The organism is Alloalcanivorax sp. C16-2 (assembly GCF_046507615.1).
Taxonomy (GTDB): domain Bacteria; phylum Pseudomonadota; class Gammaproteobacteria; order Pseudomonadales; family Alcanivoracaceae; genus Alloalcanivorax; species Alloalcanivorax marinus_A.
On record NZ_JBKFTL010000001.1, the window covers coordinates 1,394,827 to 1,452,497 of the forward strand.

Annotated in this window: 49 protein-coding genes (1 of these 49 running past the window's edge); 34 read left to right on the forward strand and 15 right to left on the reverse strand. The window is 65.8% G+C overall.

The features are described 5' to 3' along the window. Positions 1-221: 221 nt before the first annotated feature. Positions 222-605, forward strand: coding sequence for a DoxX family protein (locus ACLD02_RS06625; protein ID WP_203104805.1), 384 nt, complete (start codon positions 222-224; stop codon positions 603-605). A 130-nt stretch (positions 606-735) separates the two neighbouring features. Here the strand turns inward: ACLD02_RS06625 and ACLD02_RS06630 are convergent, their stop codons facing one another. Both ACLD02_RS06630 and purT read right to left on the reverse strand, forming a co-directional pair. Further along, positions 736-1,137 carry an NINE protein gene (locus ACLD02_RS06630; RefSeq protein ID WP_203104804.1) on the reverse strand — a complete coding sequence of 134 codons (402 nt, stop codon included), beginning with the start codon at positions 1,135-1,137 and terminating at the stop codon, positions 736-738. A gap of 50 nt (positions 1,138-1,187) precedes the next feature. Next, positions 1,188-2,369, reverse strand: coding sequence for a formate-dependent phosphoribosylglycinamide formyltransferase (gene purT / locus ACLD02_RS06635; protein ID WP_410298257.1), 1,182 nt, complete (start codon positions 2,367-2,369; stop codon positions 1,188-1,190). 228 nt (positions 2,370-2,597) lie between these two features. Between purT and tadA the strand changes: the two genes are divergently transcribed. Then, entirely contained in the window at positions 2,598-3,068 is a 471-nt protein-coding gene (tadA, locus tag ACLD02_RS06640; RefSeq protein ID WP_203104802.1) for a tRNA adenosine(34) deaminase TadA, read from the forward strand. A 24-nt stretch (positions 3,069-3,092) separates the two neighbouring features. Here the strand turns inward: tadA and mltF are convergent, their stop codons facing one another. After that, on the reverse strand, positions 3,093-4,514 hold the full coding sequence (mltF, locus tag ACLD02_RS06645) for a membrane-bound lytic murein transglycosylase MltF (RefSeq protein ID WP_410298258.1): 1,422 nt from the start codon (positions 4,512-4,514) through the stop codon (positions 3,093-3,095). Between the two features lie 262 nt (positions 4,515-4,776). Between mltF and purL the strand changes: the two genes are divergently transcribed. The 3 genes from purL to ACLD02_RS06660 all read left to right on the forward strand — a co-directional run bounded on the left by purL (position 4,777) and on the right by ACLD02_RS06660 (position 9,827). Beyond that, positions 4,777-8,679, forward strand: coding sequence for a phosphoribosylformylglycinamidine synthase (gene purL / locus ACLD02_RS06650; RefSeq protein ID WP_410298259.1), 3,903 nt, complete (start codon positions 4,777-4,779; stop codon positions 8,677-8,679). Then, positions 8,679-9,386: a PaaI family thioesterase gene (locus ACLD02_RS06655; RefSeq protein WP_203104799.1), complete on the forward strand. Its 708-nt coding sequence runs from the start codon at positions 8,679-8,681 to the stop codon at positions 9,384-9,386. Before purL ends, ACLD02_RS06655 begins: the two co-directional genes overlap by 1 nt. 117 nt (positions 9,387-9,503) lie before the next feature. Continuing rightward, complete coding sequence (locus tag ACLD02_RS06660; protein ID WP_203104798.1) at positions 9,504-9,827, forward strand: YqfO family protein; 324 nt, start codon at positions 9,504-9,506, stop codon at positions 9,825-9,827. A 92-nt stretch (positions 9,828-9,919) separates the two neighbouring features. Here the strand turns inward: ACLD02_RS06660 and ACLD02_RS06665 are convergent, their stop codons facing one another. Together ACLD02_RS06665 and ACLD02_RS06670 are read right to left on the reverse strand one after the other, a co-directional pair. Next, positions 9,920-14,911 carry an InlB B-repeat-containing protein gene (locus ACLD02_RS06665; RefSeq protein WP_410298260.1) on the reverse strand — a complete coding sequence of 1,664 codons (4,992 nt, stop codon included), beginning with the start codon at positions 14,909-14,911 and terminating at the stop codon, positions 9,920-9,922. A 179-nt stretch (positions 14,912-15,090) separates the two neighbouring features. After that, positions 15,091-15,657, reverse strand: a complete 567-nt coding sequence (locus tag ACLD02_RS06670) for an NUDIX hydrolase (protein WP_194298354.1) — start codon at positions 15,655-15,657, stop codon at positions 15,091-15,093. A gap of 196 nt (positions 15,658-15,853) precedes the next feature. Between ACLD02_RS06670 and ACLD02_RS06675 the strand changes: the two genes are divergently transcribed. The 4 genes from ACLD02_RS06675 to rssA are packed head-to-tail and all read left to right on the forward strand — an operon-like array spanning position 15,854 to position 18,141. After that, positions 15,854-16,435, forward strand: a complete 582-nt coding sequence (locus ACLD02_RS06675) for a CoA pyrophosphatase (RefSeq protein WP_203104796.1) — start codon at positions 15,854-15,856, stop codon at positions 16,433-16,435. Beyond that, entirely contained in the window at positions 16,432-16,968 is a 537-nt protein-coding gene (locus ACLD02_RS06680; protein ID WP_203104795.1) for a gamma carbonic anhydrase family protein, read from the forward strand. Before ACLD02_RS06675 ends, ACLD02_RS06680 begins: the two co-directional genes overlap by 4 nt. Beyond that, positions 16,949-17,170 carry a DUF1289 domain-containing protein gene (locus tag ACLD02_RS06685; RefSeq protein ID WP_203104794.1) on the forward strand — a complete coding sequence of 74 codons (222 nt, stop codon included), beginning with the start codon at positions 16,949-16,951 and terminating at the stop codon, positions 17,168-17,170. Before ACLD02_RS06680 ends, ACLD02_RS06685 begins: the two co-directional genes overlap by 20 nt. Continuing rightward, positions 17,167-18,141 carry a patatin-like phospholipase RssA gene (gene rssA, locus ACLD02_RS06690; protein WP_203104793.1) on the forward strand — a complete coding sequence of 325 codons (975 nt, stop codon included), beginning with the start codon at positions 17,167-17,169 and terminating at the stop codon, positions 18,139-18,141. Before ACLD02_RS06685 ends, rssA begins: the two co-directional genes overlap by 4 nt. A gap of 45 nt (positions 18,142-18,186) precedes the next feature. On the opposite strand, the gene ACLD02_RS06695 is transcribed toward rssA, so the two are convergent. From ACLD02_RS06695 to ACLD02_RS06705, 3 genes are all read right to left on the reverse strand, one after another. After that, complete coding sequence (locus ACLD02_RS06695; protein ID WP_203104792.1) at positions 18,187-19,467, reverse strand: HlyC/CorC family transporter; 1,281 nt, start codon at positions 19,465-19,467, stop codon at positions 18,187-18,189. A gap of 74 nt (positions 19,468-19,541) precedes the next feature. Then, complete coding sequence (locus ACLD02_RS06700; RefSeq protein ID WP_410298261.1) at positions 19,542-20,321, reverse strand: helix-turn-helix transcriptional regulator; 780 nt, start codon at positions 20,319-20,321, stop codon at positions 19,542-19,544. Then, positions 20,318-21,121: an inner membrane protein YpjD gene (locus ACLD02_RS06705; RefSeq protein WP_410298262.1), complete on the reverse strand. Its 804-nt coding sequence runs from the start codon at positions 21,119-21,121 to the stop codon at positions 20,318-20,320. The genes ACLD02_RS06700 and ACLD02_RS06705 overlap by 4 nt, the downstream gene beginning before the upstream one ends. Before the next feature lie 164 nt (positions 21,122-21,285). On the opposite strand from ACLD02_RS06705, the gene ffh reads away from it, so the two are divergent. The 5 genes from ffh (at position 21,286) to rplS (ending at position 24,834) form a co-directional block, all read left to right on the forward strand. Further along, positions 21,286-22,734 (forward strand): signal recognition particle protein, encoded by a 1,449-nt coding sequence (ffh, locus tag ACLD02_RS06710; protein WP_203104789.1) that lies wholly within the window; start codon positions 21,286-21,288, stop codon positions 22,732-22,734. A gap of 150 nt (positions 22,735-22,884) precedes the next feature. Further along, on the forward strand, positions 22,885-23,145 hold the full coding sequence (gene rpsP, locus ACLD02_RS06715; RefSeq protein WP_203104788.1) for a 30S ribosomal protein S16: 261 nt from the start codon (positions 22,885-22,887) through the stop codon (positions 23,143-23,145). Positions 23,146-23,147: 2 nt separating this feature from the next. Continuing rightward, positions 23,148-23,678, forward strand: coding sequence for a ribosome maturation factor RimM (gene rimM, locus ACLD02_RS06720; protein WP_203104787.1), 531 nt, complete (start codon positions 23,148-23,150; stop codon positions 23,676-23,678). After that, the gene (trmD, locus tag ACLD02_RS06725) at positions 23,678-24,463 is read left to right on the forward strand and encodes a tRNA (guanosine(37)-N1)-methyltransferase TrmD (RefSeq protein WP_203104786.1); all 786 of its coding nucleotides are present in this window, start codon (positions 23,678-23,680) and stop codon (positions 24,461-24,463) included. Before rimM ends, trmD begins: the two co-directional genes overlap by 1 nt. Before the next feature lie 14 nt (positions 24,464-24,477). Continuing rightward, entirely contained in the window at positions 24,478-24,834 is a 357-nt protein-coding gene (gene rplS, locus ACLD02_RS06730; RefSeq protein ID WP_203104785.1) for a 50S ribosomal protein L19, read from the forward strand. A 168-nt stretch (positions 24,835-25,002) separates the two neighbouring features. Here rplS and ACLD02_RS06735 read toward each other — a convergent pair whose 3' ends face one another. After that, entirely contained in the window at positions 25,003-25,254 is a 252-nt protein-coding gene (locus ACLD02_RS06735) for a GlsB/YeaQ/YmgE family stress response membrane protein (protein ID WP_203104784.1), read from the reverse strand. A gap of 162 nt (positions 25,255-25,416) precedes the next feature. Here ACLD02_RS06735 and xerD point away from each other — a divergent pair, with 162 nt between their 5' ends. The 7 genes from xerD to ACLD02_RS06770 all read left to right on the forward strand — a co-directional run bounded on the left by xerD (position 25,417) and on the right by ACLD02_RS06770 (position 33,996). Then, entirely contained in the window at positions 25,417-26,310 is an 894-nt protein-coding gene (xerD, locus tag ACLD02_RS06740) for a site-specific tyrosine recombinase XerD (protein ID WP_410298634.1), read from the forward strand. A 70-nt stretch (positions 26,311-26,380) separates the two neighbouring features. Beyond that, positions 26,381-27,118 carry a DsbC family protein gene (locus tag ACLD02_RS06745; protein ID WP_203104782.1) on the forward strand — a complete coding sequence of 246 codons (738 nt, stop codon included), beginning with the start codon at positions 26,381-26,383 and terminating at the stop codon, positions 27,116-27,118. A 129-nt stretch (positions 27,119-27,247) separates the two neighbouring features. Then, positions 27,248-28,438, forward strand: a complete 1,191-nt coding sequence (gene alaC, locus ACLD02_RS06750; protein WP_203104781.1) for an alanine transaminase — start codon at positions 27,248-27,250, stop codon at positions 28,436-28,438. A gap of 15 nt (positions 28,439-28,453) precedes the next feature. Then, positions 28,454-29,755 (forward strand): homoserine dehydrogenase, encoded by a 1,302-nt coding sequence (locus tag ACLD02_RS06755; RefSeq protein WP_203104780.1) that lies wholly within the window; start codon positions 28,454-28,456, stop codon positions 29,753-29,755. 21 nt (positions 29,756-29,776) lie between these two features. Further along, the gene (thrC, locus tag ACLD02_RS06760; RefSeq protein ID WP_203104779.1) at positions 29,777-30,871 is read left to right on the forward strand and encodes a threonine synthase; all 1,095 of its coding nucleotides are present in this window, start codon (positions 29,777-29,779) and stop codon (positions 30,869-30,871) included. A 244-nt stretch (positions 30,872-31,115) separates the two neighbouring features. Next, on the forward strand, positions 31,116-32,249 hold the full coding sequence (locus ACLD02_RS06765; RefSeq protein WP_203104778.1) for a hypothetical protein: 1,134 nt from the start codon (positions 31,116-31,118) through the stop codon (positions 32,247-32,249). Between the two features lie 178 nt (positions 32,250-32,427). Next, positions 32,428-33,996: a BCCT family transporter gene (locus tag ACLD02_RS06770; RefSeq protein ID WP_203104777.1), complete on the forward strand. Its 1,569-nt coding sequence runs from the start codon at positions 32,428-32,430 to the stop codon at positions 33,994-33,996. Between the two features lie 106 nt (positions 33,997-34,102). On the opposite strand, the gene ACLD02_RS06775 is transcribed toward ACLD02_RS06770, so the two are convergent. After that, positions 34,103-35,329 carry a serine hydrolase domain-containing protein gene (locus ACLD02_RS06775; RefSeq protein WP_203104776.1) on the reverse strand — a complete coding sequence of 409 codons (1,227 nt, stop codon included), beginning with the start codon at positions 35,327-35,329 and terminating at the stop codon, positions 34,103-34,105. 134 nt (positions 35,330-35,463) lie between these two features. Between ACLD02_RS06775 and ACLD02_RS06780 the strand changes: the two genes are divergently transcribed. Both ACLD02_RS06780 and ACLD02_RS06785 read left to right on the forward strand, forming a co-directional pair. Further along, positions 35,464-35,781 (forward strand): Mpo1-like protein, encoded by a 318-nt coding sequence (locus ACLD02_RS06780; RefSeq protein ID WP_410298263.1) that lies wholly within the window; start codon positions 35,464-35,466, stop codon positions 35,779-35,781. Next, positions 35,778-36,206 (forward strand): group III truncated hemoglobin, encoded by a 429-nt coding sequence (locus tag ACLD02_RS06785; RefSeq protein WP_338015217.1) that lies wholly within the window; start codon positions 35,778-35,780, stop codon positions 36,204-36,206. The genes ACLD02_RS06780 and ACLD02_RS06785 overlap by 4 nt, the downstream gene beginning before the upstream one ends. A gap of 124 nt (positions 36,207-36,330) precedes the next feature. Here ACLD02_RS06785 and ACLD02_RS06790 read toward each other — a convergent pair whose 3' ends face one another. From ACLD02_RS06790 to trmH, 3 genes are all read right to left on the reverse strand, one after another. Beyond that, complete coding sequence (locus ACLD02_RS06790) at positions 36,331-37,701, reverse strand: DegQ family serine endoprotease (RefSeq protein ID WP_203104774.1); 1,371 nt, start codon at positions 37,699-37,701, stop codon at positions 36,331-36,333. 68 nt (positions 37,702-37,769) lie between these two features. Further along, on the reverse strand, positions 37,770-38,435 hold the full coding sequence (locus tag ACLD02_RS06795; protein ID WP_410298264.1) for a class I SAM-dependent methyltransferase: 666 nt from the start codon (positions 38,433-38,435) through the stop codon (positions 37,770-37,772). Continuing rightward, entirely contained in the window at positions 38,419-39,120 is a 702-nt protein-coding gene (trmH, locus tag ACLD02_RS06800) for a tRNA (guanosine(18)-2'-O)-methyltransferase TrmH (RefSeq protein WP_203104773.1), read from the reverse strand. The genes ACLD02_RS06795 and trmH overlap by 17 nt, the downstream gene beginning before the upstream one ends. Before the next feature lie 164 nt (positions 39,121-39,284). Between trmH and ACLD02_RS06805 the strand changes: the two genes are divergently transcribed. After that, positions 39,285-40,484 (forward strand): CaiB/BaiF CoA transferase family protein, encoded by a 1,200-nt coding sequence (locus ACLD02_RS06805; RefSeq protein ID WP_410298265.1) that lies wholly within the window; start codon positions 39,285-39,287, stop codon positions 40,482-40,484. On the opposite strand, the gene ACLD02_RS06810 is transcribed toward ACLD02_RS06805, so the two are convergent. Together ACLD02_RS06810 and ACLD02_RS06815 are read right to left on the reverse strand one after the other, a co-directional pair. After that, entirely contained in the window at positions 40,477-42,093 is a 1,617-nt protein-coding gene (locus ACLD02_RS06810) for a hypothetical protein (protein WP_410298266.1), read from the reverse strand. The genes ACLD02_RS06805 and ACLD02_RS06810 overlap by 8 nt on opposite strands. 78 nt (positions 42,094-42,171) lie before the next feature. Further along, a complete protein-coding gene (locus ACLD02_RS06815) occupies positions 42,172-43,764 on the reverse strand; it encodes a GMC family oxidoreductase (RefSeq protein WP_410298267.1) in 1,593 nt (530 codons plus the stop codon). A gap of 415 nt (positions 43,765-44,179) precedes the next feature. Here ACLD02_RS06815 and ACLD02_RS06820 point away from each other — a divergent pair, with 415 nt between their 5' ends. The 10 genes from ACLD02_RS06820 to ACLD02_RS06865 all read left to right on the forward strand — a co-directional run. Next, entirely contained in the window at positions 44,180-44,740 is a 561-nt protein-coding gene (locus ACLD02_RS06820; RefSeq protein WP_203104769.1) for an HNH endonuclease, read from the forward strand. A 128-nt stretch (positions 44,741-44,868) separates the two neighbouring features. Beyond that, positions 44,869-47,637: a bifunctional glycoside hydrolase 114/ polysaccharide deacetylase family protein gene (locus tag ACLD02_RS06825; RefSeq protein ID WP_410298268.1), complete on the forward strand. Its 2,769-nt coding sequence runs from the start codon at positions 44,869-44,871 to the stop codon at positions 47,635-47,637. Beyond that, complete coding sequence (locus tag ACLD02_RS06830; RefSeq protein ID WP_410298269.1) at positions 47,600-48,496, forward strand: tetratricopeptide repeat protein; 897 nt, start codon at positions 47,600-47,602, stop codon at positions 48,494-48,496. Before ACLD02_RS06825 ends, ACLD02_RS06830 begins: the two co-directional genes overlap by 38 nt. Beyond that, positions 48,493-51,276, forward strand: a complete 2,784-nt coding sequence (locus tag ACLD02_RS06835) for a tetratricopeptide repeat protein (protein ID WP_410298270.1) — start codon at positions 48,493-48,495, stop codon at positions 51,274-51,276. The genes ACLD02_RS06830 and ACLD02_RS06835 overlap by 4 nt, the downstream gene beginning before the upstream one ends. Positions 51,277-51,296: 20 nt before the next feature. Then, entirely contained in the window at positions 51,297-51,815 is a 519-nt protein-coding gene (locus tag ACLD02_RS06840) for a hypothetical protein (protein WP_203104766.1), read from the forward strand. Then, on the forward strand, positions 51,815-53,155 hold the full coding sequence (locus ACLD02_RS06845) for a PelD GGDEF domain-containing protein (RefSeq protein ID WP_410298271.1): 1,341 nt from the start codon (positions 51,815-51,817) through the stop codon (positions 53,153-53,155). The genes ACLD02_RS06840 and ACLD02_RS06845 overlap by 1 nt, the downstream gene beginning before the upstream one ends. Beyond that, on the forward strand, positions 53,148-54,140 hold the full coding sequence (locus tag ACLD02_RS06850) for a tetratricopeptide repeat protein (RefSeq protein WP_410298272.1): 993 nt from the start codon (positions 53,148-53,150) through the stop codon (positions 54,138-54,140). Before ACLD02_RS06845 ends, ACLD02_RS06850 begins: the two co-directional genes overlap by 8 nt. After that, positions 54,137-55,684: a GT4 family glycosyltransferase PelF gene (gene pelF / locus ACLD02_RS06855; protein WP_203104763.1), complete on the forward strand. Its 1,548-nt coding sequence runs from the start codon at positions 54,137-54,139 to the stop codon at positions 55,682-55,684. Before ACLD02_RS06850 ends, pelF begins: the two co-directional genes overlap by 4 nt. Further along, positions 55,684-57,054, forward strand: coding sequence for an exopolysaccharide Pel transporter PelG (gene pelG / locus ACLD02_RS06860; RefSeq protein WP_203104762.1), 1,371 nt, complete (start codon positions 55,684-55,686; stop codon positions 57,052-57,054). Before pelF ends, pelG begins: the two co-directional genes overlap by 1 nt. Before the next feature lie 390 nt (positions 57,055-57,444). Continuing rightward, positions 57,445-57,671, forward strand: partial view of an alpha-2-macroglobulin family protein gene (locus tag ACLD02_RS06865; RefSeq protein WP_410298273.1) — the 5' portion only. The gene runs 5,371 nt beyond the window's last position; the window shows 227 of its 5,598 coding nt (coding positions 1-227); the start codon lies at positions 57,445-57,447; its stop codon lies beyond the right edge, outside the window.

Sequence of the window (57,671 nt, forward strand, 5' to 3'; positions counted from 1 at the left end):
TTTTGATGATGGTCGTCATTTATATATTGATGATGATCATCATGTAAATGGCTGCCCTGGAGAAACGGTGAATCCGGACACCCTCCGGGTGGAAACCGACATGGGCGTCAATCGTGCATAAAACCCGCAAGCGTTAAGGACTGGCTTTCCTTTTGTGGGGGGACATCGTTCAATAGAGCGCGTTTGGTGGCTTAGGTCTGGTAAGGAAGGGAGAAACAGCGATGCAAAACGCCGATATTGGCAAACTGGTGCTGCGCCTGGCGCTGGGGATCATGATTCTGCTGCACGGCATTCATAAGCTGCAGCACGGCGTCAGCGGTATTGCCGGGATGGTGGAAAGCGTGGGCTTGCCCGGCTTTCTGGCTTACGGGGTGTTCATCGGCGAGGTGATCGCGCCGATCATGGTGATCATCGGTTATCACACGCGCATCGGCGCGGCGCTGATGGTGGGGAACATGCTGGTGGCCATTGCCCTGGCGCACCTCGGTGATCTGTTCGCGTTGGGGGGCATGGGCGGTTGGGCCCTCGAACTACAGGGCATGTTCCTGTTCTCCGCCGTGGCGCTGTGTTTCCTGGGCAGTGGCCGGTACGCGATGAAGAACTGAGAAAAGGAAAGGCGCGATACAGGATGAAGCCTGCAGGATACAGGCGCGGGCAAGGCTATGTAGACGCCGAGCGCCGTGCCCGCGCTTTTCCTGAGTCCTGAATCCTGCACCCTGTATCGCGGCGTAGCCGCTACAGCGAGCCCTGCATCATGTTCTTGGCGCTGACCTGGCCGTTCAGGGTCCAGTAATCGTAGAGGATGCCGAGCAAGAACAGGCCCCCGGTGAACAAGTAAATAATACCGGTGATCCACTTGCCCATGTAGAAGCGGTGCAGGCCGAACACGCCCAGGAAAGTAAGCAGAATCCAGGCGATGTTGTAGTCGGTGGGGCCGGAGCGGTAACGCAGGTCGGCGTCGCGGTCCATTCCCGGGATCAGGAACAGGTCGATGATCCAGCCAATGAAGAACAGGCCCAGGGTGAAGAACCAGATGGTGCCGGTGATCTGCCGACCATAATAGAAACGGTGCGCGCCCATGAAGCCGAAGATCCAGAGGCAGTAGCCGATGACCTTGCTGTGGGTGTCCCGATACATGAATAACCTCTCCTTGCGTTAAACCACGGCCCCGAAGGGAAGGGTGGACCTTACAGGTCCACCTGGATGCCGGCGATGATCTTGTTCGCTTTGGCGCGAGCTTTTTCCACGCTGTCGGCGCGGGCCAGGGCCACCCCCAGGCGCCGGCTGCCGCTTACCTCGGGCTTGCCGAACAGGCGCAGGTCGGTGTCCGGTTGCTCCAGGCCCTTCTCCAGGCCGCTGTAGCGCATGTTGGTGGAGTCGCCCTTGACCAGCAGCACCGAAGAGGCGCTGGGGCCACGTTGCTCGATGAGCGGTACCGGCAGGCCGAGGATGGCCCGGGCATGCAGGGCGAACTCGGACAGATCCTGGGACATCAGCGTTACCAGCCCGGTGTCGTGGGGGCGCGGTGACACCTCGCTGAACCACACCTGGTCGCCTTTGATGAACAGCTCCACGCCGAAGATGCCGCGCCCGCCCAGGGCGTCGGTGATGGCGCGGGCCTGGCGTTCCGCTTCCACCAGGGCGGCGTCGTTCATCGGCTGCGGCTGCCAGGATTCCCGGTAATCGCCGTCTTCCTGGCGGTGGCCGATGGGCGCGCAGAAGGCGGTGCCGCCCACGTGGCGCACGGTGAGCAGGGTGATTTCGTATTCGAAATCGACGAAGCCTTCCACGATCACCCGGCCCTGGCCGGCGCGACCACCGGACTGGGCGTAGTCCCAGGCAGCGTCGATCTGATCCTCGCTTTTCACCAGGCTCTGGCCCTTGCCGGAGGACGACATCACCGGTTTGATCACGCACGGCAGGCCCACGTCCTTGATCGCCGCCAGGTACTCGTTCTTGTCGCCGGCGAAGCGGTAGGGCGAGGTGGGCAGGCCCAGCTCCTCGGCGGCCAGCCGGCGGATGCCTTCCCGGTTCATGGTCAGGCGGGCGGCGCGGGCGGTGGGCACCACGTTGAAGCCTTCCTCCTCCAGCTTGATCAGCTCGTCGGTGGCGATGGCCTCGATCTCGGGCACGATGTAATGGGGTTGCTCCTGCTCCACCACGGCGCGTAGCGCGGCGGCGTCGAGCATATTGATCACATGCCGGCGGTGCGCCACCTGCATGGCCGGGGCGTTGTCGTAACGGTCCACGGCGATCACTTCACAACCCAGACGGGTCAGCTCGATGGTGACTTCCTTGCCCAGTTCCCCGGAACCCAGCAGCAATACGCGGGTGGCGCCGGCGGCGTAGGGGGTGCCCAGAGTCGTCATGGTGGCGGCTCCTCAATTTCACAACGGTGTGCCGCGGGCGTGCGGCGGGTGAGGCACGATTGTAGCGGAAAGCGGGGACGAAGCGGCAAGCTTCGAAGGTTCCGTGGCAGCGGCTTCAGCCGCGAAAGCGGGAAAGCGCTTTGATCGCGGCTGAAGCCGCTCCTACTATGACCCGGGTCTATGGCCCGGGTCGAACATATGGCCCGCGTTGAACGAGGAAACGAATTAATGGGTGACGACGAGTACTGGATGGACCGGGCGCTGGCGCTGGCGGAGCGGGCCGGCGCCGAGGGCGAGGTGCCGGTGGGGGCGCTGGTGGTACGCAATGGCGAGGTGCTGGGCGAGGGCTGGAACCGGCCGATCGGCGCCCACGACCCCACCGGTCATGCCGAGGTCAATGCCCTGCGCGCCGCCGCCGCCCGCGAGGGCAATTACCGGCTGCCAGGCGCCACCCTGTACGTCACCATCGAGCCTTGCACGATGTGCTTCGGGGCCTTGATGCACGCCCGCATCGCGCGGCTGGTGTACGGCGCCCGCGAGCCCCGGGCCGGCGTTTGTGAAAGCCAGCTCGGGTTGCCGGAGCGGAGCTTCTACAACCATCGCGTGGAGGTGGTGGGGGGCGTGGCGGCGGAGCGGGCGGCCGCGCTGTTGCGGGATTTCTTTCGGCAAAGGCGGGACCGGGGCGCGGATCGCGGCTGAAGCCGCGCTCTTCGTCCGGAGGGATTATTCGCTGGTGGCGAGCAGGGTCTGGCCGTGGCGCTCGGAATTGTCGGCGCGCACCAGCAGATCGTAGTAGTGGCGGATATGCCGCACGTATACCGCCGCCTGGCCGCCGGGGGCGGCGCCGTAGCGGAGCTGGTTCACGTAGCCCGGGTCGTCGAGCAGGGTGAGTCGGGTTTTCACGTCCGCCCAGCGGTCCGGGTCGCCGCCCTGGCGCTGGGTCAGCACGCGGGCGTCTTCCAGGTGGCCCATGCCCATGTTGTAGGCGGCCAGGGCCATCCAGGTGCGGTCCGGTTCCTGGATGCGCTCGGGAATACGGTTGTGGAGCTGGCGCAGATAGCCGGCGCCGGCGCGGATGCTCTGGGCCGGGTCGGTGCGGTCGCTGATGCCCATTTCCCGGGCGGTGCGCGTGGTCAGCATCATCAGGCCCTCGACCCCGGTGGGAGAGATGGCCTGGGCGTCCCAGAGCGATTCCTGGTAGGCCATGGCGGCCAGCAGGCGCCAGTCGAAGCCGGCGCTGTCGGCGGCCTGACGGAAGTCGGCGGTGTAGTTGGGCAGCCGGTCGTCCAGGTGTTGGATGAAGCTGCGCGCGGCGTACAGATCAAACTGATCCAGGTGTCCGTAGAAACGGTCCACCAGGCGCTCGGCGGTGCCGTCCGCCTTGATCCGGGTGAGATAGCGCTGGGCGGCCAGGTACAGGCTCTGGTCGTCGCGGGCGTCGAAGGCCCAGGCCAGCCCCTGGTCGCGGTTCAGCGTGAAGCCGGAGGCCAGATCCGGGAACAGGGCCCGATGCATGACATAGGCATTGGAGTTGATCAGGGCGTAGTCGGCGTCCCCTTGTTCGATGGTGGCCAGCACCTGCTCGGCGGAGGACTTCTCTTCCACGGTGAACACCAGCCCGGGGTTGCTGGCCCGTGCATCGGCGAGCATGTCCGCGTGCCGGCTGCCGGCGCGCACCACCAGGGTCTTGCCGGCCAGATCGGCCAGGCTGGTGGGCCGCGCGCCACCCAGGCGGTACATCACCAGGGTGTCCACGTTCTGGTAGGGGGTGCTGTAGCGCAGACCCCGTTGCTCATCCTCGCCGGCGAGCAGCGCGGCGGCGGCCAGGTCGGCCTTGCCGCGGCGTACCGCCTGGCGAAGGGCGTCATTGCTGTCCAGTTTGAGCAGTTCGAGCTTCACGCCCAGGCGGTCGGCGAAGCCCTTGGCGAGTTCGTACTCCATGCCGGTGAGGCCGTTGGAATCCCGGTACACGGTGGTCAGGGACGGACGCGTGGCCACCACCAGCTCGCCCCGCGCCTGGATGCGTTCCAGGGCGGTGGGGGTGGGCCGCAGGGCCAGGGTGGCGCACACCACCGCCAGCAGTGCCAGCGGGGCAAGAAGGTGCCTGGCCAGGCCGTGTCGGCTTGGTTTGAACAGCGTCGTCATGTCCGTGGGGGCTCCGTTTGTGATCCCGATCACGTAATGCGGGCGCAATTTTGCCGGCGGATTGCTTAAAAATCCAGCAAATTTACCCGGGTAAGGGGTAACGAAAGATGTATTGGCCCCATTGGCGCAGCCTATGACCGCCACCACCGCCGGCGGTTCTGCGAATAGGAATTCCGACCTCCATCCCGTATCATTGCGGGCCTTGGAGCCCGTGGCTCCGTCGTCTCCCCCGTACAGTCACTCGATGGAAAAAGCCGTTCCTATGCTGATCCTCCCAGGTAGCCCGGCGCTGTCCGCCTTTCGTAAGGAAAAACTGCTCGAAGCCCTGCCCAACGTGGCGGCGCTGTCGGCCCGATACGTGCATTTCGTGGAGCTGGAGGCCGAACTCGACGAGCGTGAGCAGCGGGTTCTCGAAAGCCTGCTGGAATACGGCCCCACCCTGGAGGAGACGCCGGTGGACGGCGATCTCTATGTGGTGGTGCCGCGCCCGGGCACGGTATCGCCCTGGTCGTCCAAGGCCACCGACATCTGCCACAACGCCGGCCTGGACAAGGTGGCGCGGGTGGAGCGCGGTATCGAATACCGCCTGAGCATGGACGCCCCGGCGGAGCGCCGGGAGCTGGCCGCCGCCCTGCACGACCGCATGGTGGAAGCGGTACTGGAGCGGCTCGAGGACGCCGACCGGCTGTTCACCCACCACCAGCCGCGCCCGCTCACCACCGTGGATGTGATCGGCGGCGGTCGCGAGGCCCTGGCCGAAGCCAATGGCGAGCTGGGGCTGGCCCTGGCCGACGACGAGATCGACTATCTGGTGGAGCGCTTCACCGCCCTGGGTCGCAACCCCTCGGACGCCGAGCTGATGATGTTCGCCCAGGCCAATTCCGAGCACTGCCGCCACAAGATCTTCAACGCCGACTGGACCATCGACGGCGAGGCGCAGGATCTGAGCCTGTTCGCGATGATCCGCAACACCCACAAACAGGCTCCGGACGGCGTGCTCAGCGCCTACAGTGACAACGCGGCGGTGGTGCAAGGCCCGGTGGCGGACCGCTTTTTCCCCGCCGAAGACAGTGGCGCCCAGGTGTACCGCTACGTCAACGAGCCGGTGCACATGCTGATGAAGGTGGAGACTCACAACCATCCCACCGCCATCGCCCCGCACCCGGGCGCGGCCACCGGCGCCGGCGGCGAGATCCGCGACGAGGGCGCCACCGGCCGGGGCGGCAAACCCAAGGCCGGGCTCACCGGCTTCTCGGTGTCCAACCTGCGCATTCCCGGCTTCGAGCAGCCCTGGGAAGACGACTACGGCCGCCCGGACCGTATCGCCTCGCCGCTGGACATCATGATCGAGGGCCCCCTGGGCGGCGCCGCTTTCAACAACGAATTCGGCCGCCCCAACCTGTGCGGTTACTTCCGAACCCTGGAACTGCAGGCTCCGGGCATCAACGGCGAGGAACGGCGTGGCTACCACAAGCCGATCATGATCGCCGGTGGCCTGGGCAACGTGCGCGACGGCCATGTGCACAAGAACGAGATTCCCGACGGCGCCAAGGTGATCGTGCTGGGCGGCCCGGCCATGCTGATCGGCCTGGGCGGCGGCGCCGCCAGTTCCATGGCCAGCGGTGAATCCGACGAGACCCTGGATTTCGCCTCGGTGCAGCGCGACAACCCGGAGATCGAGCGCCGGGTGCAGGAAGTGATCGACCGCTGCTGGGCCCTGGGCGACGACAACCCAATCGTGTCGGTGCACGACGTGGGCGCCGGCGGCCTGTCCAACGCGTTGCCGGAACTGGTCCACGACCATGACCGGGGCGCGCGGTTGGAACTGCGCAAAATCCCCAGCGCCGAGCCCGGCATGAGCCCGGTGGAAATCTGGTGCAACGAGGCCCAGGAGCGCTACGTACTGGCGGTGCTGCCGGAGGACCTGGAGCGCTTCAGCGCCCTGTGCGAGCGCGAGCGCGCGCCGTTCGCGGTGCTCGGCGAGGCCACCAGCGAGGAGCACCTGCGGGTGGGCGACGAACATTTCGGCGACGCGCCCGTGGATCTGCCCATGGACGTGCTGTTCGGCAAGCCGCCGAAGATGCAACGCGCCTTTGATCGCGAGGACTTCGAGCGCCGACCGTTCAACACTGACGGCATCGAACTCAAGGACGCCATCGAGCGGGTCATGCGCCTGCCCACGGTGGCCTCCAAGAACTTCCTGATTACCATCGGCGACCGCTCGGTGACCGGCCTGGTGCACCGCGATCAGATGGTCGGTCCCTGGCAGGTGCCGGTGGCCGATTGCGCGGTCACCGCCACCGGCTACAACCAGCGCACCGGTGAGGCCATGGCCATGGGCGAGCGCACCCCGGCGGCCCTGGTCAACGCCGCCGCCGCCGGCCGCATGGCGGTGGCCGAGACGCTTACCAACCTGGCCGCCGCCCACATCGGCGCCCTGGGCAACATCCGCCTGTCCGCCAACTGGATGGCCGCCGCCGGCCATCCCGGCGAGGACCAGGCTCTGTTTGATACCGTCAAGGCGGTGGGCATGGAGCTGTGCCCGGCGCTGGGCATCGCCATTCCGGTGGGCAAGGACTCCTTGTCCATGCGCACCCTGTGGCAGGAACGCGGCCTGGAGAAAAGCGTCACCGCGCCGCTGTCGCTGATCGTGTCCGGTTTCGCCACCGTCACCGACATCGGCCTCACCGCCACTCCGCAGATTCGCACCGGCATGGACAGCGAGTTGCTGCTCATCGACCTGGGCCGGGGCCAGAACCGCCTGGGCGGTTCCGCCCTGGCCCAGGTGTACGGCCAGGTGGGCGCCGAGGCGCCGGATCTGGATGATGCCAACGACCTGGTGGCGTTCTTCGAAGTGACCCAGGCGCTGCTCGCCGAGGGCCGCCTGCTGGCCTATCACGACCGCTCGGACGGCGGCCTGTTCACCACCCTGGCGGAGATGGCCTTCGCCGGCCGGGTGGGCATCGACATCGTGCTCGATAACATCGCCGGTGACGGCCCGGAAGCGGTGGCGGCGCTGTTCGCCGAGGAGGCCGGCGCGGTGATCCAGGTGCGGGCCGAGGAGGTGGAGGCGGTGCGTCAACGCTATCAGGACGCCGGCCTGGCCGGTTGCGTGCATCACGTGGGTACCCCCAACGACGACGACATCATGCGTCTGCGCCTGGGCGGCGCGGTGTTGCGCGAGCGCCCGCGCTGGGGCCTGCAACGGCTGTGGTCGGAAACCAGCTATCGCATCCAGGCCCTGCGCGACAACCCGGATTGCGCGCGCCAGGAATTCGACGCCGTGCCCGACTCCAATGATCCGGGCCTGAACGTGCGCCTCACCTTCGACATGAGCGAGGACGTGGCCGCGCCCTATCTCAACGCGCCTTACATAAACACGGGTGCGAGACCCTCCATCGCCGTGCTCCGCGAGCAGGGCGTCAACGGCCATATGGAGATGGCCGCCGCCTTCGACCGGGCCGGCTTCCGCGCCGTGGATGTGCACATGAGTGACCTGCTCGCCGGTCGGGTGGATCTGGCCGACATGAAAGGGCTGGTGGCCTGTGGCGGTTTCTCCTACGGCGACGTGCTCGGCGCCGGCGAGGGCTGGGCCAAGACGGTGCTCTACAACGAACGTCTGCGCGAAGCCTTCAACCGTTTTTTCTTCCGCGACGACACCTTTGCCCTGGGCGTGTGCAACGGCTGCCAGATGCTGTCCAACCTCAAGGATCTGATCCCCGGGGCGGAGCACTGGCCGCGCTTCGTGCGCAACCTGAGCGAGCAGTTCGAGGCGCGCACTTCCCTGGTGGAAGTGCAGGATTCGCCGTCCATTCTGCTTAAGGACATGGCCGGCACCCGCCTGCCCATCGCCGTGGCCCACGGCGAAGGCCGGGTGGAAATCAGCGATGACGCCCTGCGCCGCAACGAGGAGGACCGTCTGCTGGCGATGCGCTTCGTGGACGGCCTGGGCAACCCGGCGGAACAGTATCCGGCCAACCCCAACGGCTCCGCCCGGGGCGCCACCGGCTTCACCACCCGCGATGGCCGCGTCACCATCATGATGCCGCACCCGGAGCGGGTGTTCCGCGTGCTGCAGAACAGCTGGATTCCTGACGACTGGCACCGCTTCGAGAACGGCCCCTGGTACCGGCTGTTCGCCAACGCGCGCAAGTGGGTGGGTTGATGACCAACGAGACGTTTAATTATTTCGATCTGCCCATCGGCGAATCCCCCGAGCCGACCCCCGTGTCCGAGCAGCGCCGGGCGCTGGCCCGGGAGCTGCTGGCGATCAGCGAGCAGCTGGTACGGCTGGACGCGGATGAGGCGGCCCTGGCCGCCTACACCGAACAGGCCCGCGCCCTGCGCGAGCAACTGGAAGGCCATGGCCACCGGAGCATGCGCGACATTCTGGGCCGCCTGATCAGCGGGCAGGGCAGCCGCCAGGACGCCCTGGACATGGCCGAGTTCGAGATTCTGTCCGGCCCGGCCAGCCCGCTGTCGCCGCCCATGACCCTGTGGGTGGACGGCGACACCGTGCGCGGCAGCGCCACCTTCGGGCGGGTGTTCATGGGCCCGCCGGGCAAGGTGCACGGCGGTGTGCTGGCCCTGGCCCTGGACATGCTGATGGCCAAGACCCAGGATTTCGTCACCGGCCTGGGCATGACCGGCACCCTCAATATCCGCTACCTGGCGCCCACGCCGCTGAACACGGAAATCCGCTTCGAGGCGCGCGTGAATCGGCTGGAAGGGCGTAAGCTGTTCACCGAGGCGAAGGTGTTCGCCGGTGACACCCAGACCGTGGAGGCCACCGGCATCTGGATCTCCGCCCAGGGCGATTACCGCCTGCGCGACCGCTTCGCGCACCTGGCGGAGGCCAACCAGCCGGCTTGATGGGAATCGCGGCTAAAGCCGCTCCTACGAAAGATCTGTAGGAGCGGCCGGGCGGCGCACCGCTTCAGCCGCGATCCGGCCGCCACAATGCGTCCACCCAACCGGAGACCGCGACCCATGATCGTCTACAAGCTGTGCTTCTACGTACCGGAAGACCACGCCGAGGCGGTCAAGACCGCCGTCTTCGAGGCCGGCGCCGGTCGCATCGGCAACTACGACCGTTGCAGCTTCCAGGTGCGCGGCCAGGGCCAGTTCCGGCCCCTGGAAGGCAGTAACCCCCATCTCGGCGAGCACGGTGAAATCGAGACCGTGGACGAATTCCGCGTCGAGATGATCTGCACCGACGACCACCTCAAGGCCGCCCTCAGCGCCCTGCGCCTGGCCCACCCCTACGAAGAACCCGCCATCGATCTGTGGCGCCTCGAGGACCTGCCCGGCTGATCGCCACTGAGGCGGTACGCCGCCCGGACGCTCCTACCGCGTTCATCGAGCCTGCCGTAGGAGCGGCTTCAGTGGCGATCAAGCCTTCCGTTTCAAGCGAGGCCCGGCCGCCGGCGCCGTAACGCCAGCAGACCGAGCAGAGCCACCATCAGACCACCGCTGGCGCCACCTTTACCCCACAGGTCCTCGGGGCGTTCGCCCTGTTCCGCGCGTGGCACGGCCAGGGTGCCCGGGTCGCGGATCACGGCGTCGGCCCGGCCATCGGCGTCGTTGGGGCCGCCGTCCTGGATGGACAGACGCACGCAGGCATCGCCCTCGCTGAGCCCCGGCGTCCAACCGTCCGAGGACACCGCCGGGCATCGGCCCAGGCCGTTTTTCGGCGCGCTGTACAACTGGTTGAGCTCATCCTCGAGGAATAAATGCCAGCCACCGTTCTGGTACTTCCGCCATGCCGCGTCGGCGGGGATCACCGTATCGCCGACCAGGGGGATGGCCACCGGCACCGTCTCGCCGGGTTGGTCGAGACTCTGGATCTCGAAATCGACGGCCACGCCGTGATGCAGGTAGGCGTCGTCCCGGGGTAGGGAAGCGTCGCTGACACCGAGGCCGAACTCGCCGCTGGCCCAGGATTGAGCGCCGCTGGTGCCGCCCAGGGCCAGACGGAAGGCGTTGGCGGTTTCCAGATACGCGCTGCTTTCGCCCTCGCAGAGCGTCACCCGACTGCCGGGGCACAGGGCCAGCCTATGGTCGTTGCCAGCCTGGGGATTGGCCGGAGCGGGCACGCCCTGCAGCAGGCCGCCGCACCCTTCCAGCGGGCAAGCGTCCACCACCTGCAGGGTAAGCACGGCCACCCCGTCTGTGTCGGCGTTGCTGGCGGTTACGGTGAGCTGATAGGCGCCCGGGTCCAGCGTCTGCGGATCGAAGCCGGCCTGGTTGCCATTGGCGGTCAGTGTCAGCGCGGGCGCTTGCCAGTCATATTGATCGACCAGGGCGCCACCGGCGTCCACGGTAACCGTCACGGTGCCGTCGTAACGGCTCACCACCCGGGTGCCGGTGACGACGCCCTGGACCACGTCCAGAGCCAACGACAGCGGCAGCGGGTCGCTTTGCAGGGTCAGGGCCTGGTTGACGGGGTTACCGGCCAGTGCGCCGGCCAGGTCGGTGAGTTCGAGGGCGGCGGTGTCGCCGCCGCCGGTGGGCACGGAGAAAGACCGCCGCAGCGCATCGCTCGCGGAGAGGCTGACGGCCTGGGACTCGAAATCCATGCCGCTACCATTCAGGGTGGCGGTCACCGGGTACTCGATCGGCTCGTCGCTGAGCCACAGGTTGATTACGCTGGCGTCGTCGCGCAGGGCGCGGCGATGGCTGCTGGCGAACGCCAGGTACGGCAGCACATCGATGGTTACCTCGGTGACCTCGCCGGACACCGCGTCGCTGAACAGCAGGGTATAGCGACCGGTGCGTTCGGCGATGAAAGTGTAGCTGCCGTCCTCGTTGAGGGTCAGCAGGGTATCCATCTGATCGCCGAACAACGGCGCGTCCACGCCGGATCGCATCAGATAGACGGACGACAGGGTTTTTTCGCCGGCACCACCCTGCAGGCGGAATCGCACGCTTTCGGCGCTGGCCAACGGACCTTCCTTGTCCTTCTCCGGCTGGGTGGAGGGGAAGATGCCAACCTGCACCGTGCAGTTGGCGGTGAGCGGCGCGGTGGTGATCAGGCCGCCAGCCAGGCTGGCGCCGCAGCCGTTCACGGTGACGTAGTCGTCGGGATCGTTGAGCGTCAGCGAGAACTGGGCGGACTGGGTCTCGTAGAGGGTCTGGCTGGCCGGGGTGACCTGGCCCTCACCCTGTACCACCACGGCGGCGGTGTAGCGACCGTATTCCTGCCAGACCGCCGTCAGCACCCGGTTCTCCGCGGGCATGGTGGCTGGCAGCGCCGGGCTCCACCCCTGGAAGACGTGGAATTCCCGCTGCGGCGCCGTGGGCGCGGTGATGGCGGTGCCATAGTCCTGCGTCAGTGGCGCCACCGGCGTGCCGCCGGCGCTGTCGAAGCTGAGCGTGTAGGCGTTCACGTCCCACTGGGCGGTCAGGGTCAGGTTTTGCGCCGGCACGGTGGCCGGCACCGCCGGGCTCCAGCCGGTGAAGGTATGGCCCTCGCGGGTGGGCGCGCTGGGCGCGCTGACGGCGCTGCCGTAATCCTGGGTGAGGGCGCCCACGGCGCTGCCGCCGTTGCTGTTGAAGGTGATGGTGTACTGGTTGACCTGCCATTGGGCGGTCAGCGTCAGGTTCTGGGCCGGCACGGTGGTGGGTACCGCCGGGCTCCATCCGGTGAAGGTATGGCCCTCGCGGGTGGGCGCGGCGGGTGTGGTCACGGCGCTGCCGTAATTCTGGGTGAGAGCGCCCACGGCGCTGCCGCCGTTACTGTCGAAGGTCAGAGTGTACTGGTTGACCTGCCATTGGGCGGTCAGCGTCAGGTTTTGCGCCGGCACGGTGGCCGGCACCGCCGGGCTCCAGCCGGTGAAAGTGTACCCCGCCAGTGTGGGTGCGGTGGGTGCGGTGATGGCGCTGCCGTAGTCCTGGGTGAGAGCGCCCACGGCGCTGCCGCCGTTGCTGTTGAAGGTCAGGGTGTACTGGTTGACCTGCCACTGGGCGGTCACGGTCAGATCGGTCTCGGGCATGGTGGCGGGCAGGGCGGGCTGCCATCCGGTGAAGGTATAGCCTTCCCGTACCGGGGTCGGGGCGCTGAGGGCGGCGCCGGGCTCCAGTTCCAGATCGTCCAGAGCCTCGCCGCCGTCGGTGTCGAAACTGACCGTGTAGACCTCCAGCCGCCATTGGGCATACAGGGTCTGGTCCATGCCGCCCAGCGCCAGACTATCGGTGTACCCGGTGCCGCTGCCGTCGGAGGCGGTGTTCCAGCCTTCGAAGAGATAGCCGTCCCGCTGCGGCTGGGGCAGAGGAATGGTGGTGTCGGGGAAGTAACGGGTGGTCTCCGCCGCATCGCCGTTCCGGGCGTCCAGGGTCAGTGTCAGGTTCGGGATCAGACGCGCCAGATTCTGTGCGGGCTGACCGCCCGCGGAGGAAAAGGCGCCGGTCAAATAAAGGCTGTCGTTCGCGATGCCCAGGCCATTAATACGTTCCGTCACGCCCGCCGCCGGCTGTTGGAAAGTGCCATCCTGAAGCACGTACAAACCGGAATCGCTGCCCAGGAACAGCCCCTCTTTGAAGGATTGCAAACTGCTTCCGCTATCAACCTCGCTGTTGCCAACGTTGGTCCACTGACTGCCATCCCAAGCCGCAACCCCACTCGCACTGATGCTTTCGTTCATACTATGGATATTGCCGGTCACATACAGAACGTCGTCGTGCACCGCCATGCTCTGGACCATGCCCGTGACGGCATCAAGCTCCAGCGGGTACCACTGCTCGCCATCGAATGCGGCGACTTTAAACAGCAGAAAGCCCTCTGGGTTATAGAATCGGCCGCCGACAACCACTTCCCCCTTGTACTCGACAACATCTCTCGGCCCGACGTGATTTTGATAAGGAAAATCAACGCCTGACCATTGACTCCCATCCCAACGCGCCATGCCAGCGGCAGACTCGCCGCCCGCGGAGCTAAACTCACCTAGCACCCATAACTGGTTGTTTATCACTCTTAAGCGATTCACAGAGTTGTTCACACCGGCCGCTAACGGCTGCCAGGTTTGCGCGTTGTCATCCCAACGCGCCACGCCGGTTATCGGGTCACTGCCGCTGTGGTCGAACGCCCCTGCCGCGTAAAGCTCGCCTTGGTAGCTGACGATGTTGGTCACGGTACCGTTGAAACCATCACCCAGCGCTTGCCATTGCGACCCGTCCCAGCGCGCGATCCTGTTTGCCGCCACTCCCGCGATTCGGCTGAACTCGCCGCCGACGATGACGTTGCCGTCGTGTTCCGCGGCCACATAGGTCGAGCCGTCAAGGAAGGTCGATTGGAAAGCCTGCCACGCACTGCCGTTATTCAAGCGCACCAGATTAGTGGTGCCATCCTTATCCAGCAGGCCACCCACTACGATTTCATCGTTGAACTTGGTGATGTGATAGATACGAAGCACCGAGCCGGCGTAAGGGCCGAGCCCGTCGCCTACCGCGCTCCATTGGCTGCCGTCCCAGGCGGCGGTGCCCAGGGAACTGACGCCGCCGGCGGCTTGGAACTGGCCGCCCACGTAGAGTTTGTCGTTGTCAGCGTACAGCGAGAAACCGGCATCGGATAAGCCGCCCCCGACATTGGACCAGGCGCTGCCATCCCACACCGCCATGTAACTGGTCGCATTGCCCCCGGCGGCGGTAAATATGCCGGTGGCATAAAGCTTGCCCTGGAACTCAACGGCATCGTTCACGGAGGTGTTCATGCCGCCGCCGAGGCTGGACCAGGTGCTGCCGTTCCAGCGGACGATGTAGTTATGGCTCTGGCCGTTGACCAGATAAAAAGAGCCCGCGACGACCAGATCGCCATTGTATTCCGATAGTGAGTTAACGGTGCCGTGGTCCGGGCCGCCCATGCCGTGCCACTGGCTGCCGTCCCAGCGGGCGACGCGTTTGGCGCTTTGCCCCCCCGCGGCGGTGAAAATACCACCGGCGATCAGCTCGCCGTTGTAGACGGTCAGGTCCACCACGCTGGAACTGAGCCCGTCGCCCAGGGGCGCCCATTGCTCGCCGTCCCAACTGGCGATGCGCGAAGCGCTGACGCCGCTGGTGGTGGTGAAGGAACCGCCGACGATCAGCTTGCCGTCGTACACGGTCATGGCATAGACCGCGTTGTTGAGGCCATCGCCCAGCTTCTCCCACTGGTAGCCGTTCCAGCGGGCCACGTAGTAGACCTGCTGGCCGCCGACCCGGCCGAAGGTGCCGCCGATGTACAGGTCGCCCTTGTACTCGGCCATGGCGCGTACCTGATTGTTGGGCGAGTCCGCGTTGAGGGCGGCGAAGGCCTCCCAGTTGGCGGCATTGAAGGTCTGGGCGGTGGCGGCCTGGGCGATCAGGCACGCGGCGGCAACCAACAACGCGGCCAGGCCGCGTCGGGCATAGGAAAAGGCGGTCAAGTTACGTTCCCCCGAACGGTGGCGTTTACACGCCGGTAACTATGGACGAGGGCGCCAGCCGCCCTGACAGTCCGATTTATGTCGTTATCGACTTATGAAGGGGCACTTTAACCTGATTTTGTGACGGAGTGTATACCGGTTGTATGAATTGCGTATTGGACGCGCTCTTTGGGGTGTTGCTAAAGAGCGTCGTCGAGGGACGGTTTGCGCTTCAGCGGCTGGATGTCCTGGGTGCGGATCGGGTAGTCGTTGCCGTTGGCGCGGTCCTGGATGTAGTACTTCAGGGTGCGCCCGATGGTGGGGAAGGCCAGTTGGTCCCAGGGGATCTCGTCCTCGCTGAACAGGCCGGCGTCGGCGCTCTCGTCGCCCACCCCATAGTCGCCGTTGACCATCTCGCCCAGGAAGAACATGTACACCTGGTTGATGTGCGGCAGGTTGAACACCGTGTACAGGTCGCCGATGGCCACGGTGGCGCAGGCTTCCTCCCAGGTTTCCCGGGCGGCGCCCTCCTGCAGGGTCTCGCCGTTTTCCATGTAGCCGGCGGGCAGGGTCCAGTAGCCGATGCGCGGTTCGATGGCCCGTTTGCAGAGCAGAAAGCGGCCTTCCCAGACCGGCACCGCACCAACCACGATTTTCGGGTTCTGGTAGTGGATCACGCCGCAATGGTTGCACCAGTAGCGCGGACGGTTGTCGCCGTCGGGAACGGAGAACAGGACTTCGTTGCCGCAATGGCTGCAGTACTTCATAGGGGCTCTCGACAGGGGCTCTCGGCGGTTCAGGGGCCCGCCCGGTGGTGTGGCCCGGGCGGGGAAGGGCCAGACTACTGGCTCCGTGGGCCGGCGGCAATCTCGTGCGGGTGCCGATCGTGGCGGCCGAGGTTCGGCTTGCCCGCCGGGCGGCCTCTGGTCAAACTGTTGTTTGAAGTTACCTCGGGAGCAGTCAGTGTTGGATCAATTACGGCAGCGAATGGCGGCCTACCCCTACAACGATTTGCCGGTGAAATTGCCGGAAGCCGCCGTTCTCATGCCGTTCGTGGATCAGCCGGAGCCGGAGCTGATCCTCACGGTGCGGGCCCAGGGCCTGTCCACCCACGCTGGTCAGGTGGCCTTCCCCGGTGGCAAGCGGGACCCGGGGGACCGGGATCTCAAGGCCACCGCTCTGCGCGAGAGCCAGGAGGAGGTGGGGCTGCCCCACGATCAGGTGGAGGTGGTGGGACAGTTGTCGCCGGTACCCTCCCGGTTTGGCATCAAGGTGACCCCGTTCGTGGGGTTGGTGCGGCCGGGCGTGTCGCTGGTGGCCGAGCCGGGGGAAATAGACACCATTTTCCACGTGCCGCTTCACTTCTTCCTGGATCAGCCTCCGAGACTATCGGCGCCGGTGGAGTTCTACGGTCGCCGGCTGCGCATGCCGAGCTATCAGTTCGAGGGCAAGCGTATCTGGGGGCTGACCGCCTTCATGATTCTGGATCTGCTTAACCATGTGTACGACGCCAATGTGCGTTTCGACCTGACAGGTGAAGAATGATTTATAAATTGGGTGATCGCCGCGTGGAGCTGCGCGGCGGGGGTCAGTGGATCGCTCCCAATGCCACCGTGATTGGCTCGGTGGTGCTGGGGGAGAACGTCAGCGTCTGGTTCGGCGCGGTGATACGCGGCGACAACGACCTGATCGAGATCGGTGACAATTCCAATGTTCAGGAAAATTCCGTGCTGCACGTGGACCCGGGCGTGCCGATGAAGATCGGCAACGGCGTCACCATTGGCCACAAGGTCATGCTGCACGGCTGCACCATCGGTGATAACAGTCTGATCGGCATTAACGCGGTGGTGCTCAACAAGGCCAGAATCGGCAATAACTGCATCATTGGCGCTCACGCGCTGGTGCCCGAGGGCATGGAAATTCCCGACAATTCCCTGGTGATGGGCGCGCCGGCCAAGGTGGTCAAGGAAATCTCCGATGGTCACAAGGCCATGCTGACCCTGAGCAGCCAGCACTATGCCGCCCATGCCCGTCATTTCGAGGAGCATCTGGAGATCGATGAGCGCTTCCAGGACTGAGCCGGTGGTGGTGTCGCCCTGCGTGTCGATCTGCGCCCTGGATGGCGACGACATCTGCGTGGGGTGCTTTCGCACTGGCCGTGAAATCAGCTACTGGGGCCGGCTGACACCGGCCTGGCAAAGGGAGGTGCTGGCTCGCTGCCAGCGCCGCATGGACGGCGATCCGGCCCCCTGCGCGGTGGCCGTGGCGGAGTTGACATGAACCTGCCGGGGCTTAAGAGTGACAAGAAGCCTGTCACCGAGGAGGCCGGCGACAAGCCGGAGGCTCCGGCGCCGCGTCGCCCTCGGGTGGGGCTGGCACTGGGCAGTGGCTCGGCGCGGGGCTGGGCGCACATCGGCATTATCCAGGCCCTCGAGGAGATGGGCGTGGAGATCGACGTGGTGGCCGGTACCTCGATCGGCGCTCTGGTGGGGGGTGCCTACGTTAGCGGCTCCCTGGCGGAATTCGGTGACTGGGTGAAGACCCTGACCACTCGGGACGTGTTCAGCCTCATGGATTTCACCTTCTCCGGGGGCGTGGTCAAGGGCGAGAAGTTGTTCGGTTTCTTCCAGGAGATGCACAGCAACCCCAACATCGAGGAGCTGGAGCAGCGCTTCGTGACCGTGGCCACGGACATGAAGAGCGGTCGGGAAGTGTGGATCAGCAAGGGGCCGGTGCTGGATGCGGCGCGGGCTTCCTGCGCGTTGCCCGGGTTGTTCTCGCCGTTTCAGCACCAGCAGCGCTGGATGCTGGATGGTGGCCTGGTGAATCCGGTGCCGGTGTCCGCGGCCCGCGCCTTCGGCGCCGATGTGGTGATCGCCGTGAATCTCAATGCCCAGCTGGTGGGCGCGCACCTCAACCGGCAGAGGCCGCCGGATACCGGCGATGGCCATGGCGAGGAGGATCGCAGCCTATGGCAGAAGATGATGGGTTACTTCGCCGCCGGAGATGGCGAGGACCCCGGTTTCTTCGACGTTGTGGCCTCCAGCGTCAACATCATGCAGGACCGCATCACCCGCTCGCGCATGGCCGGCGACCCGCCGGAGGTGACGCTGATTCCGCTGCTCGAGGATTTCGCGCTGATGGATTTCCACCGCGCCAGCGAGGCCATCGACGAGGGCCGTCGCCTGGTGGACCGCCACGAGGGTGACATTCGCGCCTGGGTGGGGTCTCCCCACGCCGATCGGGTCTAGGAATCGCGGCTGAAGCCGCTCCTACGAGAATCCAGGGGCTAGGGTCTAGGGGCTGTCGGCTTCGGCCTGCTCGGAGGCGCGGCGCATGCGCGCCGCTTTCACCATATTGTCCTTCACCTGCAGGATCTCGATCAGATAGTCGTCCACGCGGATCGAGGTGTTGGCGTCCGGAATGTCCTGCAGGTGCTCCAGGATCAGGCCGTTCAGGGTGCGGGGACCGCCGGTGGGCAGGTCCCAGTCCAGGGAGCGGTTGATCTCGCGCAGGTGGGTGGCGCCGTCGATCACGTAGCTGCCGTCCTCCTGGGGGTGAATGTCCTGGCTGGTGGCCGCCAGGTCGGTGGTGAATTCGCCGACGATCTCCTCGAGGATGTCCTCCAGGGTCACCAGGCCGAGCACGTCACCATACTCATCGACGACGATGCCGATGCGTCGCTTGGCGTTCTGGAAGTTGATCAGCTGCCGGTTCAGGGAGGTGCCCTCGGGCACGAAGTAGGGCTCCACGGTGTACTGCATCAACTCCGCCTTGTTGATGTCCTCCTTGAGCAGCAGGCGGCTGAGCTTGCGCAGGTGCAGGGTGCCGAGCATGTTGTTCGGGTCGCCCCGGTACACCGGCAGGCGGGTGTGCTGGCTGGCGCGCAGGGTATTGAGGATTTCGTCCATGTCATCCTCCAGGTCCACGCCCACCATTTCGTTACGCGGAATCATGATGTCCTCGACGGTGACGCTCTCCAGGTCGAGGATGTTGAGCAGCATCTTCTGGTGTTTTTCCGGGATCAGGCCGCCGGCCTCGTTGACCACGGTGCGCAGTTCCTCCGGGCTCAGGTGATCCTCGTCATTCTGGCCCAGCGGCGAGCCCGCCAGGCGCAGGAACACCATGCTCACGCCATTGACCAGCCACACCAGCGGCGACAGCAGCAGTTGCAGGGGCTTGAGCACCACGCTGGCCGGGAAGGCGATGCGCTCCGGCTTGATCGCGGCGTAGGTTTTGGGCGTGATCTCGGCGAACACCAGCATCACCAGGGTGATCACCACCGGCGCCACCGCCGCGCCGGAATCCCCCAGCCAGCGGATCGCCAGAATGGTGGCCACGGTGGCGGCGAAGTTATTGACGAAGTTGTTGCCGATCAGGATCACCGACAACAGCCGGTCCGTGCGGCGCAGCAGCTCCTCCACCCGGGTGGCGGCCCGGTGGCCCTGGCGGGCCAGGTGACGCAGCCGGTAGCGGTTGATCGCCACCATGCCGGTCTCACTGCTGGAAAAGAAGGCGGAGCCGAAAATCAGGATGATCAGGGCGGTAAGCAGCCACCCGTCGGAAAAACTGTCCAAGAGGAAGTCGTTCTGTTGCTTATTGGCAGGCCATTGTTTGGGGGTGGCCGGGGGCTGTCAAGCGAAAGGCGGGGTCAGTCGTGGCCCAGCCAGAGGGCGGTGAGCTGGGCGCGGCTGCGCGCGTTGAACTTGCGAAACAGGGTTTTGACGTACTCGTGGGTGGTGTGGGGGCTCTGGCCCAGGGTATCGGCGATGGCTTTCTCGGCATGGCCGGCGAGCAAGTGCTTGAGCACCAGGCGTTCGGTGGGGGTGAGCGGCGCCTCGGCCATGAACTGGCCATGGCTGAGGTGAATCTGGCGATTCAGCCAGCTCAGGCTACGCAGGGCATAGCGGGCCACCTCCATATCCCGGGAGGTGAAATCCGCCTGGTCGCGCAGGCGGTCGAACACGAAAAAGCTCTCCAGATCCTGGTTCACCGGCATCACCACGAACAGGCGGTCGGTGATGCCCCGACCAAGATAATGGTGAATGTAATGATCGCCGCGATAAAACGCCGCTGAGACATGGCCGCGCAGCAGGGTGGCGCGGAAGCGTCCGGCCTGATGCACGTGGTTGCGGGTGGATTCGTCCGGGATGCCCTTGTCCAGACGCTTCACGGTGGCCACGTAGACTTCCTGGTCCGCCGGCAGCTCACCGAAGAACCGGATCGAGCGGGCGCGCCAGCCGAGCAGGGCGTCGCCGTCGTCATCGACGAGCCGGATCGAGCACAGCCAGTAACCGTGGTGGGAGTCGATCAGCCCGGCGATCCGGTTAAGCAGGAGGTCCAGGGCGGTATCCGGTTGCGAGGCGGGGAGTTCCGCCAGCTCATCCCAGAGAGCGTGGATGGCTGCTTGATCCGCCTCGCTGATATTCATCGGCGGCCAAGAACCACTTCCAGCACCAGTTGCGAGCCGAAAAACGCCACCAGCAGCACGGCGAAGCCGGCCAGGGTGAAGCGGATCGCGGTCAGGCCGCGCCAGCCGCGCAGGTGGCGGCCGGCCAGCAGCACCGCGAAGATCACCCAGGACGCCAGGGTCAACACGGTCTTGTGCACCAGGTGCTGGGCGAACAGGTCGTCCACGTACAGGAAGCCGAACAGGATCGCCACGGTGAGCAGTGCCTCGCCCAGCCAGATGGTGTCGAACAGCATCGACTCCATCACCTGGATCGGAGGGAACACCCGCATCACGCCGCGGATATGGCCATCCTTGAGCTGGCGATGCTGTATCAGCAGCAGGATCGCCTGGCAGGCGGAGATCACCAGCACCGAATAGGCCAGGATCGACAGCAGTACGTGCAGGCCGATGCCGTGCTCCAGGGGGTGCACCCGGTAGCCGGTGTTGATCCACAGGCTGGCGGGGATGATCAGCGCCGCGAACGGGAACACCAGGGCGCCGATCCACTGAAAGGGCCGGTACAGGCTGGAAACGCTGACCAGGCCGGCGCCCACCGCCGACATGCACGAGGCCACCGGCAGCACGCCCAGCAGCAGCCCCTGGTCGGTGACCATGAGGAAATACAGCGATACCGCGTGCACCGCCGTCGCCACCGCGGCGGGGGCCAGCAACAGGGCGGTGGACGGCGCGCTCTGGGAGCGGAACTGCCGGAATACCAGCAGTGACGCCAGGGCGTAAAAGAAAGTGGCGGTCAGGCCAAGGGCCTCGGCAGGGCTCATAAGTCGAGATTTCTCCGGAAAAGCCGCCGAAGTCTGGCATAGGTGGGGGTGCTTTTGAAGCGTCCCGCCATGACGGATCGGGCCTTGGTGCCCTATAATCGGCCCCCTGTCGCTCAGGCCCCGGATTCCGGGCCGGGCGCCCGCAATTCTGGAGGTTGATGATCATGTTCGAGAATCTCACGGACCGTCTGGGTCAGTCGCTCAAGAGCCTGGCCGGTCAGGGGCAGCTCACCGAGGACAATATCCGCGACACCCTGCGCGAGGTGCGCAAGGCGCTGCTGGAGGCCGACGTGGCCCTGCCGGTGGTCAAGGAGTTCGTCGAGCAGGTGAAGGAAAAGGCGCTCGGGCAGGAAGTGCTCAAGAGCCTCAATCCGGGCCAGGCGTTCGTCAAGATCGTCAACGACGAGCTGGTGCACACCATGGGCGACGCCAACGACGCCCTGGATCTGTCGGTCAAGCCGCCGGCCATCATCCTGATGGCGGGTCTGCAGGGCGCCGGCAAGACCACCTCCGTGGCCAAGCTCGCCCGCTATCTGCAGGAACGCGAGAAGAAGAAGGTCATGGTGGTGTCCGCGGACGTGTACCGCCCGGCGGCCATCGACCAGCTCGAGACCCTGGCCGGCGAGGTGAAGGCGGAGTTCTTCCCCTCCAGCGGCGATCAGGACCCGGTGGACATCGCCAACGGCGCTCTGCAGGCGGCTCGCAACAAGTACATGGACGTGCTGATCGTGGACACCGCCGGTCGTCTCCACGTGGACGAGGACATGATGGCCGAGATCAAGCGCCTCAACAGCGCCATCTCGCCCACCGAGACCCTGTTCGTGGTGGACGCCATGACCGGCCAGGACGCCGCCAACACGGCGCGCGCCTTCAATGACGCCCTGCCGCTCACCGGCGTGATTCTCACCAAGGCGGACGGCGACTCCCGGGGCGGCGCGGCGCTGTCGGTGCGCCACCTCACCGGCAAGCCGATCAAGTTCATCGGCATGGGCGAGAAGACCGACGCCCTGGAACCGTTCCACCCGGACCGGATCGCCAGCCGCATCCTTGGCATGGGCGACGTGTTGTCCCTGGTGGAGCAGGCCGAGCGCACCCTGGACAAGAAGAAAGCCGACAAAATCGCCAAGAAGTTCAAGAAAGGCAAGGCGATGGACTTCGAGGATCTGAAGGATCAGTTCCAGCAGATGCGCAACATGGGCGGGCTGGGCAGCCTGCTCGACAAGCTGCCCGGCATGGGTTCCATGATGCAGGCCGCCCAGGACCCGGCGGCGCTGAAACAGATGAAACACATGGAAGCGCTGATCGACTCCATGACTCCCAAGGAGCGCCGTAATCCGGACGTCATCAAGGGCTCGCGCAAGAAGCGCATCGCCGCCGGGGCCGGCCTGGAGATCCAGGATCTCAACCGGCTCATGAAGCAGCAGAAAATGATGTCCAAGATGATGAAGAAGATGCGCACCAAGGGCGGCATGAAGAACATGATGCGCGGCATGGAAGGCATGATGGGCGGCGGCTCCGGCGGTGGCATGGGGGGCGGTGGCATGCCCCCGGGTGGCGGTATGCCGCCGATGGGCGGCGGCGGCGGTCTGCCCCCCATGGGCGGAGGCCGCTAGCCGGGCTTTATCTCGCCGGCGGATGGCCGTATAATCCGCCCCCTTCGCGACCCGTCCGGCCCTGGCGCCGGCGGGGTTTCAAGCGGATACGATGGCCCGGGGCGAAGCCCGCGGGCCGGGAAACCGGATTGAAAACAAGGTATTGCAACTATGGTAGTTATTCGTCTCGCCCGTGGTGGCTCCAAAAAACGCCCCTTCTACCGCATCGTGGCCGCCAACAGCCGCGACGCCCGTGATGGCCGTTTCATCGATAACCTGGGTTTCTTCAACCCCATCGCCCGTGGCGGTGAAGTGCGTCTGAAGCTGGACGTGGAAGCGGTTGAAGCCTGGATGGCCAAGGGTGCCCAGCCTTCCGAGCGCGTCAAGGCGCTGGTCAAGGAAGCTCGCCGGGAAGCCCAGCAGAGCGCCTGATCATGCTGACACCCGATGAGGTGTTGGTGGTGGGCCGCATTGTCTCGGTCCACGGCGTCAAAGGGTGGGTGAAGGTGTATTCCTTCACCGACCCGATGGAAAACATCTTCGATTACCAGCCCTGGCATTTGTTCGAGGACGGCGCCTGGAAACCGGTGAAGATCGCCGGCAAGCGCCGTCAGGGCAAGGGGCTGGTGGCAGGCCTGGACGGTTACGACGACCGTGACCGGGCCGCCCGCGAACTGGTGGGCCGGGAAATCGCCGTGCCCCGCTCGCAACTGCCCGAGGCCGGCGACGGTGAGTATTACTGGCGGGACCTGATCGGCCTGCGGGTAAAACTCGAGGACGGTCGCGACCTGGGCCGGGTGCACGAGCTGCTGGAAACCGGCGCCAATGACGTCCTGGTGGTGCGCGGCGACGCCGACAGCCTGGACCGCCAGGAGCGCCTGTTGCCCTGGACCCCCGATGAGGTGGTCCGCGCGGTGGACCTGGACGCCGGCGAGTTGCGGGTGGACTGGGACCCGGAGTTTTAGTGCGTATCACGCTGGTCAGCCTGTTCCCGGAGATGGCCCGCGCGGTCACCGACTTCGGTGTCACCCGGCGGGCGGTGGAAAACGGCCTGCTGACGCTGGACACGGTGAACCCCAGGGATTTCACCGAGGACCGGCACCGCACCGTGGACGACCGGCCCTTCGGCGGCGGCCCCGGCATGGTGATGAAGGTGGCGCCGCTGGAAAAGGCCCTGGCCGAGGCCCGGCGCCGTGCCGGGCCGGCGAAAACGATTTATCTGTCCCCCCAGGGACGGCCGCTGACCCAGGCGAAGGCGGCGGAATTGGCCGCCGAGCCCGGGTTGATCCTGCTGGCCGGGCGCTATGAGGGGGTGGACGAAAGGCTGATCGAGACCGAAGTGGATGAACAGGTGTCGATCGGTGATTACGTGCTCAGCGGCGGTGAGTTGCCGGCGCTGGTGCTGATCGACGCGGTCACGCGTTTGTTGCCCGGGGTGCTCGGGCATCAGGACTCGGCGGCCCAGGACTCGTTCTCCGGCGACATGGAGAACCTTCTGGACTGCCCGCACTACACGCGGCCCGAGATGTACCGGGATCGCGCCGTGCCTGAGGTGCTGCTCAGCGGGGATCACGAACGGATCCGTCGCTGGCGGCTCAAGCAGGCACTGGGACGCACCTGGCGGTGGCGTCCCGACTTGCTCGAGGCGCGCCGCGCGCGGGGCTTGAGCAAGGAAGAGAGCGAGTTGCTCGACGATTACATCCGCGAATACCAGGCGGATGACGACGGGCGGCGATACAGCGACCAATAACCGAGGAGCGCGCCATGAGCGGCAAGAAACCCCTGATTCAGGAAATCGAACAGGCACAGTTGAAGACCGACGTGCCCGAGTTCGGCGCCGGTGACACCGTCACCGTGCAAGTGAAAGTAAAGGAAGGCAACCGGGAGCGTCTGCAGGCGTTCCAGGGCGTGGTCATCGCCCGTCGCAACCGCGGCCTGAACTCCGCCTTCACCGTGCGTAAGGTCTCCCACGGCGTGGGCGTTGAGCGGGTGTTCCAGCTGCACAGCCCGATCATCGATTCCATCGAAGTGAATCGTCGCGGTGACGTGCGTCGCGCCAAGCTGTACTTCCTGCGCGAGCGCTCCGGCAAGTCCGCGCGCATCAAGGAAAAAATCCGCTAAAACGGCGCGCGCCGCCAGGCCGGCCCGCGAGCCACGTCGCTTCAGCCTTTGCTGTAGGGCAATCGGAAGCGACCTCTGGACCGGGCCGGCTGGATTTCCGGATAAAAGAAGGGCCGCCCCTCGGGGCGGCCCTTCTTTTTGTCGGTGGTTCTGGCCGGGATCGTGCCGTTAACGGGCCACCGCCCGGAACACCACCAGCACCACCAGCGCGCCGATCACGGCGGTGACCAGGCCGCCCAGGCTGAAGGAACTCACCGGGCCGCCAACTCCGGCCATGGAACCCAGCCAGCCGCCGACGATGGCGCCGATAATCCCCAGAATGGTGGTGATGATGAAGCCCCCGCCATCGCGGCCGGGCATGATCCACTTGGCGATGATCCCCGCCAGCAGACCCAGGACAATCCACGATAAAATACCCATAAGGTCCTCTCCTGCGCCGGTACATTATTCGCCTCCCCAGTATGCCAAGGGCATGCCGGCGTGCCGGGTAATAAAAGGTAAAACCGGGAACGTTTGAGTTTTATCCGGCCTTCGCCAATACTCCCGGCCATGAACGCCTCGCCCCCTTCCTCGCCGCCACCGCTGCCGGATGCCGATCAGGCCCTGATCGATGCCTGGCTGGATGCGCAATGGCTGGAACGCGGGCTGAGCCGTCACACCCTGGAAAGCTATGGTCGTGACCTACGTCAGCTCGGCCAGTGGCTGGCGGCCCGGGGTGGCGGGCTGGCCCGCTGCCAGCGACTGGACATACTCGAGTATCTGGCCGACCGGGTGGGGGTGAGCGCCCGCTCCGTGGCCCGTCAGCTGTCCGCCATGAAAAGCTTTTTCCGCTGGATGAAGCGGGAAGGGCGTTTACGGGACGATCCCACGCTCAATGTGGACCGGCCGCGCACCGGTCGGCCCCTGCCCAAGACTCTCTCCGAGGCGGACGTGGAATCGCTGCTGGCGGCGCCGGATCTCGATGATGCCCTGGGCCTGCGCGACCGGGCCATGCTGGAAGTGCTCTACGCGTCCGGGTTGCGGGTGTCGGAACTGGTCGGGTTGACCCTGAGCCAGGTGAACCCGCGCCAGGGGCTGGTGCGGGTGGTGGGCAAGGGTGACAAGGAGCGGCTGGTCCCGCTGGGCGAGGAGGCGCTGCATTGGCTGGAGCGTTACCTGCGCGACGGCCGCCCGGCGCTGCTCGGCGAGGATAGGGAGGTGCTGTTCCCGAGCCGTCGTGGCACCCGCATGACACGCCAGACTTTCTGGCATCGCGTCAAGCAGCTCGCCGCCCGCGCCGGCGTGCAAAAGTCCCTGTCGCCTCATACACTGAGGCATGCCTTCGCCACGCATCTGCTCAATCACGGCGCCGACCTGCGCGTGGTGCAGATGCTGCTTGGCCACAGTGATCTGTCCACCACCCAGATCTACACCCACGTGGCCCAGCACCGGCTGCGTGAAGTCTACGAGCGCCACCACCCGCGCTCGGGAACCTGAGTCTCGATCAAACGGTCGTATTGCATTCGCAGCCCCCGGGGGGGGCGGACCACACGGACGGAGAACAACGATGAAAGCACTGACAGCCACCGCACTGGGCCTGCTGATGGCCGCCGCGGCCACCGTTCACGCCGACGGGGGAATGGATGAGAAGGCATTCCGCGCCGAATTCCAGGAGGCCTTTCCCCGCGCCCGCATCACCGCCATCAATCCGTCCCCGGCGGAAGGGCTGGTGGAAGTGGAACTGAATGGCCAGGAAATCGTGTACGCCTCCAAGAACGGCGAGTTGATCTTCACCGGCGATGTCATTCAGATGCGCGACGGCGAGGTGGTCAACCTGAAGGAGGAGCGCTATCGGAAGGTGCGCCGCGACGGGCTGGCCGCCGTCGACAAGGCCTCCATGATCACCTACCCGGCCGAGGGCGAGGAAAAGGCGGAGATTTACGCCTTCACCGACATCACCTGCGGCTACTGCCGCAAGCTGCATCGGCACATCGAGGAATACACCGGCGAAGGCATTACCGTGCATTACCTGGCCTTCCCGCGCGGCGGCCCCGATTCCCAGGCGGCCGAGGACATGCGACACATCTGGTGTGACGCCGACCCCCGCCAGGCGCTCACCGCCGCCAAGCTCAACGACAAGGTGTCCGACGCGAAGCTGGCCGACTGCGCCGACGCGGTCGATCGAGACTACCAGATGGGGCTCGACTTCGGCGTGCGTGGCACACCGGCCATCTACACCGCCGAGGGCGCTCAACTGGGCGGTTACGTGACCCCCGAACAGCTCAATCAGCGCCTCGGCCTGTAATCGCCCGGTGCCCTTCAAGGCCCCGTCTGGCGGCGGTTTGCGCCGCTCCGGCGGGGCCTTTTACATTGACGGAACCGGGCTGCGCCGTTAATGTGTCCGGCTTCCCAGTGACCCACCCAAGGTGATGCCGTGGACGCCGATTTTCAGCGCATCAAGCGCCTGCCCCCCTATGTCTTCAACATCGTCGGCGAGTTGAAGATGGCGGCGCGCGCGCGTGGCGAGGACATCATCGATTTCGGCATGGGCAACCCGGACCAGCCGACCCCCAAACACATCGTCGACAAGCTCACCGAAGCGGCCCAACGCGGCGATACCCACCGCTACTCCCAGTCGCGGGGCATTCCGCGCCTGCGCAAGGCGATCACCGACTGGTACCGGCGCCGCTATGAGGTGGAACTGGACCCGGCCTCCGAGGCCATCGTCACCATCGGCTCCAAGGAGGGGCTGGCGCACCTGGCCCTGGCCACCATGGGGCCCGGTGACACCGTGCTGGTGCCCAACCCCAGCTACCCGATCCACCCCTACGGGTTCGTGATCGCCAACGCCGACATCCGCCATGTGCCGCTGGTACCCGGCGTGGATTTCTTCGAGGAACTGGTGCGAGCCATCAAGGAAGCCTGGCCCAAGCCCAAGTTGCTGGTGTTGAATTTTCCCGGCAACCCCACCGCCCAGTGCGTGGACCTGGCGTTTTTCGAGAAGGTGGTGGCCATCGCCCGGGAGCACGGCATCTGGGTGGTGCACGATATCGCCTACGCGGACATCGTGTTCGACGGCTACAAGGCGCCGTCGATCCTGCAAGTGGAAGGCGCCCGGGACGTGGCGGTGGAGTTCTTCTCCCTGTCCAAGAGCTACAACATGCCCGGCTGGCGGGTCGGCTTCTGCTGCGGCAACAAAGAGCTGATTCACGCCCTGGCGCGCATCAAGTCCTACCTGGACTATGGCACCTTCACGCCGATCCAGGTGGCCGCCATCGCCGCCCTGGAGGGCGACCAGAGCTGCGTGGAGGAAATCCGCGACCTGTACGAGCGGCGCCGGGACGTACTTTGCGACGGCCTCAACGACCTGGGGTGGACGGTGGAAAAACCCCGCGCCACCATGTTCGTCTGGGCACCGCTCCCGGAGCCCTATCGGGAAATGGGCTCCCTGGAGTTCTCCAAGAAACTGCTGCGCGAGGCGGGTGTGGCGGTATCGCCGGGCATCGGTTTCGGCGACTACGGCGACGACCATGTACGCTTCGCCCTGATTGAGAATGAACAACGCACCCGGCAGGCGCTGCGCGGCATCAAGAAGATGTTCCGCGCCGACGGCCTGCTGGACTGATCGAGAGGAAAGCACGTGAATCCGGTAAAGGTCGGCATCGCGGGTCTGGGCACGGTGGGCTCGGGCACGGTTAACGTTCTGCAACGCAATGCCAGGGAAATCGCGCGGCGGGTGGGGCGTCCCATTGAGATCGCCCACATCGGCGCGCGCCGTGATAATCCGGACTGCGACATCAGCGGCATCCGCGTGTCCCGGGATATTTTCGCCGTGGCCACGGACCCGGAAGTGGACATTCTGGTGGAGCTGATCGGCGGCATCGACACCGCCCGCGAGCTGGTGCTCACCGCCATCAAGAACGGCAAGCACATCGTCACCGCCAACAAGGCCCTGATCGCCGAGCACGGCAACGAGATCTTCCAGGCCGCCCACGATATTGGCGTGGACGTGGCGTTCGAGGCGGCGGTGGCCGGCGGCATTCCGATTCTCAAATCCCTGGGCGAGGGCCTCGCCGCCAACCACATCAACTGGGTGGCGGGCATCATCAACGGCACCGGCAACTACATCCTCACCGAGATGGAGCAGGGTGGCCGGCCGTTCGCCGAGGTGCTCAAGGAAGCCCAGGAGCTGGGCTACGCCGAGGCCGACCCCACCTTCGACGTGGAAGGCGTGGACGCGGCCCATAAGCTCACCATCATCGCCTCCATCGCGTTCGGTATTCCGCTGCAGTTCTCCAAGGTGTACATGGAGGGCATCGGTCGCATCACCATCGAGGACGTGAAGAGCGCCGCCCAGTTCGGCTACCGCATCAAGCATCTGGGCATCGCCAAGGACACCGGCAACGGCATCGAACTGCGCGTGCATCCGACCCTGATTCCCACCGAAACCATGCTGTCGGCGGTAAACGGCGTGATGAACGCGATCATGATCGACGGCGATGCCGTGGGCCCGACCATGTATTATGGCGCCGGCGCCGGCGCCGAGCCCACCGCCTCGGCGGTGGTGGCGGACATCATCGAGATGGGCCGCGCACTGACCGTGGACCACGAGGAGCGGGTGCCCTACCTGGGCTTCCACGCCGACCAGATGTCCGACGAGCCCATTCTCACCATCGATGACGTGTCGTGCAGCTTTTACCTGCGCCTGCACGTGCAGGACAAGCCCGGCGTGCTGGCGGACATCACCCGCATCCTCAGCGATAACCGGGTCAGCATCGAGGCCATGGTGCAGAAGGAAACCGAGGAGGGCCTGGTGCCCATCGTGATGATGACCCACCGGGTGCTGGAAGGGGACATGAACGCCGCCCTGGCCCGCATCGCCGCCCTGGACACCGTGGACAAGAACATCATGCGCATCCGCGTGGAAACGCTGGACGCCTGAGACGCACAGAGAGACGACGACATGCCATTCCGTGACCGCTACACCGGCCTGATCAACCGCTACCGGGATCACCTGCCGGTGAACGACGACACCCCGATCATCAGCCTGGGCGAGGGCAACACCCCGCTGATCCGGCTCAAGAACATTCCGCGCCTGCTCGGCAAGGACGTGGATATCTACGTCAAGTACGAAGGCCTCAACCCCACCGGTTCCTTCAAGGACCGTGGCATGACCATGGCCGTCACCAAGGCGGTGGAAGAGGGCAGCAACGCCATCATCTGCGCCTCCACCGGCAACACCTCGGCGGCGGCGGCGGCCTACGCGTCGCGGGCCGGCATCACCGCCTTCGTGATCATTCCGGAAGGCAAGATCGCCATGGGCAAGCTGGCCCAGGCAATGATGTACGGCGCCGTGATCATGCAGATCCGCGGTAACTTCGACCAGGGCATGCAGCTGGTCAAGGAAGTGGCGGAGAAAGCGCCGGTGACCGTGGTTAACTCGGTCAACCCCTACCGGCTGCAGGGCCAGAAGACCGCCGCCTTCGAGATCATCGAGGAACTGGGCCGGGCTCCGGATTACCACTGCCTGCCGGTGGGCAACGCGGGCAACATCAGCGCGCATTGGATGGGCTACAGCGAGTACCACAAGAGCGGCGTGGTCAACGCCGCCCCCGCCATGGTCGGCTACCAGGCCAATGGCGCCGCGCCGTTCCTGCGCGGCGCGCCGGTGGAAAATCCGGAAACCGTGGCCACCGCGATCCGTATCGGTAACCCGCAGTCCTGGGATAAGGCCTGGAACGTGCAGAAGGAATCCGGTGGCTGGTTCGATGAACTGGCCGACGAGGAAATCCTGGCGGCGCAGAAAATGCTGGCCGAGAAGGAAGGCGTGTTCTGTGAGCCGGCTTCCGCCGCTTCCATCGGCGGCGCCATGCGTGATATTCGCGCCGGCAAGATCGCCGAGGGCAGTACCGTGGTCTGCACCCTCACCGGCAACGGTCTCAAGGACCCGGACACCGCCATCGAGCAATGCCGTGAAGACCTGCAAAAAGGCTCACGCATGGTCACCATCGATGCCGACCTGGACGCCGTGCGCGACGCCATCGTCAATAATATGTGATGTCAAGTCAGTTTACGTGAAAATAAAAAACGCGGCTTTCGGGCCGCGTTTTTTATTTGTTTTATCACGACAAAATTCCTCTACAAGGCTCGGGTTCCCGGCATTTTGCAATTTTTTTCCATTGCCGGAATTCCCGGTTTTTACAGCGTTTCGCTGCGCAAAGTCTGATCAAAAAAATGTCCGTGATTTGACATCGGCACACTGATCTTTAGGCTTTCGTCTACCTTCTGCTGGGGAGACGACAATGAGAAGTTCTATTATTAAAGTGCCCGCGATGGGCTTGATCGCGGCTTCCACGGCCCTTGTGCCCCTGACCGCGCAAGCCGGCGCCGAACTGAGCGCCGGTGTTTGGTGGGTTTATCAGAACGTCACCAAATCCGATTTTACGTCACCGGCTTTCAGCGAGGAGCTGGATGATGAAACCGGTGGTAATTTCGCCGACCCTTCCCTGGTAATTTACGCCGATGACGACGGCAGCTATGGCCCCTGGCATTTCAGCGCCGAAACCCGTTTCGGCACCGGTTCCTTCACCAACACCGCCAGCAATAACAGTGGCGACAATATTGTCGTTCACAAGGCCTGGATCGGTTACGACGTAACCGACAGCAGCAGCCTGAAAATCGGTAAGAGCCAGGTGCCCTTCGGCTGGAAAACCGCTAACTTCTGGCCCGGCGACGGCCTGGAAGGCGGTTACGGCGACCAGATGGACGTGGGCCTGAAATACAGCGCCGACGCCGCTGGCGGCCTTCATTATGACGTTGCTTATTTTCACCAGGACGACTGGGGTGAGGATTCCACCGATACCGTGGATGACAACGGCCACTGGGGTACCAGCGACACTTACCGCAAAATCAAAACCGGCGTGGTGAACCTGGACTGGAATTTCATGGAAGGCCACACCGTGGGGGTCTCCGCCCAGTATGGTCGCATGCAGGATCTGGCCGCCGCCGACGTCGCCAATCGTAACGATGAAGGCACCCACCAGGCCTACGATCTGCACTACATGTTCGAGAAGGGCAACTGGTCCGCCAAGTACCGCTTCATTCACGCCGAGCGTGATTTCAGCGGCATGGATGCCTTCCTGGCCTCCGCTTCCGCGCCGGCGGACGAGGAAGTGGAAACCCAGCGTCACGTGGCGGAACTGGGTTACACCCATGACAATTGGTTCTACTACGTGGATGCCGGTGTCGCCAGCACCGACACCACCGGCAACGATGCCGACGACGTGACCTTCTACGCACCGGGTGTGCGCTACCAGTACGGTCCTGGCTGGATCTATCTGGAATACCTGGGCTCCGACGGCGACATCGCCGCCTCCGGCGATATCTATGAGTCGGACTTCAACGCCCTTTACGTGGCGTTCGACTTTTACTTCTAAGCGACGGCACGTCGACCACCGGCCGGCCCTTCCCGGGCCGGCGTTCCGGGGTCCGGCGTGCACACCCATGGTTATCCTTCGGGGGTAATCATCGGTGTCCACTCCGGGCCGTTCCGTGCGGACCCTTCCATCTTGATATCCCGATCCGGTCCGCGCATGACGCAACAGGAGTCATGCCATGAGCGTGGAATACGAAACAGACTACGAAGTAGGACAGGATAATGTGCAGGTCCTGGGCATGGACATGCACAATCCGGTCTTCTTCATCAGTGCGGTGCTGATCCTGGCTTTCGTGATCGGCACCCTGATTTTCCCTGAAAGCGCGAACAGCGCCCTGGCCGGCGCCAAAGGCTGGACGATCGAAAACTTCGACTGGCTGTTCATGCTCGGCGCCAACATCTTCGTGGTGTTCTGCGTCGCTCTGATCTTCCTGCCGGTGGGGCGCATCCGCCTTGGCGGTCAGGACGCCAAACCCAGCTTCTCGACCCTGTCCTGGTTCGCGATGCTGTTCGCCGCCGGCATGGGCATCGGCCTGATGTTCTGGAGTGTGGCGGAGCCGGTGGGCTACTACACCGACTGGTTCGGCACGCCGCTGAACGTGGCCCCCAACACGCCCGAGGCACTGGACGCCGCGCTCGGCGCCACCATGTACCACTGGGGCCTGCACCCCTGGGCGATCTACGGCGTGGTGGCCCTGTCGCTGGCGTTCTTCGCCTACAACAAGGGCATGCCGCTGACCATCCGCTCCGCGTTCTACCCGATTCTCGGCGAGCGTTGCTGGGGCTGGGCCGGCCATATCATCGACATCCTGGCGGTGCTGGCCACCATCTTCGGTCTGGCCACCTCCCTGGGGCTGGGCGCCAAGCAGGCCGCCGGTGGTCTGCATTTCCTGTTCGATACGCCCAATGCCATCAACGTGCAGATCGCCATCATCACCGGTGTGACCGCCTGCGCGGTGCTGTCCGTGGTGCGTGGCCTGGACGGCGGCGTCAAGCTGCTCAGTAACATCAACATGGGCCTGGCCGCCCTGCTGTTGTTGTTCATCATGGTGACAGGGCCGACCCTGCTGATCTTCACGTCCATGGGGCAGACCGCGGTGGATTACGTGGCCAACTTGCTGCCGCTCAGTAACTGGGTCGGCCGCGAAGACCAGGGCTTCCTCCACGACTGGACCGTGTTCTACTGGGCCTGGTGGATTTCCTGGTCCCCGTTCGTGGGCATGTTCATCGCCCGGGTATCCTATGGCCGCACCGTGCGCGAGTTCCTCACCGCCGTGCTGATCGTACCGACCCTGGTAACCATGGTATGGATGGCGACTTTCGGGGGCAGCGGCCTGGACCAGGTGGTCAACGGCGTCGGGCAACTGGCGGATGGCATTGGCGAGTCTTCCCTGGCGCTGTTCCAGATGCTGGAGCAACTGCCGTTGGCGGGCATCAGTTCATTCCTGGCCATCGTGCTGGTGCTGGTGTTCTTCATCACCTCCTCGGACTCCGGTTCCCTGGTGATCGATTCCATCACCGCCGGCGGCAAGCTGGACGCGCCGGTGCCGCAGCGCATTTTCTGGGCGGTCATGGAAGGCCTGATCGCCGGCGCGCTGCTGTTCGGTGGCGGTAAGCAGGCCCTGGACGCGCTGCAGGCGGGGGCCATCACCACCGGTCTGCCGTTCACCGTGGTGTTGCTGCTGATGTGCGTGAGCCTCTACAAGGGGCTGGCCGCGGAGCGCAAGCTGCTCAAGGCGGCCGCCTGATCGGTCCTCCGAAGAGCATCAGGCAGCAATAGGCCGCACAAAGAAGGGCGCGTGAGAACGCGCCCTTTTTTTGTGCCGCCCAGCCGCTCCTACAAAAAATCCCAACCTACGAACGGCGGGTGGCGCGGTTGATGGTGTATTGCAGGTTCAGCAGCGCCGGCAGGTGCGGGCCGATCAGACCCTTTCCGGTGGTCAGCAGGGCGCCGCTCAGGGCCCGGTCCGGGTCCGCCCAGCAATAGATGCTGATAAAGCCCAGGTGGCCGAAGGCGCGTGGCGCGGCGGGGCCGAACAGGCCGATGCCCCGGTTGCCGAGCATGAAACCCGGCGAGAACGTCAGCGGCAACATCAGCGTGCGGTCCAGTCGTGGCCGCCGCGACGCCGGCGCCCGGGCGGCGGCCACGGTGTCCGGGTGAAACAGGCGCCGGCCCCGCCACTGGCCGCCGTCGAGCAGCATCTGGAAGAAGCGGCCCGCTTCCTCGGCGGTGGCGTAGAGATTGCCCGCCGGTACCGTCACGTCCTGGAAGCGGTCGTCGTTGGTGACCCGCACCACCTCGTCCAGGGTGCCGCCCACGGCGTGGTTGAGGAACAGATCCACCAGCTTCATCGGCACCCCGGTGCTCATATCCCGGGCGCGCTCCGGGCCGGTGCCGCCGAAGGTGAAATAACGCATTCCCAGGGGCTGGCGGATTACCCGGTCCAGGGTGGTGTTGAGCGGTTCTCCGGTGACTTTTTCCACCACCGCGCCGAGCACGAAGCCGGCGGTGATGGCGTGGTAGGCCTGGGTGCCCAGGGTGCTGGGCCGGGCCCGGCACAGGATGTCGAGAATGTCGTCCGGGCGATAGAGGATATCCGGGTCCACCGGCCGGTCCGGGCGCGGGATGCCGGCCCGGTGGGTGAGCATGTGGCGCACGGTGGTGCCGTGCTTGCCCTGGCGGCCATAGTCCGGCAGATAGCGGCTGACCGGATCGTCCAGGTTCAGCCGGCCGCTTTCGGCCAGGTGGTGCACCAGCATCGCGGTAATGGACTTCGAGGCGGAGAACAGACAAACCGGGGTGTCCGGGGTCAGCAGGCGCTCGCTCACGGGGTCCGCGTAGCCCAGGGTGCGGTTGATAACCACCCGGCCCTCGCGGCGCAGACACAGGGCGATGCCCGGGCTCATGCCGGTACGATACAGGCGCCGGGTGGCTCTCCAGATCGCCGCCACGTCTTCTTCCGACAGCCCCGCCTCGGCGGCCGGGACCTCCTCGCCGACGCGGGTAATCCGGTCCAGATCGCGGGGAATCGGCGTGCGGGTTTCACAAAGAAGACGATTGAGGCGGGGACGTAATACCATGGGACATCCTGTTTACCCGGAGCGGAGGGGCCATTGTCCGTGCCGGCCAAACGTGGACAATGGCCGAAAGGACTCGCGGTCGGTCAGCCGCGCCAGTCGCCCGAACGGGCCGTAACGAGAAGGGAGCAACCGCCATGAACAGCGTCAAGCAGTCCGACTTCGAGAGCTTCGAGGAGTTTTACCCCTACTACCTGCAGGAACACAGCGATCCCACCTGCCGCCGCCTGCACTTCTTCGGCACCCTGGGCCTGTTCGCGGTATTGCTGGGAGTCTTCATCACCGGCAACCCCTGGGGGCTGCTGCTGCTTCCGGTGGTGGGCTACGGGTTCGCCTGGGTGGGGCACTTCTTTTTCGAGAAGAACCGGCCGGCGACCTTCAAGCATCCCTGGTACAGCCTCGCCGGTGATTTCGTCATGTTCAAGGACATGCTGGCCGGGCGCATTCGCTGGTGAACGCGCCGCAACGCTTTATTCCCGGCCAGCCGCCGCGCCCCCGCGACCCTACCCGGCCCGACCTGGATTCCGCGGAGCGGATCGAGCGCATGGTGGCACTGTTCTACGAGCGGGTGCTGGCCGATCCATTGCTGGCGCCGGTGTTTCTGGAGGTGGCGCGCATCGATCTGGACGCGCACCTGCCGCTGATCGCCGCCTACTGGAAGAAGCTGCTGCTCGGCGAGCCCGGCTATGACCGGCACATGATGGCCAAACACCGGGCCGTGCATGATCGGGAGCCGCTCACCGGCGCCCATCATGAGCGTTGGCTGACGTTGTTCCATGCCAACCTGGACCAGCATTTCGACGGCCCGCAAACCGACCGCGCCCGGCTGATCAGCGCCCGGGTCATGCACAACCTTTACCACAACCTGTCGCGGTCTTGATCGCGGCTGAAGCCGCTCCTACAGCATTCTTGTCACGCCGTACTTGTCACACCGCAGGAGCGGCTTCAGCCGCGAGGCCCCTTTCCGTCACCGAAAAGAGGCCCTTGGCGAATGCCGTGACGGCTTATCGCACCACCACGAAGAAGATGCCGCCCTCGCGGTTCACGCGCAGCAGTAGTGGCGCGTCCTTGTCCTTCACCGCGCTGCTCAGTTCGTCCATGGACGCCACGTCCTGGCGGTTGGCATTGATGATCACGTCGCCGCCGCGCAAACCGGCCCGCCAGGCCGGCGAATTGCGCTCCACGTTTTCCACCAGCACGCCCCGGTCCACATGGCTCAGTTCGCCCTGGCGCAGGTCGCGCATGGCCGCGCCCTTGAGGTGGCTGGACACGGCATCGCCGTCGCCGGCCTGCTGGCTGGACTCGCTGATCACCGCGGTGACCCGGCGTTCCTTGCCATCGCGCAGAATGCTCAGGGTGATCTTCTCGCCCACCGGTGACAGGCCCACCTTGTTGCGCAGGTCGGAGGCCCGGTTCACCGGCTGACCATCCACCGCCCGAACCACGTCGCCGGCCTTGAGCCCGGCCTCGGCGGCGGCGCTGTCTTCCAGCACATTGGTGATCACCACGCCCTTGCGGGCTTCCACGTCCAGGGCCTCGGCCAGTTCATCGCTGAGATCCTGCACGGTGACGCCAAGCACGCCGCGGCGCACCTCGCCATGTTCGATCAACTGGGTCATCACGTTTTCGGCCATGTTGGTGGGGATGGCGAAGCCGATGCCCACGTTGCCGCCGGACGGCGCCAGAATGGCGGTGTTGATGCCCACCAGTTCGCCCTTCAGGTTGACCAGGGCGCCGCCGGAGTTGCCCGGGTTGATGGAAGCGTCGGTCTGGATGAAGTTCTCATAGCCCTCGATGCCCAGGCCGGTACGGCCCAGCGCCGAGACGATGCCGGAGGTCACGGTCTGGCCGAGGCCGAAGGGGTTGCCGATGGCGACCACGAAATCGCCCACGCGCAGGGACGAGGAATCCGCCAGCTTCACCTGGGTCAGGTCCTCGGCTTTCTCCAGCTTGAGCACCGCCAGATCCACTTCCTGATCCAGGCCCACCAGCTCCGCGGACAGCTCGCGGCCGTCCTTCAGGGTCACCTCGATCTTGTCGGCGTTACGCGCCACATGGGCATTGGTAAGTACGTAGCCCTTGTCGGCGTCGACGATCACGCCGGAACCGGCGGCCACCGCGCGGCGCGTGGGCGCCTGCTCGGGCAGATCGAAGAATCGTCGGAAGAAGGGGTCCTGCATGAGCGGGTTCTGAGCCTGGCGCACCTGCGCCTCGATGGCGATGTTGACCACCGCCGGGGATACGTCCTCGATCATGGGCGCCAGGGAGGGCAGGGCGCCGCCGTCCGGCGTTCGGTCCGGCAGGGCGGCGCCGGCGGTTTGGCTGAAGGCCAGCAAAACGGCGCCGGCCCAGGCGAACAGTGCGTGCTGTTTCATCGCTGCATACAAGGGTCAATCCTCCTGTACCACATGGATAACACGAGGGGTTCGACCGAAAAGTGTGATCAGGGTTCCAGTTCGAAAATTCTTACCCGATTGTAGTCGCTGGATTCCCCCAAATCCGGCCAGGTGGTGGCGTGCCAGTGGCCCAGCAGATGGAAGCCGGGCGGGTCCAGATCGGGAATGCGCGAATCCGCCAGCCACATGAGCAGGCCGGCGGCCTGGAAGCGCGCCAGCAGCGGCAGGTTGTCCCGGTCATAGAGGATGTCCGCGGCGGTGAGCCGGTCGGCCCGCGCCAGGCTCGCTTCGAGATCGTCGCTGAGCGTCACGGATACGCCATTGAGTCGGGCGTTGGCCTCGGTGGCGGCCAGGGCGTCCGGGTCCAGGTCGCAGGCGATAACCTCGGCGGCGCCGGCGCGGGCGGCGGCGATGGCCACCACCCCGGAGCCGGGGCCCACGTCCACCAGGCAGCGGCCGCGCACCCATTCCGGCCGGGCCAGCAGGTGGCGCGCCAGCACCTGACCGGAGGCCCAGCACAGCGCCCAGTAGGGCGGCGCTTCCATGAGCGCGTTGGCCACTTCCTGGTCGAGGCGTTCGTCCACCAGCTTGTCCAGCAGCCACAGGGAAAGCTCGGGTACCAGCGGCAACGGCGTGGCCACCAGGCGGATATCCGGCAGCAGCCGGTTGAGGCGCGCCTGCAGTTCGGTGGGCGGGTCAGTCCTGTTCGCCACGGCGGATCGCCTCGCTGAGCAGAAAGTTGAAGCGCTTGGGATCGGCCAGTTCGCCGTCCTCCCGCAGCGCCGGGTAGGGCACGCCGAAGCGTTGGCAATGCTGCGCCAGTTTCGGGTGCGCCCATTGGAAAAAGGTGTCGCGGTGCTGGGCCTCGCTCAGCCGCGAGCGGTCGTAGAGCCCGGCGGCGCGACGTTGCTCGCAGGCCTCGGCCAGAATGATCGCCGCCGCCACGCTGACATTGAACGACGACACCATGCCCATCATCGGAATGAACACATGCTGGTCCGCCGCCGCCGCGCTGGTGGCGTTGACGCCGGTGCGCTCGGTGCCCAGCAGCAGGGCGGTGGGGCGGGTGTAGTCCACCTCACGGTAGGGCACCGCCCGTTCCGACCAGTGCGCCGCAAGCACCTGCAAGCCGCGCTCGCGGGCCGCGCGGATGGCCTCCTCGCCATCGTGGTGCTCGCGCACGTTCACCCAGCGCTGCGAGCCCAGAGCGGTGCGCACCGTGTCGCGGGCCCGGTTGTTGGGCAGCGCGGCGTGCAGTTCCAGCACCCCCACCGCGTCGCAGGTGCGCACCACGGCGGCGATGTTGTGCGGCTTGTGCACGCCGTCCATGATCACGCTCAGGTCCGGCTGGCGGCGGGCCAGCGTCGCCCGCAGGCGCCGCAGACGTTCCGGGGTCATGCTCTCTCCGATGTCCGGCAAAGGGCGATTGTAGCAAACGCCGCCGTTGATCGCGGCTGAAGCCGCTCCTACAAAAACGTGTGGGAGCGGCTTCAGCCGCGATGCATGGACGACGGCGGGAACAGCCCGGACAATAGCGGCCCTGGCGAAGCAAAGGAACGGACATGAGCGAACGCGCGCTGCCCCTGGCCGGGGTCAAGGTAGTGGAACTGGGTCAACTGATCGCCGGCCCGTTCGCCGGCACCCTGCTGGCGTACTTCGGCGCCGAGGTGATCAAGGTGGAGCCGCCCGGCGGCGACCCGATCCGTGGCTGGCGTAAGCTGGACCAGTCCGGCACCTCGTTCTGGTGGCGCAGCATCGGCCGCAACAAGCGCTCCGTGACCCTGGATCTGAAGAGCGACGCCGGTCGCGATCTGGCGGCGCGGCTGATCGACGGCGCCGACGTGCTGATCGAGAACTTCCGCCCCGGCACCCTGGAAAACTGGGGCCTGGGGCCAGACCGTTTCAGCGACAGCAACCCGGGGCTGATCTACACGCGCATTTCCGGCTACGGCCAGGACGGCCCCTACGCGGACAAGCCCGGCTACGCCTCGGTGTGCGAAGGCATCGGCGGGCTGCGTTACGTGAACGGTTTCCCCGGCGAACGACCGGTGCGGCCCAATCTGTCCCTGGGCGATACCGTGGCCGGCCTGCACGCCGCCCTGGGCATTTTGCTGGCGCTGTTCGAGCGGCGCGGCAGCGGCCAGGGGCAGGTGGTGGACGTGGCGCTCTATGAAACCGTCTTCAATCTGCTGGAGGCGGTGATCCCTGAGTTCGACGGCGCCGGGCTGATCCGCGAGCCCGCCGGGTCCACGGTCACCGGCATCGTGCCCACCAACACCTACCGCTGCGCCGACGGCAAGTACGTGATCATCGGCGGCAACGGGGATTCCATCTTCAAGCGGCTGATGGTTACCGCCGGGCGCGCCGATCTCGCCGAGGACCCGCGTTTGGCCCACAACGCCGGCCGGGTGGAACACGAAGCGGAAGTGGACGGTGCCATCGAGGCCTGGTGCGCCACCCTGGACAGCGCCGAGGTGCTGCGTTTGCTGGAGGACGCCCGGGTGCCCTGCGGGCCGATCTACAGCGCCGCCGACATGATGGCCGACCCGCACTTCCAGGCCCGTGGTCTGTTCCAGCAGGTGGAGATCAACGGCAAACCGTTGAAGATTCCCGCCATTGCCCCGCGCCTGGCCGGCACCCCCGGCGGCACTCGCTGGCCCGGCGGCGAGGCCGGCGCCCACACCGAGGCGGTGCTGCGCGAGGAACTGGGCCTCTCCGAGGAAGAATTCCGCCGGCTGCGCGCCGACGGCGTGATCAATTGAGCGGGAAGTCGGTCCAGCCGTCGGTCCACACCCGGGCGGCGCCGGGCCTCACCGCGCCCAGATAGAGCGCGGTTTCGTCCCAGAATTCCCCCTGCGGCGGCGTGCTGGCGCCGTTCTTCAGCGGCGAGGCGCTGGCCGGCGTGTAATCCGGGCGCGCCAGATCCACGGCATTGCGCGGCAGCAGCGGGTCCTCGCCGAAACGCAGGCCCGGCAGGCCCTGGAAGTAGCGGCGCTCATCCAGGCCTGCGTCATCGTCGCCTTTCCCGCTTTCGTCCTCGAACCAGGTCAATCCCCGGGCGCCGATGTTGTGTACCAGCACCGCGTCGAAGGTCAGGGTGCCATCGTTCAGGTTGGCCACCGTGCTGGCGTCGCGGATATCCAGGGTTTCCCCGGAGAAACCGCTGATCAGCATGTTGTGAAAGTGGCCGCCGGTACCCTCGCGCAGGGTCATGGCGCGCTGGTGCTGGGCATGGCTGCGCGGGCTGATCAGCGACACGTTGTACATCACCGGTTCGGAACGCGGGCGGGCATCGTGGCGGTTGCCGTTGTTGTCCGCCTCGAAGGCATTGTCGCCGTTGCTGCTGTACTGCTGGGCGATCAGGAATTGCACCCGGCCACGCCAGCCCCAGTCCCAGTCCAGGGAATCGTCGCCGGCGCCGGTGATCAGAATATGGCGCAGGTCGGCGCTGCCGCCGAACAGCTCGATGCCGTCGTCCAGAGCCCGATGGACCTGCACATGCCGCACGATGGTGCCGCTGCCGCAACCGCCCAGGGTGAGGCCGTTGAGTTCGTTGTTGGCGTACACCTCGAAGCCGGCGAACTCGATGCGCGCGTACTCCAGCACGCCGCAACTGCCCGCCGCGTTGTCGCCGCCGAAGGCACCGCGCGGATCGTCCTCCGGCACGCCCTCGATCTGGGCGTCGATCTGGTTCACCGGTGCATCACCGAGCAGCACCACGCCACCCCAGTCGCCGGCCTGTCGGGTACCGTCCGCCTGATTGCTGGTGAACACCACCGGTGCGTCGGCGCGACCGGCGGCGTGCAGGCGCGCCGCCCGGGTCACCACCAGGGCGGAGCCGGGGCGGCCCTCGATGCGCGTGCCGGGCTCGATGGTGAGCTGGCCGCTTTCCACATAGACAATGCCGTCCAGTATCCAGGTGCGGTCGGCGCCCCAGTGCCGGTCGCCATCGAGGCTGCCGCTGACCACCTGTTCGCCGGCGAGCATCACCCGCAGCGGTCGGTACAGCAGTACCCCGGCGGCAATCAATAGCACCACGGCGAGGGTCGCCAGCCATGGCCAGGGCGGGCCGCCTCGGGGCGATTCGGCGGACGCCGCCGGCGGGGTTCGCGCGGGCGCGCCCTGGCCGGGCTGACGACCGAGCAGCACTCCCTGGCGGTTGGCGGTTTTGAGCTGGCGGCCCAGGTCGCGGATGCGCGGGTTGTCGCTGGTCAGGGCCTGCTCGATGATCTCGGCCCGGTATTCGGAGTCGTTGAGCAGGGTGTTGAAATGAATGAAGCGAAGCCCGCCGCCGCCTTCACGGTCATAGCTCTGCTTCAATTGCCACAACAGCTCCACCAACCGCGCGCGCGGCGAAGACTCGGCGCTCATGCTCGACCCCCTCCGAAAATGTTCTATCGTTCGGAAGTCTGAGGATCGGGCATGACCGCTTTATGAAGAGGGCGGGGCCTATTCGGCGAGGATCTTGTCGGCGGCTTTCTCGGCGATCATCACCGTGGGCGCGTTGGTGTTGCCGCCAATCAGCGTCGGCATGATGGAGGCATCCACCACCCGCAGCCCTTCCAGCCCGTGCACCTTGAGGTCCGGGTCCACCACCGCCTGATCGTCGACACCCATCTTGCAGGTGCCCACCGGGTGGTAGATGTTGTCGCACTTCCGGCGCAGGAAGTCGCGGATCTGTTCGTCGCTTTGCACGCCGTCGCCGGGCAGGATCTCGGCGCCGCGCCAGGGGGCCAGGGCATCCTGGGCCATGATGGCGCGCATCGCCTTGACGCCGCGCACCATGCCTTCCATATCGTCCGGGTGGCTCAGGAAGCGCGGGTCGATCAGTGCCGGTGAGCGCGGGTTGGCGTCCGCCAGGCCGATGCCGCCACGGCTCTTGGGGCGCAGAATGCAGACGTGGCCGGAGTAACCGTGGCCGAAACTGAACAGCCAGTTCAACCCGTGGTTGTCGAGTTTGGCGGCGGTCAGATGCAGCTGCAGGTCCGGGCGCGGTTCCTCTGGCCGGGATTTGATGAAGCCGCCGGCTTCCGCCACGTTGGAGGTGAGTTGGCCGTTGCGGTGCACGAAGAAATCCCACAGTGCCTTGGCGCCGGTGAACGGCAGCTCCCAGGAGCCCAGCGACAGGGTGTCGTGGCGGCGGTTGCGGTGCACCACCAGTACGTCCGGATGATCCTGCAGGTTCTCGCCCACGCCGGGCAGGTCATGGACCAGCGGGATGCCGTGTCGGGCCAGTTCGTCCCGCGGGCCGACGCCGGACAGCTTGAGCAATTGCGGTGAATTGATGGCGCCGCCGCAGACGATCACCTGGCCGCCCTCGATGGTCTGTTCTTTCCCCTTGCGCTCCAGGCGTACGCCGGTGGCCCGCTTGCCGTCGAACTCCACCCGGTGCACCAGGGCCTCGGTGAGCACGGTCAGGTTGTCGCGAGCCATGGCCGGGTGCAGGTAGCCCCGCGCCACGCCCCAGCGCTCGCCGTCCTTCTGATTGACCTTGTACAGCGCCACCCCTTCCTGGACGTCGTTGTTGAAGTCATCGGTGGCCGGATGCCCGGCCTGAATGCCCGCCTGCACGAAGGCCTCGCTGACCGGGTGGCGGAAGCGCAACTCGGCGATGTTCAGGTTGCCCTGGTCGCCGTGGAATTCATTGGCGCCGGGTTCGTAGCGCTCCGAGCGCTTGAACACCGGCAGCACGTCCTGGTAGCTCCAGCCCGGATTGCCCAGCTCCTGCCAGTGGTCGTAGTCCCACGGGTGGCCACGGGTGTAGCACATGGCATTGACCGCCGACGAGCCGCCCAGGGTCTTGCCCCTGGGAATATAGATCTGGCGGTTGTTGAGCGCTTTTTGTGGCACCGTGTAATAGCGCCAGTTGCGGGCGTTGGAGCGCATCAGCCAGATGATGCCGGCGGGAATGCGCACGAACAGATTATCGTCGTCCGGGCCGGCCTCGATCAGGCACACCTTGTTGTTGGGATTTTCCGATAGGCGATTGGCCAGAACGCAGCCGGCGGAGCCGGCGCCCACGATCACATAGTCGAACGGCATGGCGCCCCCTGGAGAATAAAAGTGTCATTGAACAATGGCAGTATAACGGCGCCATCACAGCGATGTGATTGACCTTTTGTATCCGCGCCCCGGCCAATGCGTCGCCGGTAACGATGCGGCGCGGTTGCGGATTCGACGCCGTGCTGTTTATGATTTGTGCAATTCTGCTTTCTGATTAGCCGGTCGCGGTCGGTTAACCAGAGACCAGGGCAGGCCGCGCCGGACCGGAGCCGAACCCGGAGCCAGGGCGCGCCGCCGCGAAGCGCGGTCGAGTCGCCAAGAGTGCATCCCGCCTTCCCGTTCGCCCGCCACCGTATCGTCGTTATCCAGGGTGCCGCCCGCCGCGCGCGGACGCCGCCGTCAGGAAACTCCCGCCAGCGCGGGTTTGAAGTCGTCGGACGGGCGAGGTCGTCGAATGAGTGAACGAATACTTCGGTTGGACAAAGCCGGCACGCCGGTGGAGTGGCTTGATTGGCAGGCCGCGGCGGTGCTGTACGCCCGAGGGCTGGTGACCTGGACCCTGGGCGACGTGATCTATCAGCTGCGGGGCGGCGTCAGCCGCCTCACCGGCGACCGCTCCCGCTTGATGCTGCACTCCATCATCGCCTGTGACGGTCTCGCCAGTCCGCGCCGTCGCACCCGGCCGCCGCTCACCAACCGCGCCCTGTTTCGCCGCGATCAGCACCTTTGCCTGTACTGTGGCAAGCACTTCCCGGAAGCCCGTCTGACCCGCGATCACATCCGCCCCACCTCCCGGGGCGGTCGCGATAACTGGCTTAACGTGGTGGCCGCCTGCCGGCGTTGCAATCAGCACAAGGGCAACCGCCTGCCCGAGGAAATCGGCATGGAGCTGCTGGCGCTGCCCTATGTCCCGAACATGGCCGAGTATCTGGCGCTGATTAACAGCCACCGTATTCGTGGCGATCAGATGGAGTTCCTGCGCGGCCAGTTCGGCAAGGACAGTCGTCTGCTGTGAATAAAGCGTGAATTGTAAAAAAGAGGCGGATAACACATGGTTTCAGATACTTAGCACTTACTTGACGGCATCCTTCATGCTGTATTGCTATCCTGAGTCTTTGCATAACAAAAAGGATAGCCGACGCCTTGACCCGACTGTTCCTCTCCTTGCTGCTGCTTGCCCTGGCCGGGCTGACACGGGCCGATCCGCCGTCCGCGGCGTTCTATTACGGGCCCGATATTCCCTGGCGTGAACTGGCCCTGTTCGATCTGACCGTGATCGAGCCGGCCCAGGCCAAGGCGCCGCCGGCGGACCAGGTGGGTCGGGTATATGCCTATGTAAGCCTGGGCGAGGTGCTGCCCTCCCGGGATTACGCCGCTGGCATTCGCCCGGAGTGGGTGCTGGGCGACAATCCGGACTGGCAAACCCGGGTGCTGGATTTGTCCAAGCCGGCATTGCGCCGGTACCTGATTGAGCAGGTGGTGGCGCCGTTGTGGCGCCGTGGCTACCGACGTTTCTTCTTCGATACCCTGGACAGTTACCGCCTGGGCGTGGAAGGCGAGGCGGCCCTGGCCGAGCAACGTCAGGGACTGGAAACCCTGATCCAGAGCATCGCCGCCACCTTCCCCGGCGCCCGCTTCATTCTCAATCGCGGCTTCGAGCTGCTACCGGCGGTGCACGCGCACGTGGACGCGGTGGCGGCGGAATCCCTGTACCAGCGCTGGCGTCCGGATCTGCGCCGTTACCAGGCGGTCTCCGAGGAGGACCGCCAATGGCTGCTGGACCGGTTCGCCGAGGTGCGTCAGCGCTATCAATTACCCACCATCGCCATCGATTACGCGCCGCCGGAAGACCGTGACGGCGCCCGGGAACTGGCGCGGCGTATCGCTGGCCACGATGTGATTCCCTGGGTCAGCAACCCGGCGCTGGACATGCTCGGCGTGGGCCGTCGCGAGGTGATGCCCCGGCGGGTCCTGATGCTGCATGGCACGCCACCGGGCGGCCCTTGGGAGCAATCCGAGCTGGTGCGCTACGCACTGATGCCAGTGCAGCACCTGGGGCTGGTGCCGGACATTCGCTATCAGGGCGGGGTGATGCCGGCGGGCACCCTGCGCGGTCGCTACGCGGGCATCATTACCTGGCTCAATGAGCCGGAACAGGTAAGCCCGCGGTTAGGTGTCTGGCTGGCTCGGCAGGCCGAGGCCGGAGTGCCGGTGGTGATGCTGGGCCGGCTGCCGGTGGCCGCCGGCGAGCGTGCCGCCGGGGTGTTCGGGCTTCAGCCCCGTCCGCAGCCGGCGGCGCCACCCCGGGTGGCGCGCCAGGCGCCGGAAATGGGGTTCGAGGCACCGCTGCCCGGCCTGTTGCAGGTGGCCGACGCGGTGGCGCTGGATCAGGGGCGCGGCCAGCCCTGGCTGACCCTGTCAGCCGGTGACCAGGAATACACGGTGGCGGCGGTCACCGACTGGGGCGGCTTTGCCCTGAATCCGTTCGTGGTCAGTTCGTTGCTGCCCACCGTGCAAAGCGACGAAACCGCCGAGCGCTGGTTGCTTCAACCCCTCGTTTTTCTGCGTCAGGCGCTCAAGCTGCCGCCCATGCCGATCCCGGATGTGACCACCGAGAATGGCCGTCGGCTGCTGTTCGCGCACATGGACGGCGACGGCTTTCCCAGCCTGGCGGAGGTTCGCGGCTACCGCAATCAGGCCGCCGGCGAGGTACTGCTACAGGAAATTCTCAAACGCTACCGGGTACCCACCACCCTCTCCGTGATCGAGGGCGAGGTGGCGGAAACCGGCCTCTACGCGGACCGTGCCGAGGAACTGGAGGACATCGCCCAGCGTATGTTTCTGCTCGATCACGTGGAAGCCGCCACCCATACCTATTCGCACCCGTTCTACTGGCGTGAGTCCCTGCGTCACCCCGATCAGGCCGCCAGCGCGGACGGCACCGCCCTGCGCCTGCCGATCGCCGACTACCGGCTGGATCTGGAACGGGAACTGGTGGGGTCGGCGGATTACATGAGGCGGCGCCTGCTGCCACCGGACAAGCCGGTGAAAATGGTGCTGTGGAGCGGTGACACCGTGGCCACGGAAGCGGCCCTGAAGATCGCCCGTGAGAACGGCCTGCTGAACATGAACGGCAGCGACACGGTGATTACCGAGAGTGCTCCCAGCTGGACCCTGATCAAAGGCATCGGTTTGCCCAAGGGCGATGAATACCAGGTGTTCGCCCCCAACCAGAACGAAAACCTCTATACCGGTCGTTGGCAGGGGCCCTTTTATGGTTATGAGCGGGTGATCGAAACCTTCCGGCTTACCGGCGAACCGATCCGTTTCAAGCCCATCGACATCTATTACCATACCTACATCGCCAGCAAGAACGCCTCCCTGACGTCCCTGAAAAAAGTCTACGACTGGGCCTTGGCCCAGCCGGTGAATCCGGTGTTCGCGTCCGAATACGTGGCCAAGGTGCTGGATTTCAACCGCATGGTGGTGGCCCGGGAAGGGGACAGCTGGTTGGTGCGCGGCGAGGGCGATCTGCGCACCCTGCGCCTGCCGGACGGCGTGGCGCCGCCGGCACTGGCCGATAGCCAGGGCGTGGCCGGCTACCGGGACCAGGCTCCCGGCCCCTATGTGCACCTGGCGGACGGGCAGGCCCGTTGGCGGCCGGGGCCGGACCACGCCCCGGGACTATGGGAGGCCAACGGTCGCCTGACCGGCTTCCTGCGCTTTGACGATGGTCTGACGTTCTCCCTGCGCGCTCATGTGCCGCTCACCTTTACCCTGATCCAGCCGGCGGGTTGCCGGCTGCGCCACCAGGGGCGCACCCTGAACCCGGTGGCCCGGGATGGCACGCATTACCGTTACAGGAGTGACCGGCGTGAGCTCGAAGAGCTACGGCTTCAGTGTGGCCCATGACCGCTGGCGGGTGATCGGTCCGCTGGAGTTGCTGGTATTGGTGCTCCTGGTGGTGCTGGTGTGCTGGCTGGTGTTTCCCCGCGATTTGTCCAGCATCCTGCGTAACGCGCGCATGGACGCGGTCACCTTGTCCTACGCGCGCACCTGGCTGCAGGCGCGACCGGACGATTATGAGCTGCGCCTGCTAATGGCCCGCGACCTGATCGAGCTGGGGCTGTTCGAGCAGGCCGAGGAGCAACTGGACTACGTGGCCGGGCAATCCGATCAGCGCGAGCTGCTCAATTTGCAGGCTTGGCTGCGCGCGCGCCTGCCGTTCGTGGCGCTGATGGCGGTGCCCGCGGAGGAGCGTGCCGATAGCCCGATCTCGGTGGAGGCCGGTTTCGCCCTGCGCCGCGTCGACCCGACCGACCTGGACGATGACGAGGTACGGCGCTACGCGGACATGGCCCTTCTGTTGGGCAATCTGGACGCGGCGGTGCGAGCCTACCATTTGCTGGCCGAGCGTCAGCCGTCGCCTTCCACCTGGTATCGCCAGGCGGCCACCGATCTGCTCGCCCATGGCCGCTACCGGGCCGCCGCCAATGAGTACCTGCTGGCGATGGAGAGCCAGACCGATCCGGCGCTACGCCGGGCCGATTTTCTACAAGCCCTGGCCACCTTGCAGGCCGGCGGGCTGCTGGATCAGGCGCTGGCGGTGGGTCGCCGCCAGGGGCCGGCGTTCGCGGATCAACCGGAGGTGCTGTACCGGCTGATGAACCTGGCGCGGGCCGCCGGCGACCACCGCCAGGCGCAGTTCTATGCCACCCGGCTGCTACGGCTGGACGCCGATCCGACGCCCGCGACGGGGGACGGTGCATGAGGCGGCTCGCAAGGCGGGTGCTGATGCCGGCGCTGCTGGGGCTGGCCGCCAACGCGGTGGCGGCGCCGGTGCCTTATGAGCAACGCTATTACGAGGATGGCTACCGGGTGTTCGTGGAGGCCGGCAATCTGCCGCGCGCCCGCCAGGTGGTGGAGAGCGCTCTCTACTGGCGCCCGGACGATCCGGTCTGGATTGAACGCCTGGGCCGGGTGGCCGGCTGGCAGGGGGATCTGGAAATCGCCCTGGCCGCCTGGCGCAAGCGGGCGGAAACCGATAATGACGAGAACGCCTGGCAGCAGGTACTGATCCTGGCGCCGCTCACCTACAACGACGAACTGACCCTGCGTGCCCGGCGCCGGCTGCTGGCCCGCCACCCCCGTGATCCGGAGCTGGTGGCCCGGGTGGCCGACGAATACGAGCGCCTCGGGCGCCCGGAGGAAGGGCTTGCCTTTCTTGATGATTGGCGCCGCCGTCACCCCAGCCCCGCCCTCTATCGGGCGTTGCAACGGCTGGCGGAAAACAGTGGCCAGGATCGGCGCGCGGCGGGCTATTACCGGGCCGCCATGGAGCGCCATGGCGTGGAGCCGGAGGCCGCCATGCGTGCCGCCGATCTGACCTGGTTGCAGGGCGAGCGGGCGCTTGCCTATCGTCACCTGGTGGAGGACGCCGAGCGCCTGGACTACCACCCCGGCGTGACCCGTCGGCTGGCGGTGATGGCCTCGGAGCAGGGCGATCTGGACGCGGCCCTGGCGCACTATCAGCGGCTGGACCGGCGCGGCGATGCCGGCGTGGCGGATTATCAACGTTATCTGCAATTGGCCCGTTACGGTGCCCCGGACCGGTTGGCGCACATTTTTGACCGGCTTTGGCGGGCCACCGGCGACCCGGGGCTGGCCCTGGCCCGCCTGGCTCTGCTGCGCGAGCGCGGCGATCGCCAGGCGCTGAGCGCATTCCTGGAGGAGCTGGACGACGATCAGCGTCGCCTGTTCATGGCGCGCCCGGATTTTCTGCGCGCCTACGCCGATTACCTGCTCGGCCAGGGCGACCTGGCCGGTGCCGAGCGCTTGCTGCGGCGGGCGTTGTCGCTGGCGCCCCGCGATGGCGATACCCGGCTGGCCTGGCTGTGGTTCCTGATCGCCAGCGGTAACGACCGGGAGCTGGCAGTGACGCTGGCGGACGCGGAGCCGGGCTACCGCCAGCGTCCGGCTTACTGGGAGGCGCTGGCCGCCGCCAACCTGGCCTTGGACCGGCCGGAGGCGGCGTTGCGTTATCAGCGCGCCCTGCTGGCCCGCGACCCGTCCGACTGGCGCCGCCGCTGGGCCTATGCCCAGACCCTGCTGGCCGCCGGTCGTGACCGCCAGGCCTGGCCGGTGATGCGCGCCCTGTGGCGGGAGCCGCCCGCCGAGGCGGACATTCCCCCGGCCGCCCGTTCCCTTTACCGGGAAATGCGTTCCGCCCTGGCCAGCCGGTTCGAGGCGGGCGACGGTCAACTGCGTTTTCAGCAGCGCGCCTGGGCCGACACCACCGAGGCGGAGCGCGCCGACCGGGCCGAATGGCTGGCCCAGTGGGCCCTGGCCATCGACGCTCCGGAGCTGGCCCGGCGCGGCTACCGGCTGCAGCGCCATTGGCGTGGCGGCACCCTGCCGGCGGGGTCGGCGTTGGCGCTGGCCAACCTGGAAAGCGACTATCTGCGTATCGGTGCCTTGCGCGCGGAGCGCGCCGGAGCGCTTACCGCCGGTGAGCGGCTCGACGCGGACACCACGCTGGGCCGTGAACGTCTGGCGGCGGCGGAGCTGGCCGAGCAGCAGCGTTGGGCTCCGGAGCGGGCGGATCGGCACCCCCAACAGGAGAGCCTGTTACTGCCGGCCTCAAAGCGTCTGAATCTGGCACTGGAGCGCCGGCGCCTGGGGCCCCTGGCGGTGGACGACGAAAGCCTCGGCCAGAACCTGCCCCTGGGGGATCGCTGGGCCTGGGGCTGGCGCGCCGAACAACGCCATTTCAGCAGTGAAGACGAGACCCGCCTGCGGGTGGACGAGACCGCCCGGCGCCTGGAATTGACGGCCGGGCGCCAGGGCACGGCGCTGGATGCCGGCGTGACGCTGGGCTGGGAGCAACGCTTCGACCGTGACGACGCCGATCTGCGGTTGACCCTGGAAGGAGACCCGACGGCCCGCTGGGACTGGCGCTTTCAATACCGGTGGCGGGCGGCGGCGGACGAAAGCTCCGAGTTGCTGTTGGCGGGCCGGCGCGATGGCCCGTCCCTGGACCTCACCTGGCGGCCCGGCAGCCATTGGAACAATGGCCTGTCCCTGGCTCATTATGATTACCATGACCTGGACGACGATGCCCTGGGTCAGGGCTGGCGGGCCAGCGCCCGGAGCACCTGGCGCCCGTGGCGCTCGCGCTGGTCGCCGGGGCTGCGCCTGCGCCATACCCGGGCGGGCTTCTCGGGGCAGCGGCCGCTGACCCTGGAGGCGGAGCTGGCGCGGCCCGACGCGGCGGATACGCCGGCGGTGCCGGAGAGTTATCACGAAACCGAGCTGGCGTTGTTGCTTGGCTCCCCGGACCTGCATGCGCGGCCCCATCGGCTGCAGGCCTGGGCGGAACTGGGCCTCACCGACAACAGCCGCTCCGGGCTCGGCTTCAACGGTCGACTGGGGGCCGAGGGGCCGTTACTGGGCCGCGACGCCTGGCGGCTGTACGCGGAGCGAGGGTTGAACACCGGTGGCGCCGAGGAGGACAGCCACCGGTTCGGCCTGGAATACGAATTTTATTACTAGCATCGCCAAGGAGAACCACCATGAAATTGCCATTGCTAGCCCTGTGCGCCGCCGCGCTGGCCCTGGGGGGCTGCGGCACCCATGCGCGCACCGCCCAGGATGTCCGGCTGGAGCGCGATGCTACCTGGCTGGTGCTGCCGCTGGTGAACCGCACCAGCACGCCGCAGGCCGGGCTGCGCGCCCAGGCCATCACCGAGGCGGTGTTGGCCCGGCACGGTGCCGCGCGGGTGGAAAGCTATCGCGATGACAGTGGTGACGGCGTGTTGTTCGAAGCCAGCTCACCGGAAAGCCGCCAGGCCATGCGCGACTGGGTGGCGGCCCGCCAGGGGCGCTACGTGGTTTCCGGCGTGGTGCACGAATGGCGCTACAAAACCGGCGTGGACGGCGAGCCGGCGGTGGGCGTGATGCTGGAGATCCGTGACCCCGCCGGTCAGCTTCTTTACACCGGCACCGCCGCCCGCGCCGGCTGGGCCCGCCAGTCGCTGAGCGAAACCGGCCAGCGGGTGATCGACAAGCTGGTCGCGCCGGTGCTGGATTAATGGCGCGAGTGTTTCGCAAGTACCGCCTGGCCAGGCTGCTGTCGCCGGAACGCATCGGTCCCATGGCCTGGCTGGAAGCGCCGCTACTGGTGGTGGCGGCGGTGGGCATCGGTTTCCTGGTGCGCCCGGATGACCCGCTGATCTTCACCGGCGGCATTCGCTGGAGCATCGTGGTGGTGCTGGTGGTGGCGTTGCGTTATGGCTCGCTGATCGGCTCCACCGGCATGTTCACCCTGGTGGCATTGTGGTTCGTGTGCCAGGCCCTGGGGCTCTATCCGGGCATGCCATTCCCTGAACTCACCTTCCTGGGCGGTTACATCATTATCCTGATCACCGGCGAATTCGCGGACATGTGGCGGGTGCGCCTGATGCGCGCCGAAAGCCAGGCCGCCTACGCCGAGGAGCGGCTGCGCAACCTGACCCAGCGGCACGTGCTGTTGCGTTTGTCCCATGATCGGCTGGAGGAGAACCTGCTGGTCAAACCCTACACCGTGCGCGATGCGCTGCTGCGCCTGCGCGACGTGGTGATGGACGAAAGCCATCATGAGGCGCTGCCCGGCGGCGAGGAACTGCTGAACCTGCTGGCCGAGTACTGTCAGCTCCAGCGCGGTGGCCTGTACCGGGTCAAGAATGGCCGGGCGGTGCCCGAGCCGGTGGCGTTGCTAGGCAACAACAGCCCGCTGGATCAAGGCGATCAGATGTTGCGTCACGCCCTGGACTATCGTCTGCTTACCCATGTCCAGACCGGCGAAACCATGGAGGGCTACAAGGGCCATTACTGGGTATGCGCTCCGGTCATGAACAGCGGCGGTGAGCTGATTGGCGTGGTGGTGGTGGAGCGCATGCCGTTCCTCTCCATCCACCATGAGAATCTGCAGTTGTTTGGCCTTTTGCTTAACTTCTACGCCGATGTGGTGCACCACGGACCGGTGGTCGATGAGCTGTGTGACATCTGGCCGGACCTGCCGCCGGTGTTCGGGCGTGAGTTCGAGGCGCTGCGCCGGCTGGCGGAGGCGCGCAAGGTCGACACCACGGTGTTGCTGCTGAGCCCCGACGAGTCGGAGCAGGCGCGCCAGATCGTCAGCGCCTTGAATCGCCATCGGCGTGCGATGGATGGGTATTGGTGGGTGGACTGGGACGGTTACGTGCTGATGCTGTTGATGCCCACCACCGGGGTGTACGGGTTCGAGAGTTATCTGCGCCGCATCGAGCAATGGCTCAAGGAAGATTTCGGCATGGACACCCTGGCCCAGGCCGGCATCCAATACACGCACCGTTTCCTGGATGAGCGCCCGGTGAAGGAGCAGCTTCGCGATCTGTTGGGGGAGGTCCATGTTTGACGTGCGCCTGCTGATCTATGCTCTCCTGGTGGAGCTTGCGGCCATCGTCACCCTGTTGGCGGGGCAGGTCGGGTTGCCGTATTTCATTGCCTACCTGGCGATCCATGGCTTCGCCGCCACGCTCATGGCCACGGGCATCTGGTTGAGATTTCCGCGCAGCTTCCGCGATCCACCGCTGCTGTCGTGGCTGCTGGTATTCTCCGTCGCGTTCTTTGTCCCGGTGCTGGGCGTGGTCGGCCTGATCGGCGGTGTGTTGCTGGGGTACATACTGCCCGCCCCGCGTAAAAAAACGCCGTTCGTGGAGGTGCCGCCGCCGGCGTTCACTCCGGTGCAGGCGTCGTCGAGCGGTAATTTCCGGCAAGGGGATCTGAAGACCCTGTTACTGGCCTCGGACGCTCCCACGGAGGTGCGATTACAGGGCATGCTGACGGTGCGCAACATGCCCACCCGGGTCACCGGCGGTGTGCTGCGCGAAACCCTGGGCGATCGTGTCGACGATGTGCGCCTGCTCGCTTACGGCATCCTCGACCAGAAGGAAAAGGCGCTCACCGGACAGATCGATCGGGCTCTGACCCTGCTGGAGAGCGCCGGTCCGGCCCGCCATTACCGGTTGTATCGGAGTCTGGCCGAGCTGTACTGGGAACTGCATTTCCAGGATCTGGTACAGGGCGATATCCGTGAGCTGGCGTTACGGCGGGCCCTGGAATTCACGGATCAGGCGCTGGCGGAAAACGATGCCGACGGCGGCCTGTGGCTGTTGCGCGGGCGCATCATGATGAGCCACGAACGGCTCGACGAAGCCGGTGAGAGTTTTCAGCGTGCCCTGGATGTGGGGCTGTCGCCGTCCCGGGTCAATCCCTGGCTGGCGGAGCTGGCCCTGTGGCGGGGACAATACGTCAAGGTACGCGCCTTGATGACGGTCATCGCCCAGGACACCCAGTTCAACAATCTGAGTCCCTCGGCTCGCTACTGGAGCCTTTCATGATTCTGCGCCAGGCTGACAGCGCCGACATCTGCCTGCTGCTCGAAGGCACCTTCCCCTATGTCAGCGGTGGTGTGTCGAGCTGGGTGAACCAGATTATCCAGGGCTTCCCCGAATACCGGTTCGCCTGTTGTTTCGTCGGTAGCAAGCCCGAGGACTACGGCGAGATGAAGTACCGGCTGCCGGACAACGTGGTGCACCTGGAAACCCATTACCTGTATGACCCCGCCGCCGTGCCGGAGAGCAGGCCGATGCGCGGTAACCGCGAAGCGTTCCGAAAACTGACGCGGTTTCATACCCTGGTCCGGGAGGGTGTGGTCAGCGAGGAGCGCAACCGGCTGTTCACGGAACTGGTCTCGCAATTGGGGGACAAGGGTGACCTGTCCGAGCGCGCCTTTCTGCACAGCCGTGAAAGCTGGGAGATGATCGCCGACCAATACCGTGGCCATTCCCGCGACCCGTCCTTCGTCGATTACTTCTGGACCGTGCGCATCATGCACGCGCCGATCTGGGTGCTGCATCGCATCGCCGAGAACCTGATTCCCGCCCGGCTCTATCACAGTGTCTCCACCGGCTACGCCGGTTTTCTCGGCGCCTTGCTCAAGCGCCGCACCGGCCGTCCGCTGCTGCTGTCCGAGCACGGTATCTACACCAAGGAACGCAGGATCGACCTGTTCCAGAGTGAATGGATCAGCGACAACCGGGGTCTGGTGGAGAAGAACCATACCGAGATGGCCTACTTCCGGGAGAAGTGGATCAATTTCTTCCAGGAGCTGGGGCGCGAGTGTTATCAGGCCTCCGACCGGATCGTCGCGCTGTACGACATTAACCGGCAGCGCCAAATTCTGGACGGCGCGCCACCGGAACGCACCCGTAACATACCCAATGGCATTAATCTGGCCGCCATGGAGCCGGTGCGCGCGGCGCGCTCCGAGGACATTCCACCGGTGGCCTGCCTGATCGGTCGGGTGGTACCGATCAAGGACATCAAGACCTTCCTGCGCGCCATGCGAACCCTGGCCAACCGCCTGCCCGAGGCCCAGGGCTGGATCGCCGGCCCCGAGGACGAGGACCCGGAATACGCCGCCGAGTGCCGCGCACTGGTGTCCAGCCTGGGCCTGGAAAAGCATGTGCGCTTCCTGGGCTTTCAGAAAATCGCCGAGCTGCTGCCCAAGGTGGGCGTGGTGGTGCTCAGCTCGATCAGCGAGGCGTTGCCGCTGGTGTTGCTGGAAGGGTTCGCCGCCGGTGTACCGGCGGTTTCCACCGACGTGGGTTCCTGCCGCCAGTTGATCGAGGGCCTGGATGAGGAGGACCGTGCCCTGGGCCGGGCCGGCGAGGTGGTGCGCATCGCCAGCCCGGAGGCGCTGGGCAACGCGGTGGCCGATCTGCTCACCGATCCGGTCCGTTGGCACGCCGCCCAGCAGGCCGGTATCCGGCGCGTGGAGCGCTACTACACCCAGGAGATGATGTTCGACGCCTACCGGGGCCTGTACCAGGGGCTGCTCGCCGCCGGTGATGAAGACGCCGCCGCGCGGGGAGGGCGCTGATGGCGGGCATCGGCTTCGAACTGCGCAAACTGATGCGCCAGGACAGCCTGCTGGGCATGTTGCGTGCCTACGCCTATGCCGGCGTGATCGGCTCCGGGCCCTGGGTGCTGTCGATCCTGGGCATTCTGGCCACCGGGCTGCTGACCTTTTCGGTGGTGACGCCGGCGGCGGCGGTGACCCAGTTCCAGGTCACCATCACCTACATCATCGCTTTCAGCCTGATTCTCACCGGCACTCTGCAGCTGGCGTTCACCCGTTTCTGCGCCGATCGCCTGTTCGAGAAGCGCAACGACCTGATCCTGTCCAATTTCGGTGGCGTCACCCTGCTGGTCACGGTGGTCGGCGGGGTGCTGGCCACCATCGCGGTGCTGTGGCTGTTTCCGGAGCAGAGCGTACTGTTCCGGGTGGTGCTGGTGGCGGCCTTCGTGGTGGTCAGTAACATCTGGATCGCCACCATCTTTCTCTCGGGGATGAAGCAGTACCGGGCCATCGTGCTGCTCTACGCCCTGGGTTACGGGCTGACCGTGGGCACCGCCTTTCTGCTGCGCGGCTATGATCTGGAAGGGCTGCTGCTCGGGTTTCTGATCGGCCAGGTGGCGCTGCTGGGTGGCATGCTGGTGCTGATCACCCGGGCTTTCCCATCCCGCCGCTCGGTATCGTTCGAGTTGTTCCAGCGCGGCTGGCTGTACCCGAGCCTGATGTTGGTGGGGTTGCTGTTCAACGCCGGGGTGTGGGCGGACAAGTTGATGTTCTGGTTCGACCCGGCCACCGGCAGCCCGGTGATCGGCCCGCTGCGTGCCTCGCTGATCTACGACATTCCGGTTTTCCTGGCCTACCTGTCGCTGATCCCGGGCATGGCGATCTTCCTGGTGCGCATGGAAACCGACTTCGTCGAGTACTACACCAACTTCTACGATGCGGTGCGCCAGGGGGGCTCGCTGTCGTACATTGAGGACATGCGCAACCGCATGGTGGCCACCATCCGCGTGGGGGTGTTCCAGATCATCAAGATCCAGGCCATTGCCGCTCTGCTGATCATGGTGGTGGCTCCGGACATCTTCGCCGCCCTGGGTATCTCTACTCTCTACCTTCCCTTGCTCAAGGTGCAGCTGGTGGCCGCCGGATTGCAGGTGGTGTTCCTGGCCATCATCAATGTGTTCTGCTATCTGGATCAGCGCGCCATTCTGGTGGTTCTTACCGGCCTGTTCCTGGTGCTCAACATCCTGTTCACCGGCATCAGCCTGATGCTCGGGCCGCAATTCTTCGGCTACGGCTTTCTGATGGCGCTGGCGGTGTGCGTGATTCTGGGGCTGTGGCTGGTGGAGCGCAGCATGGGGCGCCTGGAATACCAGACCTTCATGCTCCAGTAGGGCCGGCCTGACCCTCTATCGGGGACCTCGGCGAGACGTTTCTTCCGCTAAAGCGCGATGAACCAAAAAAAACGGCGCCCAGAGGGCGCCGATGAATCGTTTGGCTCGGGAGAGCTATCACGGAGCCGAAACTCCGCCGTCGACGGATGGGACTTCGTCGACGGAAATCAGTATGTCCGTGACCGGGTTCAAAGACATTAGCTGTACAGCCGTTCACAAACGCTCCGTTGGTCAATAAGTGTCCGTCCCTATATCGCTGGCCGGCGATGAACATTTTTTCCCGGGATGCTGTTTTTTAACAAAGGCGTCGCCGAATCGGCGTCGCCATTGTGCTAATTTTGCCGGTCCGACTCTCGGTCTTTCCAAATAACCACAAAGGCGGTCAAAGGAATGCGATTACATCATTGTGGCGTGCTGCTGTTTCTGGCTTTGTCCCTGCTGGCCTGCGATCCGGCGCCGGAGGCCCCGGACCAGCAGGCCGCCCAGCCGGTACCCGACGCGCCGGCGGATCAGGCCGCCGACACCGCGCCGGCCCCGGACCCGCGCTGGCGTGATCATCTGGACAGCTGGCCCCATGGCGCGGTCAGCGCCCGGGCGCCCCTGGTGGTGCGTTTCAC

Excerpts from the sequence above, each read along its gene's own strand:
- ACLD02_RS06625 (WP_203104805.1), top strand. The coding sequence starts at position 222 with ATGCAAAACGCCGATATTGGCAAACTGGTGCTGCGCCTGGCGCTGGGG.
- ACLD02_RS06630 (WP_203104804.1), bottom strand. The coding sequence starts at position 1,137 with ATGTATCGGGACACCCACAGCAAGGTCATCGGCTACTGCCTCTGGATC.
- purT (WP_410298257.1), bottom strand. The coding sequence starts at position 2,369 with ATGACGACTCTGGGCACCCCCTACGCCGCCGGCGCCACCCGCGTATTG.
- tadA (WP_203104802.1), top strand. The coding sequence starts at position 2,598 with ATGGGTGACGACGAGTACTGGATGGACCGGGCGCTGGCGCTGGCGGAG.
- mltF (WP_410298258.1), bottom strand. The coding sequence starts at position 4,514 with ATGACGACGCTGTTCAAACCAAGCCGACACGGCCTGGCCAGGCACCTT.
- purL (WP_410298259.1), top strand. The coding sequence starts at position 4,777 with ATGCTGATCCTCCCAGGTAGCCCGGCGCTGTCCGCCTTTCGTAAGGAA.
- ACLD02_RS06655 (WP_203104799.1), top strand. The coding sequence starts at position 8,679 with ATGACCAACGAGACGTTTAATTATTTCGATCTGCCCATCGGCGAATCC.
- ACLD02_RS06660 (WP_203104798.1), top strand. The coding sequence starts at position 9,504 with ATGATCGTCTACAAGCTGTGCTTCTACGTACCGGAAGACCACGCCGAG.
- ACLD02_RS06670 (WP_194298354.1), bottom strand. The coding sequence starts at position 15,657 with ATGAAGTACTGCAGCCATTGCGGCAACGAAGTCCTGTTCTCCGTTCCC.
- ACLD02_RS06680 (WP_203104795.1), top strand. The coding sequence starts at position 16,432 with ATGATTTATAAATTGGGTGATCGCCGCGTGGAGCTGCGCGGCGGGGGT.
- ACLD02_RS06685 (WP_203104794.1), top strand. The coding sequence starts at position 16,949 with ATGAGCGCTTCCAGGACTGAGCCGGTGGTGGTGTCGCCCTGCGTGTCG.
- rssA (WP_203104793.1), top strand. The coding sequence starts at position 17,167 with ATGAACCTGCCGGGGCTTAAGAGTGACAAGAAGCCTGTCACCGAGGAG.
- ACLD02_RS06700 (WP_410298261.1), bottom strand. The coding sequence starts at position 20,321 with ATGAATATCAGCGAGGCGGATCAAGCAGCCATCCACGCTCTCTGGGAT.
- ACLD02_RS06705 (WP_410298262.1), bottom strand. The coding sequence starts at position 21,121 with ATGAGCCCTGCCGAGGCCCTTGGCCTGACCGCCACTTTCTTTTACGCC.
- ffh (WP_203104789.1), top strand. The coding sequence starts at position 21,286 with ATGTTCGAGAATCTCACGGACCGTCTGGGTCAGTCGCTCAAGAGCCTG.
- rpsP (WP_203104788.1), top strand. The coding sequence starts at position 22,885 with ATGGTAGTTATTCGTCTCGCCCGTGGTGGCTCCAAAAAACGCCCCTTC.
- rimM (WP_203104787.1), top strand. The coding sequence starts at position 23,148 with ATGCTGACACCCGATGAGGTGTTGGTGGTGGGCCGCATTGTCTCGGTC.
- rplS (WP_203104785.1), top strand. The coding sequence starts at position 24,478 with ATGAGCGGCAAGAAACCCCTGATTCAGGAAATCGAACAGGCACAGTTG.
- ACLD02_RS06735 (WP_203104784.1), bottom strand. The coding sequence starts at position 25,254 with ATGGGTATTTTATCGTGGATTGTCCTGGGTCTGCTGGCGGGGATCATC.
- ACLD02_RS06745 (WP_203104782.1), top strand. The coding sequence starts at position 26,381 with ATGAAAGCACTGACAGCCACCGCACTGGGCCTGCTGATGGCCGCCGCG.
- thrC (WP_203104779.1), top strand. The coding sequence starts at position 29,777 with ATGCCATTCCGTGACCGCTACACCGGCCTGATCAACCGCTACCGGGAT.
- ACLD02_RS06765 (WP_203104778.1), top strand. The coding sequence starts at position 31,116 with ATGAGAAGTTCTATTATTAAAGTGCCCGCGATGGGCTTGATCGCGGCT.
- ACLD02_RS06770 (WP_203104777.1), top strand. The coding sequence starts at position 32,428 with ATGAGCGTGGAATACGAAACAGACTACGAAGTAGGACAGGATAATGTG.
- ACLD02_RS06775 (WP_203104776.1), bottom strand. The coding sequence starts at position 35,329 with ATGGTATTACGTCCCCGCCTCAATCGTCTTCTTTGTGAAACCCGCACG.
- ACLD02_RS06780 (WP_410298263.1), top strand. The coding sequence starts at position 35,464 with ATGAACAGCGTCAAGCAGTCCGACTTCGAGAGCTTCGAGGAGTTTTAC.
- ACLD02_RS06790 (WP_203104774.1), bottom strand. The coding sequence starts at position 37,701 with ATGAAACAGCACGCACTGTTCGCCTGGGCCGGCGCCGTTTTGCTGGCC.
- trmH (WP_203104773.1), bottom strand. The coding sequence starts at position 39,120 with ATGACCCCGGAACGTCTGCGGCGCCTGCGGGCGACGCTGGCCCGCCGC.
- ACLD02_RS06805 (WP_410298265.1), top strand. The coding sequence starts at position 39,285 with ATGAGCGAACGCGCGCTGCCCCTGGCCGGGGTCAAGGTAGTGGAACTG.
- ACLD02_RS06810 (WP_410298266.1), bottom strand. The coding sequence starts at position 42,093 with ATGAGCGCCGAGTCTTCGCCGCGCGCGCGGTTGGTGGAGCTGTTGTGG.
- ACLD02_RS06815 (WP_410298267.1), bottom strand. The coding sequence starts at position 43,764 with ATGCCGTTCGACTATGTGATCGTGGGCGCCGGCTCCGCCGGCTGCGTT.
- ACLD02_RS06820 (WP_203104769.1), top strand. The coding sequence starts at position 44,180 with ATGAGTGAACGAATACTTCGGTTGGACAAAGCCGGCACGCCGGTGGAG.
- ACLD02_RS06835 (WP_410298270.1), top strand. The coding sequence starts at position 48,493 with ATGAGGCGGCTCGCAAGGCGGGTGCTGATGCCGGCGCTGCTGGGGCTG.
- ACLD02_RS06840 (WP_203104766.1), top strand. The coding sequence starts at position 51,297 with ATGAAATTGCCATTGCTAGCCCTGTGCGCCGCCGCGCTGGCCCTGGGG.
- ACLD02_RS06845 (WP_410298271.1), top strand. The coding sequence starts at position 51,815 with ATGGCGCGAGTGTTTCGCAAGTACCGCCTGGCCAGGCTGCTGTCGCCG.
- ACLD02_RS06850 (WP_410298272.1), top strand. The coding sequence starts at position 53,148 with ATGTTTGACGTGCGCCTGCTGATCTATGCTCTCCTGGTGGAGCTTGCG.
- pelF (WP_203104763.1), top strand. The coding sequence starts at position 54,137 with ATGATTCTGCGCCAGGCTGACAGCGCCGACATCTGCCTGCTGCTCGAA.
- pelG (WP_203104762.1), top strand. The coding sequence starts at position 55,684 with ATGGCGGGCATCGGCTTCGAACTGCGCAAACTGATGCGCCAGGACAGC.